The organism is Arthrobacter sp. 10N44_2 (genome assembly GCF_056394385.1).
This window is the reverse complement of the sequence record NZ_JBFTHT010000017.1, coordinates 56,120-112,261: the sequence shown is the minus strand read 5'-3', so window position 1 is coordinate 112,261 and position 56,142 is coordinate 56,120. Positions and strand designations below refer to the sequence as shown.

Sequence of the window (56,142 nt, the reverse complement as noted above, 5' to 3'; positions counted from 1 at the left end):
GTAATCCGACCTCCCCGATCGGCGTGACGGGTTCCCCCCGGTGCAAGAATGTCTGCATGCTCACCTTCCTGGAGACTGAACGACTTCTGCTCCGGCAGTTCACCCCCGACGATGCGGAGCTACTCGTGGAACTGGACAGCGATCCGCGCGTGATGCGGTACATCACCGGCGGTATCCCCACCCCCCGGGACGAGATAGAAGGCGACTTCCTCCCGGCATTCCTCGACTACTACCAGCGCTTTCCCGGCTACGGGTTCTGGGCCGCGATCGAGAAGACGACCGGGGAATTCCTCGGCTGGTTCCACTTCCGGCCCGGCCCCGACGATCCACAAGATCAGCCGGAGCTGGGCTACCGGTTGCGCCACGCGGCCTGGGGAAAGGGGCACGCGACGGAGGGATCGCGGGCGCTGATCGCCAAGGGGTTCACCGAGTTCGGGGTGCAACGGGTTGTAGCCTCGACCATGGCAGTCAACACGGCCTCCCGAAGGGTGATGGAGAAATCCGGGATGCGCCTCGTGCGGGCCTTCGTCGCGGACTGGCCGGTGTACGTTCCGGGCGAAGAGCACGGCGACGTCGAGTACGCGATCACCCGAGATGAATGGGAGTCTGACGATTCCCGCCTTCGTCCCCAGTGACCCGCCCGTATCCGCGCGCGGCCGAGGTTGCCCTTCAGCAGCTTCAGTGCCCGCCGCGCGGAAACCAGTTCGAAGGCTTCGATGCTTCCGTCGCGGTCCTCGCCAGCCAGGCGCACCCAGTGTTCGGGAGCAGGGGTTGAGGTCATGCGGGCGTCCCTGGTCATGGTCATTCGTTACTTAGTGGGCGTTTGGACGGGCAGCTGCAGGTAGGAGGCGTACTCTCCACCGGTGTGAATGATGTGCGTTCCGCTGTTGGCGCCGACGTATTCGCTTATGCCCGGCATCAGCGTGCCGAGCAGGTTCCGGGAGCTGATGATGAAGCGGAGTTGTTCTCCAGGATGGAAGGCGAGGCCGATCGGAAACAGGTCGATCTCGATGGTGACGATTTCCCCGGCCGACAGCTTCTGGACCCGGTCGAAGCTGTGGGCGGGCACGTCGTCGGTCGAGAGTGTCTCGTCGAGGTGGCGGGCGGAGACACGAAGCCGTCCGTCGGAGCCCTTGTAGCGCAGGATCGTGGCCCCGTGATCGGTGAGGTCATGTGCCATGGCGCTCTGGTTGGGGACGGTGAACGCCTGTAGAGGCGTTCCGTACGCGTCGAGCTTCTGCACGAGGACGAACAGGTCCATGTCGTCAGCGCCTCGCGCCTCGACCCAGAGGTGCGCCTTCGGGTAACCGACCATGACGGTCTCCTGCTCGAAGCGGGTAAGGAAGGACACCGCGTTCGGGTTCGAGTCGACGTCGTACGCGGCTTCCGCCGCGGCGGCCGGGGCGGTCGTCGTCAGGGTCCGGGAGCGGCCGTCCAGGTAGTACTTCGTTGACAAGACGTCCGACGGCGGGAACATGTCGGCGGCGACGCCGACTTGGTCGCCGCCCTCGAGGTCGAGAACGGCGTACCGGACGCGGGGCGTTTGCTCCCACCCGTTGTCCTGATCCTTGAGGTGGTGGTCGAAGAAGCGGCGCAGGTCTTCCACGTTCGCTTCGTCGTAGTAGTCCGGCCATTCCTGGCTGTTGTGGATCCTCAGCCATTTCTCTTTGGAAGCAATGCGCCGCCAGGCGCGGAATGTCCCGGCGGTGTGGAGGGTGTTCGAGTAGCTGGCCACGATGTACGCCGGGACGGTGATCTTGCCGAAGTCGGGGATTTTGTTTTCCCAGAGGTCGGTCATCAGCGGGTAGCGCTCGACTTCGGAGAGGATGTCTTCCTTCCGGTTTTTGCCGAAGAAGCTGCCTTCCTGGAGTTGCCGGGCGAAGCCGATGTCTGGCATTCCGCCCCTCATCACCAGGTCGCGGTAGACGTCGCTGACGCCTTCCCACGGGTTGATCGCCGCCAGGTGCGGGGGCTGTTCTGCGGCGGTGAACCACTGGGATACCGCTAGGTAAGAGGTCCCGCTCATGCCCACCTTGCCGGAGCACCATTGCTGCCCGGCGAGCCATTCAATCAGGTCGTAGCAGTCCCGGCCTTCCTGCCGGTCCCACAGCACGCTGTCGCCGTCGGAGTCAACCACGCCGCGGATGTCCGGGTTGCAGATCGCGTAGCCCTGGGCGCACCAGTATGCGGGATCCGGTGCCTCGAACTTCTCCAGACCGGACACGATGCTGTTGTCCAGGCCAACCAGCCCGAACACGCCCATGACACTAAGGGATGTGCCCTGACCCTTGCCGTACGGGCTCCAGGCCACGATCACCGGCACCTGCTCAGAACCCGCGGGGCGGAAGATGTCGACGTGAATCGTGACTCCGTCGCGCAACTGAACCGCGACGTCCTTCTCAAACACCACATCCACCGGCAGGGCCCGGAACTGAGGCGCAATCCGGAACCCTGCTTCCAGGGTCCGGGTCCCGGGTTCGAACGCGGTCAGCACGCCCGTTCTCGCGGCCGGCAGCGGATGGGACGGTACGAACATTTTCTGGTCATCGCTCATGGCGAGCTCCTTCGGTCAGTTCAGCCCTCCGGGGCTTGCGTCCAAGCGAGCCTACGTCGGCCAATTCAAAAACTCAACACTTGTTGAGAAAATCTATATCGGTTGCTAGGTTTGACTCATGACCCAGCAGAAGGAATCCCTGCCGAAAGCGCGCCGCGGCCGGAGGCCCGGGACCGGCAGCACCAGACAGGCGGTGCTCGACGCCGCCAGGGCCCGGTTCGCCGCCGACGGTTTCGGCGCGACGACGATCCGGCGTGTCGCCGCCGATGCCGGCGTGGACGTGTCCCAGGTGATGCAGTTCTTCCGCTCCAAAGACGAGCTGTTCGCGGCTGTGATGTCCGTCCCAGCGTCGGCCCTCGAACGGTTCAACACGGCTTTCGAGGGGCCGGACGAGCATCTTGGAGAACGCGTCGTCCGCGCCTACCTCGACGCTTGGGAGGGCCCCGCCACCGATTCCGAACCGCTGATGGCGATGCTGCGTGGTGCGATCGTCAATGACCAGGCATGCGCACAACTGCGTGAGTTCATCCAATCCCGGCTGCTGCACGGCGTAAGCGGCCGCAGCGGTGACGATGCCGCCCTCCGGGCTGGACTCGCCTCATCGATGCTGGTCGGTATCGTGACCAGCAGGCGGATCATCGGTGTGCCTGTGCTGGTCGACGCGGACACGGAGAAACTGGTGGCGACCGTGGCTCCGGCGATCCAGCAGATCCTGGTCGGCGCACCCTCCCAGACTGACCGGATCGGGGAAGGCACCGGCGCGTGACTGCCATTGAAAGTCACGTCACATAGGACTCGTGGGCTGCATGAACTCGTGTCAGCTGAAATAGGCAGGTAGGGGCCCAGCCACCAGCAACGGCATCAGGTGTATACGGGTATGGACAATGTCCACGCTATCTTTGGCCGGACAAAGGTCCGCCAGCCCCTCCCGGCCACACTCCCATTCGAAGTCATGGTGTCCTGACTGCGCTGACCCTACACCGCCGGGGAGTACGCGGACCTCCGCGTCCCCCCGGAAAACCTGACAGCGACCGACCAACGTTGAAGCCCGGACTAGACTCACGAACACGGGCAAGCCCCCCCGCGGGCGCGGCACTGGTCCCGTTCCTCTGCGGCTTCCCACCGGCTGTCACCATCACCGATCAGGACCCCTATGCGGAGATTGCATGTTTCCTGAAGATCCATCGCGGGAATGTGGCCCGAACATTCAAACGAACGCGCGCACCCAACGGTTCACTTGACTATATTTCTGAGTCAACTCAAAATTGAGTAGGCTCATGTTTAACCAACCGTACGTCATAGAGGAGCAGCACGCCATGAGGGCATTCGTCGTCACCAAGTACAAGGAGCCGCTTCGCGCAGCAGACGTCCCGGAGCCGACGGTCGGCGACCGCGATGTGCTGGTCCAGGTCCACGCAGCTGGCCTCAACCAATTGGACGAAAAGATCCGCCTGGGTGAGTTCAAGCAGATCCTCCCGTACAAGCTCCAGCTGATCCTTGGCAACGATGTCGCCGGCACAGTCATCCGCGTCGGGGCGAAGGTGCGCGGCTTCAAACCCGGTGACGAGGTCTACGCCCGCCCCGACAAAGACCGCATCGGCACGTTCGCCGAGCGCATCGCCATCACCGAGGCCGATCTGGCACTGAAACCCGCGTCTATCAGCATGGAGGAGGCCGGCTCCCTACCGCTGGTTGCACTTACGGCGTGGCAGGCCCTCGTTGTGCAAGGCAACCTACGTCCGGGGCAGAATGTCCTCATCCACGCCGGAGCCGGCGGGGTCGGGTCGATCGCGATCCAACTCGCCAAGCACCTCGGCGCCACCGTCGCGACCACCGCCAGTGCCTCCAACGCCGACTTCGTGCGCGATCTCGGCGCGGACACTGTGATCGACTACCGTACGCAGGACTTCGAACAGCTCCTCACCGGGTACGATCTGGTGCTCGACAGCCTCGGCGGGGAGAACCTCGTCAAGTCACTGCGCATCCTCAAGCCCGGCGGGAAGGCGATCGGAATCGCCGGCCCGCCGGACCCGGCATTCGCGCGCAAAGCCGGCCTTAACCCTGTGCTGCGCCTGGCGATCGCGGGGCTCAGCAGCAGGATCCGGCGGCAGGCGAAGAAGCTCGGCGTCAGCTACGAGTTCCTCTTCATGCGTGCCAGCGGCGACCAGCTGCGCCAGATCACCGCCCTGGTTGACGACGGCGTGCTGCGCCCGGTCGTTGGACGGGTCTTCGACTTCGCCCAGACCCCACAGGCGCTCGAGTCGCTGGCCAAGGGCGGCCTCCGCGGCAAAGCCGTCGTCACCCTTCCCTCCTGAGCCGCCGGCAACCAGACCCATCACAGACCACTCAGGAGGACTACCAGCATGAGCAGCTTTGACACCCCGAACGGCTCTGTCGTCACCTCGTACGCGAAGGCCGCCACACGCTCCATCACTTCAGGTGGCGTCACCTACGCCTACCGCGAGCTGGGGCCCAAGACCGGCATACCCGTCGTATTCTTCGTGCACCTTGCCGCGACCCTGGACAACTGGGACCCGCGCATCATCGAGCCCATCGCGAAGAACCGCCACGTCATCACCTTCGACCAGCGCGGTGTCGGCGCCTCCACCGGGCAGGTTCCCGACAGCATCGAGGCGATGGCCGACGACGCCTACACCTTCATCAAGGCCCTCGGGCTCGACCAGGTCGACGTCTTCTCCTTCTCAATGGGCGGCATGATCGCCCAGGACCTGGTCCTCAAGCATCCCGACCTCGTCCGCAAGCTCGTGCTGGCTGGTACCGGGCCGCGGGGCGGCAAGGACATCGACAAGGTCGTCGGCGCCACCTACTGGGACGTCCTCCGCGCGACCCTGACGCGCTCGGACCCGAAGGAGTTCCTGTTCTTTAACCGCAACGCGACCGGCAAGTCGGCCGCGAAGGCGTTCATCAGGCGCCTGCAGGAGCGCACTGTCGACCGCGACAAGCCGATCAGCACCAAAGCCTTCCAGACTCAGCTGAAGGCAATCCGGAAGTTCGGCCGCTCCGCGCCGTCGGACCTGTCACGGCTCACCCACCCCACCCTCATCGCCAACGGCGACAACGACCGCATGGTGCCGTCGGTCCTGTCCGGGGACCTGCACCGGCGCATCAAGGGATCCGAGCTGATCATCTACCCCGACTCGGGCCACGGCGGAATCTTCCAGTTCCACGACAGGTTCTCCCCCGTCGCCGTGGAATTCCTCGCCCACTGACCAGCACGTACCTGACAAGATCCCGCTAACAGAGCAGAGAGTCACTGTGGCTGTGCCCGTCCGTGAATACGGGCGGGCACAGCCATTGGCGTGGCGCCCCGTCGCGCTGGCCAGCTCGAACAGGACACCCACAAACGCGTCAGCAGAGTGATCAAAAGTATCGCCACCCGTGACGCGGCCCCTGGCTGGTGACCCCCCCGGAGTGTCAGGCCAACCCCGGATCCTCCGCTATTCAGACACTCCCTGCGGCGGGAGTCGTGCCACCGCGCTCACTTTTGGTGAACGCGGTGGCACCGGTTGTTCCCTTATGCGTTCGTCGCCGCCAACTGCGGGTAGACCGCTTCGAGGGGTGCGCTGAGTCCGGCCTTGAGCTGGACAGACGTGTCGTCGGCGAGGACCTCGTACTGCCCTGCCTCGGTGGCGTCGAACACGGTGCGCACCAGCACGGCCGGGTCGAGCTTCGGGTCGGTGGCGTGCGCGGCCATCGCGGTGTCGACGTATGCGACGTGGACGCCGACGACGTGCACGCCGGCGGGGGCGAGTTCGAGGCGGAGGGAGTTAGTCGCGGACCAGAGGGCGGCTTTGGTGGCGCTGTAGATGCCGGCGACGGCGTACCAGCTCAGGGCCGAGTGGATGTCGATGATCATCGCTCCGTCCTTCACCGACAAGACCGGAGCGAACGCGCGGGCGACGAAGAGAGGCCCGAGAAAGTTCGTCTCGACGTTCCTGCGGATCTCCTCGTCCGTGTGGGTGAGGATCCCGGCACTGGAGACCGACGCGCCGGCGTTGTTGATCAGCACGGTCACATCCGGTGCCGCCTCGACCGCCGCCTGGATGGAGGCGGAGTCGGTGACGTCCAAGGCGAGCGGAACGATGCGCTCGTCGTTCCAAGTGCGGGGGGTGCGGGCGGAGGCATAAACCTTTGCAGCTCCCCGCGCGAGTGCTTCGTGCACGAACTGCGTGCCGATTCCGCCGTTGGCTCCGGTGACGAGGACGACTGCTCCGTTGAGTGAGGGCATGACTGTTTCTTCTTTCTGATCGGTACGGGGTATGTAAGGTCGGCGGCGGACGGCCCGCGGCAGACGATTAGGCGTGTGCCAGGGCCGGATAGTCGGTGTACCCGGCCGCGCCGCCGCCATACAGGGTTGCCGGGTCCACCTCATTCAGTGGCGCACCAGTGCGCAGGCGCTCAACAATGTCGGGGTTCGACAGGGCGAAGCGGCCCAGCGGCGCGATGTCCGCGAGCCCGGCGTCGATGTCGTCGGCAATCTGCTCACGGTCGCGCCCATAGCGGACGACGAGGATGGCCGCAGGCCACGCGTCGCGGAAGGACCGCAGCAGTTCGTCGTCACCGAGGTGGTGTACGTGCAGGTACGCAAGGTCCAGTGTGGCGAGTTCGCCGACCAGGTGGCGGTACTGGGTCCGGACGTCGGCGGGATCCCCTTCGTTGATTCCGCCCAGCGGGAACGCCGGTGAGATGCGGATGCCGGTCCGGTCTGCCCCGATCTCCTCGGCCACCGCGCGGGCGACCGCGACGACGAACCGGGACCGGTTCTCCACGGATCCGCCGTATTCGTCCGTGCGGTGGTTCGAGTTTGGCGAGAGGAACTGGTGGAGCAGGTACCCGTTCGCGCTGTGGATCTCCACGCCGTCCGCTCCCGCTGCGATAGCGGAGGCTGCGGCGTGGCGGAACCCGGCGATGGTGGCCTGGATGTCTTCGGCAGTCAGCTCACGCGGCACCGGCGTCTTCTGCGGGCCCGTTGGAGTGAACATGTCCTGCTCGGACGAGATCGCCGATGGGCCAACGGGCTGACGGTGGTGCGGGGTGTTATCCGGGTGCGACATCCGGCCGACGTGCATCAGTTGGATGAACAGGGCCCCGCCGCCTGCATGCACCGTGTCGGCGATCTTTCGCCATCCCTCGATGTGTTCAGGAGTGTAGATGCCGGGGGTGTTCAGATAGCCCTGGCCGTCCTCGGACGGCTGCGTGCCCTCGGTGATGATCAGCCCGAGCGAGGCGCGTTGGCCGTAGTACTCCGCGGCCAGTTCCCCGGGGGTGCCGTCAGGGTTTGCGCGGCTCCGGGTCAGCGGGGCCAGCGCGAGCCGGTGCGGCAGCTCCACATTGCCGAGGGTGAAGGGTTGCCAGAGGGAGGAAGTCATGTGTGCGGTCCTTTGCGTCGCGGGGTAATAGCGCCACCACTCTGCCGGGGCGGAACACTGGGGTTCGGCCCTTGCGTGGGAGAATGAACGAAGGAACATTCGAACCCAAACAGTAGTGACTACACTCATAACTGAGTGCAGTCAGAATCTATTCCGGAGGATCCATCACCATGTCTCTCGCCTCCCAGCCGGTCGGACGGCGCGAGCGGAACAAGCAGCAGAAGCTGGACCGCATCACGGCCGCGGCAAGCGAACTGCTGGCCGAGCACGGCATCGAGGATGTCACGACCCAGCAGATCGCCGACAAGGCGGACATAGGCACCGGGACCCTGTTCCTTTACGCGAAGACCAAAGGCGAACTCCTCCTCCTCGTGCAGAACGCGCACTACGCCGAAGCGCTTCAGCAAGGTCGGGCTGATGCCGAAACCACCCCGGATATCCTCGATGCGGTGCTGGCAATCGTACGGCCGATTGTGGAATGCAACCGCGTCCAGGTCGACAACGGACGCACGTACCTGCGCGAAATGGTCTTCGGTGATCCCACGGAGCCCCGTCACGCTGAGGCCCTCTCCATCGTCGCGGAGACCGAGGAGGCCATCGCTGCCGTCCTGGGCAGGCAGGAGCCGGCTCGTGCGCACGATGCCGCTACGACGGCCCGCATCGTCAGCGCCATCATGTTCCTCAGCATGGCAGCGACCGTGAACGCCGCATTGAGCATCGACGAGATTGTTCAGGACATCCGGACACAGGTCGGCGTAATGCTGTCTCACTGACGCAATCAAGTGCTCGCGCCAACGCCCGGTGTCCACCAATTGCCTGGGGTCGTGGATCGGCAGAAGAACGGCCACCGCTACTGTACTGAATGCGCAGCCTGACTCCCTCACCGGGAGCGCGGTTCGCGGCATTCCGGGTTTTTAAGTCCGGCCGGGCAGCAGGTGGGGTCCCATCCGATCGGTCCGGGTCGCCGTGAGTGCGTCGGTAAGCCGCCGGACGTCCCTTGCCCGCACTTCGCCTGTGGGTGGCACGGTGCAGGACTCGCTGGTGCAGGTCAGCAGCGCTGCCGTGACCTCCGCGATCAGAGCCGGGGATGGGCTAAACCGGTATCCGCCGTCGGCAGGGTCGTTAGAAGAATTCAGCGCCCTGGTGATGAACACGGCGGCCTGCGTCCTGCTCGCCATGCCGAGTTTCCTCAGAATGGTTGAGGTCAGATTCTTCACGGTCTTTCCGCCAGCGACATTTCCTGGCTGATCTGGCGGTTGGTCAGCCCTCTCCCCAGTCGGATGGCGGTATTCATTTCCTGTCTCGTAAGGGTCAGGAGTCTCCTATCCAGGGACTGGGTTGCGGGCCCGACGAGCGGGGTAACGAGCGCGGTCCGGAACCGGCCGCTGTACGCGGTGTGCCCGGCCAGGGCACGGCGGATGAGCCTGAGCTGTTCGCAGCTGCCGTCCTGTTTGGACAGGCACCCCCATGCGCCGGCCAGAATCGAGTCGATCAGCACGACTTCGTTGGCATCTCCGGTCATCAGGAGGCACCGGATGGTCGGGTCCGCCGCAGCGATGGCCCGGCACACGTCGGCACCTGAACCGTCGGGGAGATCATCGTCAAGGATGACCAGCTCCGGGCGGAGGGCAGGGATTCGCCGGAACGCCCGGTGCGCGGATCCTGATTCTCCGGCGATGCTGAGACCTTCGGACTCCAGCAGATGGCGCAGGCCCCGTCTCACGACCTCGTGGTCGTCCAGCAGATAGAGGCCCCGGCCGGCCAAAGGGGGCGGCGGGTGGATTTCCGGTTCAGCCATCATCGCCATTACGTTCCTTCGCTTTTAAGGCACCGAAGGCGTGCTGGATGATCCCGTCCGGTCCCTATCCAGCGTGCATCCATGCGCACACTGCCCGACGGGCCCCACACTAAACCGATAGGGCCGACCCAACAAGGGCCCGCGGGGGTGGATCCGTGGCTTTTCTGAACGTGTTCTGCAGACAACCGGTGTCGTAACCTCAGAGCGCCACTAGTGCTCCGTCGGGGAGTATGGCCCAGAGCACGCTCGGGCGGCGTCGGGCGCTCTTGGACGCTGCGCGCTTCTCCGATGGCGCTCATGATCCCGTGGTTCGAACGTGTCGGCCGAGAATTTCGGCGCGTTTCCTGACCGCGCTAACGTAATCGGTGAAAGCCTGCTGCGTGTCGGACGCAAACTCCCGGAGCAGCAGCCCGCAAAGCGGGCCAGTGAACTCTTCTCTTACGAGCAGGTGCGTCATGCCGCCCACCGGTTCAAGCGTGAAGGTACGCACCCCGGTGAGCAGGCCCAGAGGCAGGCCCTGGGTCCAGGTCATCACCTCGCCGGGCATCTGCTGGACGCGCAGCCGGAAGGTGCGCTCCCCTCCGGTGTGGGTTCGGATTCTGATGGTGCCACCGTTGCGCAACTCGCCCCTGATGTGCGTGATGCCGGATTCCCAGACGGTGAAGTTCCGTGCATCGGTGATGACGTCCCAGACGGTGGAGCTTCGGGCTTTGATCAGTGTCTCGGCCCCGACCGAGTGCCTGGCCATGCTGTGACCCTGGCCGAGAGGGCGCCGGGTTGTGGGCACCTGGTCTGTAGACATCAGCCCGCAACCCAAGGCATTGGCCGCGGGACCGGACTGCCGACGCGACCAGCCAGGCATCGGCAGGCTCCACGGCCGATAGCGCCGGCAAGGGACAGCGCCGCGTTCTGGACGGCCATGACACCGCAGCCCTCCGCGGTCGGCAGATCGTGCATCACCAGCACGACGCTCCCTACTGATTCTTCAGACAAGGGGTTCTCCTTTTCTAAACGGAGTGACAGCCGGATAGTAGCCCGGCTTCCTGTGGGCAGCCAGAGAGTTTACTGATCGGGTTATGCCTCGCAGCCTCGGCCGGTCCGAACCGTCTGCGGGAACGCCCTCGACGGCTGGCAACCGGCCACCGTGCCGCCCAATGGCATGGAGCGACAGTCTGGCGGTTGCGCAGAAGGACACCGCACCCTGGTCGAGGACTAAGACACCACCTCGTCCATGGTCATTGCATCTGCTGCCAAGCGGTGCTGGGTCGATGGCGCTCTCAGACCAGAGCCTTGGTCTTGATTCTTTCGAATTCATCAGCGCTGATTGTTCCGGAGTCCCGAAGAGCCGTGGCTTTGGAGATCTCGTCGCTCGGACTCGGTGCAGCGACGCTGCGGATGTAAGCATCCGAGGCCTCCCGGTTCTCCTGGGCCCGTGCCATGGACCGCTCCGTCATGCCCTTACCGCGGGCAATCACGTAGACCAGCACACCCAACAAGGGCACGAAGACCAGGAAGAGGATCCAGACGGCTTTCCACCAGCCGCTCAGCGTGTCGTCGCGGAACAGGTCGCCGATGACGGCGAACAACGCCCAGAGGAAGGCGATGAACGCGTATACGAGGAAGAACCACCAGAAGATATCCCAAAAGTTTTCCCAGAAGCTCATGTCAACTTCCCTGCTTTCTGTAGGAGCGGTGTGGGGCGGGAATGCAGCCGGGGCAGGACTGAGGCTAGCTGCAGACCTGCCCGGAGGGGCCTTGAGGTCAGCATTTAGTCGCCGTTTGGAGGTCACTGACCGCGGCCTGGACGTTGGCGGCGTCGTCCCGCAGGGAGGCGGCCGCCTGAGTAAGGGTGGCATCATCCGGGACGGCTCTGACGGCTGCGTCGAACTTGTTTTCGGCCGTCTTAACTGCGTCCATTTCGTCTTTGGCTACATCCTGGCTGGCCTTGACCAGGTCGTCGTAGGTCTTCGCGACCTGTTCCCGTGCCGATTTGATCTGTTCTATCGTGGCACCAGGTTTGAGTGTCTGTTTGAAATTTGTCAGGGATCCGGCGAAGGCACTGGCAGCAGCGCAGGCCTGCGAAACGTTCTTCTCCGCTCTGGCGCTGCTGACACTGGTGCCGGGGCTGGACGTGCCGCAACCCGTGAGCAGTACGATGGCTGCCCCGGCTGCGATCGATCCGGCGAGGATCGGGTGTGGTCTGGACACTGGAGGCCCCTTTCCGAAATGGAATGCGGCAGGGAACCCTGCCGCACGCAAGTCCGACCATTGTCTACCCGTAACGCGGGCGTGGGCCTCATCCGGGGAAGGTGATACGTAGCGGCAGAACCACGAGTTCACCGGACTCGAGATGGCCTCCACTACCAACCGGATTGAAGGCGGCACGAACGCCCAACTCAGACTGATGCTCCACAGCCACCGGGGCATGAGCGAAGAGCACCAAAAGCGAGCCATCCCGAGGTAGGACTCGAACTGCATTCCCTCCATTTCGTCCCGGCAGCTGAGCACCAGTCCCGGAGTCACCGCCACGGGGCAGGTGCCGGGAGATCCGACGGCACCGGAGGGCTAGGACTCATGGCGCAGACTAACGGAGAAGCAGGTCCCAGCCGTCGGGTCTGGTTAGGGTGGAGGATGACCGGAGAACCGAACACCTGGCACGACAAGCACAAGGCTTCCCTCACCCGCGGGCAGCAGGCCGCGGACTTCATGCGAAACGGGATGGGGAGCTGGCCTTTCGTGGGAGGTTTCATCGCCTTCATGCTGGTCTGGGCCGCCGTAAACACCTGGGCGCTGGCGACCCATGCCTGGGATCCGTACCCCTACATCCTTCTTAACCTCTTTCTGTCCATGCTGGCCGGTCTGCAAGGAGCAATTCTGCTCATCGCCGCCAAACGCCAGGATGCCATCGCCGGGGCCATGGCCCAGCATGACTACACTACGAACCTGAAGTCCAAGGAAGAGATCGATCTCCTGATGGACATTAACCGCCAGCAGTTGGAGATTCTCCGCGAACTTCAGCAACTCACAGAACACGGACCAAACGAAAGCAGCCTTTCAACTAGCGCCCGCCCGGCCTAAAAGATGAACCGATACCGGCAGCCGGCAACCCTGGCTAACGGCTCAGGCGTTCCGCAAAGAGGTGCCCCGTAAAACGGCAGCGAAGCCTCCCGTAAGCGGGCCCCCGACGTGCCACACCCCGGCCAGTGACCTGCGGTGCCGTTGTCATGAGTTGTCTGATGGGGCGCTCACAGAGTGCGCCAAGGCAGCGCGCGTGTGGAAATTTCGTTGTTCGACAACCCCGGTTGGCGGGCGGATACTGAAGAACCATGAAGCCTACCCAAAGCGGGTTGCGCATCCAGCTTCTCGGCTCGTTCATCGTGTACGTCAACGGGAACGCCGTCGAGAACAGCCACTGGCGGCTGCAGAAGGCAAAGGCCGTGGTGGCAATGCTGGCGCTGGCGCGTGGTCAGCGTAACCGTCGCGAGCAGGTACTGGACCGCCTGTGGCCTGACATGGAGCCGGTGGCCGCCGCACGGAATCTGCATCAGACCCTGTACGTCGCTCGCCGTGCGCTCGCTAGCGCTGGAGCCGGCAACGACGGGCTGCTCGCCATCCGCGGTGAAGTGGTCGTGCTGGATGACACTGGCCCGGTCGATGTCGATGTCCTGCAGTTCGAGCGTTCGGCCGTGGCAGCGTTGGCTGCAGGTGTCGAGGCCGGCCTGCGCGATGCGGCCGACTTGTACACTGGTGATCTTTTGCCGGAACTGCCGGATGCGGACTGGCTGACGACACGCCGCGATGAGCTCCGGGAAATCCATCGCGAGGTACTGGTGAAACTGGCGTCCACGGTGGCGCAACGCGCACCGGAGGAAGCGTTGGTCATCCTCACCCATGCGCTCGAATCCGATCCCGTTCACGAGGGAGCCGTGCGCGCGCAGATGGTGGTGCTGGCTGGGATGGGCCGGCGGTCGGAAGCATTGGCACGATATGAGCGGCTGGTCGACGAGCTCCTCGACACGTTCGGGACCGACCCGGACACCCGGACGGTGGAACTGTTTCGCGAATTGTTGACCGGCTCGCCGCCCGAGGAACGCCTCCACCAGCCCGCCGGAGTGACCGGCAAAGACGATGCCATCGGCTATCTGCCATCCCCGTTGACGAGCTTCATCGGGCGCGAGCGTGAGCTCGTTGACGTCGAGCGGCTGATGGGCCATGCTCGCCTGCTCACCCTCACCGGGGCTGGCGGCAGCGGCAAGACCAGACTGGCCTTGGAGGCCGCGAAGACAGTTCGTCCTGAGTACGTGGACGGAGTCTGGTTCGTTGACCTCGCGGCCGTTGGGGAGTCGCTGCTGGTGGCCGATGCCGTAGCCGAGGTTCTCGGGTTGGATTCCGGCGCTGCACCAAGCCGCGTGCAAGCGCTGGTCGACCAACTGCGGCGACGCTCGCTGCTCCTCGTGCTGGACAACTGCGAACACTTGCTCGCGGCCTGTGCGCAACTCGTCGTCGCGCTACTTGACGGATCCTCTGGGGTTAAAGTGCTGGCCACCAGCCGGGAGCCACTCCATGCCGACGGGGAGTACACCTACCGGGTGCCGTCATTGCCCCTGCCCTCGCCCCTGCCGACTGACGCTCTCGATCTGGCCGTGCTGGGCCGTCTGCCCTCTGTCCGGCTTTTCGTTGAGCGGGCAGCGCAGGTCCGGCCGGGTTTCGCGCTCGACGCCGACAACGCGCAGGGGGTGACAGAGTTGTGCCGACGGCTCGACGGGATGCCGCTGGCCCTCGAATTGGCCGCGGCCAGGACGGCCGTACTCGAACCCGCCGAGATCGTCCAGGGATTGGGCGATGCTTTGTCCATGCTCGGCGGGGGAACCAGCGGCGTCACACGGCACCAGACGCTGCGTGGCACCTTGGAATGGAGCCACGAACTGCTCACCAAACCGGAGCAGGTTCTGCTGCGCCGGCTGTCTGTGTTCGCGGGTGGTTTCACCCTCGACGCTGTGGCAGCAGTCTGCGCTGACGCGCCCCTCCACCAGATCGAACTGCTCGACCTGTTGGCCAAGCTGGTGGACAAGTCTTTGGTGGTCACCGAAAGGAGGGGCGCCGGGACCCGATACCGGCAATTGGAGACGGTCCGCCAGTTTGGCCAAGAGAATCTCGATCATGCAGGTGAGGCGGCTCAACTGGCGGCTGCGCATTGCGCCTACTTCCTTGCCGTCGCCGAATCCCACAATCCCGAACGGGCCACCGGGGTGGTCATCGAACAGCCGAAGTTGCTCGACCGCGAGCACGACAACCTGCGCGCTGCGTTGCGCTGGTCGTGCGCCCACGAGCCCGGGACCGCGCTCCGGCTCGCGGCCAGCCTGTGGCGGTTCTGGTTCCTCCGCGGTCACGCGGTCGAGGGAGCACGTTGGGTGGAGCGTGCCTTGGCGGTGGCTCCCGACTCGACCCGGCCTCGCGCGGCTGCCCTGATCGGCCTGACCGGGCTGGACAGCCGGCAGGGCCGTGGCGATCGGCATCGGGCGCTCGGCGCGGAGGCCCTGGCAATTATGCGGGAGATCGGCAACCCCGACGAGGTGACGATGGCCCGGCTCATTGAGACCTCGCTCGCCTGGAGCACTTTCGACCTGGACGAGGCCGAACAGCTGGCGGCCGACGTGCACACCGAGGCAGTCGAGGGTGGCAGACCCGAACATTGCGCAGCCAGCAGTTGGCTGCTCGGCCAGTGCGCGTTGTCCCGGGAGGACGGACCACTCGCCGCCCGTCACCTAAACACCTGCCTGAGCGAACTCGCGCAGTCTGATACCAGCACTCCACCCTTCCTGCCGGTGATCACGCCCAGCCTGCAACTGGTCCCGATCGCCGGACGGTTGGTGCCCTGCGTCGAGGAAACCCTGCTGTTGGGCCGGCGGGTCGGCGTCATCCAAGCCAAAGGCTACGTGCTGTCCGCGATCGGCTACGCGGCCAGGCTTTCGAGAGACACTCAGTCTGCGATATCCGTCATCACGGATGCAGCCGAACATTTCGCCGAGTTAGGAGATGACCTGGCCAGGGCGCAAACACTCCACCAACTTGGCTGCATTCTGCGCGACTGTGGCGACCACAGTGCGGCCGATGAGGCCCTGTCCTTGGCGCGGGAGCTTCGGCTCGGTCTCGGCGACCGACGCGGCGAGCTGCTGACCGAGATTAATATCGCCCTGCTCCGCGCCATGGGTGGTGATATCGACCGCGGCCTGACAGACGCTCGGCGTTGCCTTTCAGGGTTCGAGTCCGCGGGAGATCAGGTGGGAATGGGCGCCACGCTGACCATTCTCGGTGCCGCCGAATTGATCTCCGGGGAGGTCCGGGCAGCGCGGGAAATGTACAGGCAGGCAGCGGAAAAAGTCGCCCCATGGCGGCGACACACTGGCTGGCAACGGTTGATGGTGGCAGAGCTATCCAACGAGCTCGGCGACCCACATCGGGCGGCCCGAGAAATTGACAGGGCTGGGGAAATTTTCGACCGAACGAAATGCCTCATCGCCGGTCAGCGGCTGGCCGCACTGCGTAGGCGGGACCCGGATGATGATGTTGAGACGGCGTTGAGTGCTCGTTGAGTACGGTTCACTAGCGTGATTCCTGGATCTGACAAAGAGATCTGACCAACCAACAGCAATCAGGAGGAACGCATCGTGACAACGACGCAGACTAGGCCGACCCGCATCGGCGAGGCCACCATCGCCGAGTTCGCCGCCGGGCTGCGCGGCACGGTCGTCAGGCCAGGGGACGCGGACTACGACCACGAACGCAGCATCTGGAACGGGGCCCACGACCGGCGCCCGACGCTCATCGCACGCTGTGCGGGTGTGGCAGACGTGATCCGCACGGTCGATCTCGCGCGCAGCGAGGGGTTGCCGTTGTCGGTTCGCGGCGGTGGACATTCGATCCCCGGGTTTTCCACCGTCGACGACGGTATCGTGCTGGACCTTTCGCTGATGAAGGGGGTCCAGGTGGACCCTGCCCGCCGCCGCGTGGCGGCACAGGCAGGGTGTACCTGGAAGGACCTGGATGCAGAGACCCAGCAATTCGGGCTTGCGGTGACCGGTGGCCTGGTGTCCTCAACCGGCATCGCCGGCTTCACCACCGGCGGCGGCATCGGCTGGCTCGTGCGCAAGCACGGGCTGGCCAGCGACAACCTGGTCGGCGCCGACGTCGTCACTGCTGACGGGCAGTTTATTCACGCCAGTGCCGATGAGCACCCCGATCTGTTCTGGGGGCTGCGCGGCGGCGGCGGCAATTTCGGTGTGGTGACGTCCTTCGAGTATCAATTGCACGAAGTGGGGCCCATGGTCCTTTCCGGCCTGGTTTTCTACCCCGCAGAAGAAGCGGAGCAGGTGTTGCGGGGCTATCGGGCGGCCTGCGCGGCGGCCCCCGATGAGCTGACCACGCTGGTCAACATGACCATGGCGCCGCCGGTCCCGTTCCTGCCAGAATCAGTGCACGGCAAGCCGGTCATCGCTGTGGGAGGGTGCTGGTCCGGCGATCTAGATGCCGGCGAGGCTGCCACCGCACCCTTCCGGTCATTGGGCACGGTCATCGCCGATGTGTTCACGGCCAACCCGTACGCGGGATGGCAGCAGGCGCTCGATCCGCTGTACCCGCGGGGCGTGCACAACTATTTCCGCTCGGCATTTCTGCGCGCCGCCGACGACGCATCCGTGCGCGTGCTGCTGGACTCGTTTGCGGCATTGCCCAGCGCCATGACGCAGATTCACCTGCACCACCTTGGCGGCGCGGTCGGCCGGGTTCCTGCCGAAGCAACGGCCTTCGCACTCCGCGACCAGGAATTCATCGTCAATGTTGTTGCGCGCACGCCGACAGCGGAAGGCTTCGCGGATGTCGTCGAATGGGCCCGGGGCGTGACGTCTGCGCTCGGTCCGGATGTGACGGCCTACGTGAATTTCACAGGTGAAGCGAATACGGCGCTCGTCCGGGCGTCGTACCCGGCGGATACATACCGGCGGCTCGTGGAACTGAAAAACGAATACGACCCCACCAATCTATTCCGGTTGAACCAGAACATCGCCCCCACGGTGTGACAGCACTGCCTGCGCCAGAGGCACCTCGGATGGGTCCGCTGCACCCAGCAAAACCCTTACCTGAAGTTGCGTGAGTTGAGGCAGGAAGATCCCTGGGTTTCCGGGGGTCTTCCTGCCCGTCTCGTGGGAAGCAGGCAAGGAGCGAGCCACAAAGCAGCAACGGCAGGAAACTCACTCCGGTGTGGACAACGTACACACCCCTCTTGGCCGGACAAACGGAAACCAGCCTTCCGCCAAGCCGCCGGTAAACAAAGGATTCCGGAGAAGAAGGTCTTCAATAAATCCCCGCAGGTTATGTCGTCAGTACTCCACGGCATGAATAGGTATTAGGCCAACCACAGCCACCAAAACAACTCGGAAAGGAGACCCGGATGACCCACCCCCCTCGAACGAGGGGAAACACAGCGCCCGAGGTGGGACTCGAACTGCATTCCCTCCCCCGCACACACTGGACTCCCCCGGACATGCGGAATCCGGCCCGATTCGAAGCCCGAAGTGTGGACAAAGTACACATTCCCAAATTGCCCAGTTCAAAGCATCGCAGCCACCAGCCGCACCCTTATCGCAGAGCGCACTCCAGACGATCTGGGCAGCACACACCTGAATTCAGGCGACCCACGCGCGCACGTCGCGATGGCCTCGATTAAGCTGATGCGCTCTCGTCGGCCCGTCTGAACACCCGTCGCACGCCGCCTCGCGCGAGCATGAGAACGATGATCAGTGCAGTCACTTGAAAGAAGCCACCGAGACGGACAGCGTCGCCGAATACCAGGTCAACCAGTCCGAGCACCATGAACTTGCTCCCCGGCAGCACCAGCAACAGGGTGAACGCGCTGACAAATCGAACCCGCCGAGTATCGGCCGACCGGATCCGCGCAACGATTTTCTTCTTCGCCCACAGCACGACTTCAAGGACGACCTTCAGCAGGATCGCCGTCAAGAGCGCCAACAGGAATGTTTCGGATATGACGTCGGGAAACAGCTGGATGAACACACCCAGCACCACGAGATAGACCAGCACGTCGACCAGATCTATTGGACGGATCCGCATCCAGCGAGTATATCGACGGCGCCCGGACCGCCCTCTTGCCCGATTAGGATTCCTTCCACTTCGCTCAGGCCCTGCAAGTGCCCCACCCGCCCCACGCAGACCCAGAGCAGTCCGTTTGCCCGTTCCACGGCCTGCCCCATAAGAGTCGTTCACGCGCGGTCTCGGTCTCTTCCGCGACCAGGATGTAACCAAGGTCCGCCGCCCTCGACTCGTGGATCTGGCTCCTGGGTAGGGTGCCGACCTGTCAATGAGCAGATGGTCGGCAAGTACTCCCGTTCGTGCTCTATATGGACGGGGTCTTACGCCGGCCTTCCAGCAGGGCAAGAGTAGCCCAGGATAAAAGCGCTGGGACCAGGATCAGCAGGACGAAAACCCACCACTGGTAGTGGAAGCTCCACAGCAGGACGAGCCCACCCACGACGAGTCCGAGTACAAAGTAGAGCACGAAAAAAACGACCCCTAGACCCATGATGCGTCGATTCATGAGTACATGCTCCCATGAGGAGCAGTACCTTTATGGAAGTAGTGAGCCAGGGAGTTTGGTGGAGGCTCGTTGCGCCACGAAGCGTGCCCGTAAGCCGATCCCTCAGCGGGCGCTGCGATAAGACCCGGCGCTATGGCAGGAACGGCTGCGGGTGCCAGAAGCCACCCCAGCTGCCGCATGGATCCCGCGTGCCAGGCACGAACCCGGGGAAGCCAATGATCGTGATACATCGCCGCCGGTGAGTGTGCCACGGCTAGTCTAGGGGTTCACAATTCTTGGGGGATTGAATGGCTCGGACACACAACGCACCGGTTTTTCTCGCCGGGGTGATCCTCGTGTCCGTCGGCTGTTTACTCTTCGGCCCGACGAGTATACTCGCGGCAGCTTCCGATCGACCCGTCTCCCCCAGTCACCCAAATGCGGGGTTGTAGGCTCAGAACATGTCAGCTCATTGGGGGATGCAGACTCAGCGCGGAAGAGTACTGCTTGTTTTGGCCGGACTCGTCCTTGCGCTGGCGGGTTGTACGTACAGTGATCCGCCTGAGCAGACAGTTAGCTCATCGTCCAAAGGGGCAACGTTGCCGCCCCGGTCATTTGAGGAAAACGTTGGTGACGTGGCCCGTTTGCTTGGTGCATCCGTAACGGACGCTGGTATGCCAACGGAAGCAGAGCCTGCCGGGAAATTGGCCACTGTACTTGCTCCCGGGGACTATGTCGTCACGGCCGCGTGTGCCGGCGGCTACTTCGCCAAGCTGACGATCGTTGAGGGCGATGGGCTTCCGCTGTCAACAGACGTTGACTGCGACGCCACATTCCAGCGATTCCTCAGGCACGCGGGCGGTCCCATCACGATCAGCGCGATCCCGTCGACCGGCAGGCCCGCAGCCGCCGGAGTTGCGATAGGGCCCAACACTGACCCCATGGCTTCAGCGCAACAGGACATGGGCGAATGGTCATCAAAGCAACTGAAACCCGCAGTGCCGGGAGAGCTGGCCGGCTCCGCTGCTTCGAATTCCCCGACCAGCTTCGGAATGTCCGCCAAATCCGGCACTTACGAATTGCAGTTCTTGTGTGAAGGACCCTCCGGGACCGAACTGTCGGTGGCCAGTTGGTCCGGTGTCGAAGTCGTCGCCCCGGTGCAGGTCCATTGCAATGGGAACATCTTCAAAACGACAGTGCAGCTGGGAGCAGGCGCCGACAGAGTCGATTTCAAGATGAACCCAGGAAGCGGTGGCTCGGAGACCCGATACGCCTTCAGGCTCGTTCCGCCCACGTAGCCTCTCCTGTCCGGACGCGTCGACCTCGGCTCGGAGTCTTAGACGCGCTCATGTTGAACCGCCGTGTTCGGACTGCGGTTCCCGGATGGTTCCGCCGAACCCCACCGCGCTGCCGTGCGTTGGGCGAGCGTTCAGACGACCAGGGCGTCGCCTTGGCGCAGTCGTGTGCGGGCTCGACGAAGAGTCTCACCTTACCGGGATCTTCTTGAGCCCTGGGATGGTCAGGTGCCCTGGTAGTCGCCGGAGGCCTGCTCGGGAACTTCCCACTCCCCTTTGGGGGTCCGGAATCCACGCATGAATCCGAACATCAAGTCGGTCATTCCGGCCGGGTCACCGCCGCAACGGACGAAATCTTCCCGTCGGCGCCGGCCTAGCCACGTCGTGTGTCGGACGCCCAAAACCGTGACCAGGGTTGCACCGAACACTGCAGCGGTTAGGAAGATAGGCAATTCAGTGCTGAACCAGGAGGCCAGCACTCCCGCGGAAATTGCTCCAACCCCGATCCACAGAACGAACCCGGTGACTACTGCTCCGCGCAGCGATGCGTTACTGGGACGGTGAATTGGGATGAACTTGGCGGGGTCAACGGGCGTATAGCCGCGCCTGGAGCGGCGTCCGGTTTGTTCGGACATGAAGTTCGTATCCCCTAGATTGTCTGCGCTGACCGGGGACATCCCGACCATTACTCTCGAATCATATTCTGGACTATGGCGCCAGTACCGATAATGGACCCCAGTGTCCCGGCTCACGCTAATAACTGATGAGCCCATTTAACCGCTCTTCACCACCGGACCTTGTTGCGGGAAGGCCCGGGCGTGGACCCGGGCCAGGACCTCGACTCCGAGGCCCCCGGCGGCCCCGCACGCCACGGCCGCGAGCAACAACCCGCCGGGTGGCCGGGAAAGCAGGAAGAATTCCTGCACGAGCGGGAGGTTGAGCGAGACCAGCAGGGAGGCGCTCATGGCCAACACCACGGCCAGGCGCGCCGCGTTGAGGGGGCGCGACACGGCCGATAAGATCCACAGTCCGACCATGGACAGCGTCAGCACAGAGGCGCTGCTGACTTGTTCGGACGTGGCCGCGCCGGCCAGCGGCGCGAATGCGTTCAGTGTGAGCAGGGAAGCCGTGACGATCAGTCCGGCAGGGACGGAGAACCATAGGGACCGGCGCAGGAATCCGGGCTGATAGCGGCGCGGGTTCGGCATGAGCGCCAAGAAGAAGGCCGGGATTCCGATCGTCAGGCCGTCCGTGAAGGATAGCTGGCGGGGAAGAAACGGAAACGTCCACTGCAGGAGCCCGAAGGTCACCGCGATGGCGGTCGCATAGACCGTTTTGCTGAGGAAGAGGCTGGAGACCCGCTCAATATTGGCGATGACCTGCCGGCCCTCAGCGAGGACTCCGGGAAGCCGGTCGAAGCGGCCGTCGAGCAACACCAGGCGCGCGACTGCCTTGGTGGCGGGCGCCGCGGAGTCCATGGCGATGCCAAGGTCGGCCGTCTTGAGCGCGAGGGCGTCGTTGACGCCGTCGCCGGTCATGGCCACAGTATGTCCCCGGCGCTGGAGCGCCTCGACCATCGCCCTCTTCTGGGCCGGCGTCACTCGGCCAAACACCGTGTTTGATTCCATCACCTCCTCCAGATGCAGCGGGTCCTCCGGCAGTGAGCGTGCGTCGAAGCCCTCCGTGACCTCCAGGCCAACCCTGCGGGCAATGGCGGCAACGGTGCGGGGATCGTCGCCGGAAATGATCTTCAACCCGACCCCTTCGGTCCGGAAGAACTTGAGGGTCTCCCGGGCATCGGAGCGCGGCTGTTCCCGGAAGGTCAGCAGCGCCACAGGGTGGAGCGACGCCGGCAGCTGCTCCGCCTTCCCATTGGCTGGCAACTGATCCGCGCCGGCCAGGAGCAGGGTCCGCAGCCCTGATGCGGCCAGTTCGCCGGCCTGGCGCAAGACGTCGCTCTGGCGCGGTACTGCGCCGTCGGGCGCCGAGATCGACGGCTTCAGACGTGCGGCTGCGTCGTCGCCCTGCACAAGCATCATTTCCGGTGCTCCGAGAATCCAAGTGCGCGCACCGCGGGCGCTCCCGTTGAAGCTGACTCCGCTCCACTTCCGGGCGGAGGAGAACGGCACGGACCGGACGGGTTGAAGGCCGCCATCATCCTCAAAGGCCGTGCTCAGGCAGCGTGCCGTGGCGTTTGCCTCGGGTTCGGCGCCAAACCATGCGAGGGCCTGCTCCCATCCCGGTTGCGGCGCCAGCGGGTGAACCGCGTCGAAGACCAGTCCTCCTTCTGTGAGGGTTCCGGTCTTGTCCATGCACAGTACGTCTACGCGTGCYAGTCCCTCGACAGCGGCGAGTTCCTGGATCAGTACGTTGTGTTTAGCCAGCCGGAGTCCGCCCACGGCGAAGGCCACGCTCGTCAGCAGCACTAGTCCCAGCGGGACGATCGCGATCATGCTGGCAATGAGTCCCACGAGTGCGGGGGTCCAGGCACCGGTGGAAATGGCGGTCTGCCAGCCGCCGCGCGCCTGGATCTCGCCGTTGAGCACGATGAGGGCAACGGGCAGCAGGATCCACGCGATCCAGCGCATTACACGGTTGAGGCTGTTGCGGATCTCGGAGTTCACCAGTGAGAACCGTCGCGCGTCTGCCGTCAGCCGGCTCGCGAACGACGCCGCTCCGACCCGGACAACCTGGGCGTTGCCGTGGCCGGCCACGACGATCGATCCGGAGAGTACCTCCGTCCCCGCATCCTTACCCACCGGGTCCGCTTCGCCCGTGAGAAGCGATTCGTCCACCTCGAGGCCGGACGACTCCAGTACGGCAGCGTCGGCAGTGACCTGATCCCCGGCCCGCAACACCAGGAGGTCGTCTTTTACGACGTCGGCCGTGGCGATGTCGTGGATCTGACCCTCGCGCAAGACCCGCGCGAGCGGGGCGTTGAGGACAGCCAGCCGGTCCAAGGACTTTTTCGCCCTGTATTCCTCGACGACGCCGATCACGGCATTGCTGACAGCGGCGAGACCGAACAGGGCATCCCGCCATTGCCCCAGGAACAACAGCAGCAGGAAGCTCGTGCCGACGATTGCGTTGAAGAGCGTGAAGACGTTGGCCCGGAAAATCTGCCACAGGCTCCGGCTAGTGGTGTCCGGCACGCGGTTGGTAAGCCCGCGCTCGACCCGCGTAGCCACCTCCCCCTGCGACAGCCCCTTGGCGGGCGGCCGGCGCCTGGCGGCCTTCCGGCCTTTGGCTGCCGGGGACGCACGCCGATGCAGAAAGGCTCGTCTCTTGCGCCGGCGGTATGCCTTCACCCTCCGATGGTATCCGCCGTAGCGCCACAATGTGACGCACTGCGATGCATACGCCGGTCCCCCACCGCGACACCATCCGCCCGCACTGGCGCTGCAAGAAAATCCGATACAGATACTGGAAGCCTGGAATCGTTCAGATCATTGGCTGCGTCCGGGTCTGCACCAACGAACAGGACCTGGCAACGCCGCGCAAGGCGCTTACGGGGCTGGGCGTCCCCCGAGGGCCTGACCAATGGTGACCACGGCGTGACCGGCAGAAACAAGGATCGGCTGGGATTGCACGAAGCCCGAGCGGCTGTCAGACATATTTCCACGACACGACACGAGGCGGGCCAGCACGCTGTCGATTTCAATCCTCCAGACACGACGAGGTGTATTGAAGGGTGTTGTTTTTCAAGACAGCAGCGGATACGGTCGCTGCGGTGTCTCTCACTGGCGGTCGTCTAGAAGAATCCTGCACGGTTCGGTCCTGGTTGGCGGTACGAGGAGCGACGTAGAAGCTCAAGAGGGTCTTTCGGTCACTCTTTGATGGGGGGCCGAACGACGGACAGTAGTCGAGTGCACTATAGGTGCAGTATGATGCACTTATGGATGAGAGTACAACGAGCTTGGCGCTGGCAATCGGCGCCCGGGTTAAGCAGGAGAGGCAGTCGCGGGGCTGGACGCTCGATCAGCTTGCGGAGTCTGCAGGGGTAAGCCGCAGGATGGTCGTCAACGTGGAGCAGGGTGCCGCGAATCCCAGCGTGGGAACTCTGCTGAGGATCAGTGACGCGCTGGGTGTGGGGCTGCCGGCGTTGGTCGAGCCACCTCGCCCGAAGCCGGTGAAGGTCACGCGCAGTGGTGAGGGCGCTGCTTTGTGGAGCGGTGAGTACGGCGGCCGCGGGGTGTTGGTGGCCGGCACCGAACCGCCGGACGTGGTTGAACTGTGGGACTGGACGCTGGGTCCCGGCGACCGTCATGTGAGCGAGGCCCACACGTCGGGCACCAAGGAGCTTTTGCAGGTCCAGCAGGGCACGGTCACGGTGGAGGTCGCAGGTCAATTGCTCACCCTCGATGAGGGCGATGCGGTGACGTTCCCGGGCGACGTGGCACACTCTTACGCCAATCCGGGCACGGAGCCGGCGAGGTTCTCCCTGGCCGTCTTCGAGCCGGGCGTGGGGACAGGTCACCGGCCGGAGGCGTCCGATGCTTGAGTCGGGCATGCTTCAGGAATTTCTCGACGGCGGCCATGTTGACGCCGCCGTGTTCGCGCTGCGGCCCGACTACCGGGCGTTGCTGCTGGCCGTTGGCGGACTCGTCCCTGGCCCGAGTGACCAGGCCGGAGAGGAGTTGCTCCAGGCGGCGGAGTCCGCAGCCCGGGGGCTGCTCAACGGCCGGCCGGTTGAGCAGCTCCCGCACGTGGCTGCGTGGCGTGAGGCTTATCAGGGCTTCGGCGCCAAACCGAACCGCACGCGCAACAGCCTGGAGGCGCTCCTGCGCCGGGCGGTGTCCGGGTTGCCCCGGGTGAACCGTCTCACCGACCTATATAACGCCGTTTCGGTGCTCCACCAGGTCCCGCTGGGTGGGGAGGATCTGACCCGCTACAGCGGTGCGCCGCGGCTGGTTCGAGCCACCGGCAAGGAAGCCTTTGATACCGCCGCCGACGGCGCCACGGTGATCGAGCACCCGGAATCCGGCGAGGTGGTGTGGCGCGATGACGCCGGCGTGACCTGCCGGCGCTGGAACTGGCGCCAGGCACGCCGCACCCAGCTCGGCGAGGAGACCACCTCCGCGCTGTTCATCCTCGACGCGCTGGGACCCATGACCGATAAGGCGCTCCACGCCGCAGCCGAGGACCTGATCGCCCGGCTGACCCTACTGGGTCCCGACGTCGGCGTTGCCCGCCGCCTGATAGCCGCGGGCACGCCAGCCAACGAAGGAGACTGACATGCTCGTCCACTCCCGGATACGCGCGATCGTTGACCGGCAGGCCCGAAGGGGTCAGCCGTGAGCCAGCGCGCCCCAAAGAATGTTCCCGTTCCGCCGTGGGGACTGGCCGTGGCGGCCATGCTATCGGTTCAGCTGAGTTCGGCCCTGTCAGTGGATCTGATTGCGACGGTGGGGCCGGCCGGAACCGCCTGGCTCAGACTCAGTGTGGGGGCGCTCGTCTTCCTGGCCATCGCCCGGCCCCCATTGCGCGCGCTGCGCCGCCCCGACATCCCCGTGCTTCTGGGGCTGGGCGTCGCCACCGGACTGATGACCATCGCCTTCCTCGCCTCCATCGAACGCATCCCGCTCGGCACCGCCGTCGCGATCGAGTTCCTCGGTCCGCTGACCGTCGCCGCGGTGCGCAGCCACAGCGCACGGGCGCTTATCTGGCCAGCCCTGGCGCTGCTCGGCGTCGTCCTTCTGACCGAACCCTGGGCTGGTGACATCAACCTCGCCGGTATCGGGTTGGCAGGCCTCGCAGCCGTCGGGTGGGCCGTCTACATTGTGCTCACCCAACGGATCGGCGACCGCTTCACAGGCATCGGCGCACTTTCACTCACCGTTCCCGTCGCAGCTGCCACGGCAGCGGTCGTCGGCATCCCGCAGTCCGCCGGACATCTCAACCTCGGTGTCCTCTCTGTCGCTTTCGGACTGGCCGTCCTGATGCCGGTGCTGCCAATGGCGCTCGAGATGCTTGCCCTGCGCCGGATGACGCCCACGGCGTTCGGTACCCTGATGGCCCTCGAACCCGCCATCGGGGTGCTCCTCGGGCTGCTCGTGCTGCACCAGCAGCCCTCACTCACCCAATTCGGTGGCATCACGCTCGTCGTCCTTGCAGGGGCCGCCGCGCAACGCGGTGGCCGACGGCAACCGCGCTCCCGCGAACACGCCGGCGCCCGCATCGCCCCCGACCTCATCGACCAAGGGCCAAAGTAAGCGACAGTCCTCCAAATAGGGGGTCCGCCAGACTGTCGCTACGCGGGAATTCCCTGCTGACAGGGCCCGCAGCTAAGTCCCCCAGGGAGTGCCTCAGACTTTGCTTCCCTGTTATTCAGACCTAAGGAGTTATAACCATGTTCACCGGCTTGAGTGCCTTCCCCCTGACCCCTCTGGCAGATGATGCTGTTGACGAGCCTGCCTTCGTTCGCCTGATCGAACGGCTCTCGGAGGCGAAGGTTGGCTCCATTACCGCGCTCGGATCCACGGGCTCCTACGCGTATCTGAGCGGCGAGGAACGGAGCCGTGTGGCTCGTCTTGCCGTCGAGCACGCCGGCGCGACACCGGTGTTCATTGGTGTTGGGGCCTTGCGGACCTCACACGTCCTCGCGAACGCTGAAATGGCAGAGCAGGCGGGGGCTTCCGCACTCCTGCTTGCGCCCATGACCTATCAGCCCCTCACCGAAGATGACGTGTTCGAACTCTTCCGGACCGTCACCGCGAACTCGTCGCTGCCCGTGATCGTCTATGACAACCCGGGCACCACCCATTTCACCTTCACGACCGAGCTTTACGGACGCATCGCGGAACTGCCCGGAATCGCCTCCATCAAAATCCCCGGTGTGCCGGCCGATCCGGAGCAGGCACAGGCGCGGGTTCAGGAAATCCGCGCCGCCGTCCCGGCGCACGTGACCATCGGAGTTTCCGGTGACGCAAAGGCCGCCGCCGGACTGGCCGCCGGGTGCGATGCCTGGTACTCCGTCATCGGCGGCACCTTGCCCGCCCTGGCGCTGCGGATCACCCGGGCCGCTCTGGAAGGGCGGGTCTCAGACGCGACCGCTGAGTCCGAACGGCTTGCACCGTTGTGGGAGTCGTTCGCCGAGTTTGGCGGGAGTATCCGGGTCGTTGCGGCCATAGCGGAACAGCTGGGACTGGCATCACCATCGTGCCTGCCGCTTCCCCTCCAGGGATTGACCGCGAAGCAGCGTGCCCATGTTGGCAGGATTGTCGATGAGCTCGGGCTTAACCCGTAGCGCCGGCCTCGGCGTTTCACGCGGGAAGTACCGCCGGGGCGGGGCGCTGGCGCGCTACGTCTTCGCCGCGACGCTGGTGCGAAGCGCAGACGGCGGCGCAGTGGTCGCCATCGTGCTGCTCGCGCACGCCTGCGGGATGCCGGGCTGGCTGGCCGGCATCCTGGGAGCATCAATCACCGCACCCCACGTGCTCGGCCCCTTCATCGCCCGACGCCTCGATACAGCCCGTGACGGACGCAAGGTCATCGCGTGCTCCGCAGTCCTCCACGGGGTGCTGCTCGGTGCTGCTGCACTGCTCCTGCCCGTCGCCTGGCCGATCTGGCCAGCCATGCTGCTCTTCGTCTCCGGCATCTTCGGGCCGATGCTCACCGGCGGGATCAGCAGCCGCCTGCCCTCCATCGCCGGCCCCGGGCAGCGCAGCCAACGCAGAGCACAAAGCTGGGACGTCGCAAGCTACGGACTCAGCGGCACCCTCGGGCCGGCAGCAGTGGCATGGATCGCGGCAGCATCCGACGCACTCACCGCGACACTGGTTCTGGCCGGAGCCGCCGTCGTTGGTGCTGGAGCCGTCCTCGCACTCCCCAAGCAAGAGCCGCCCAACAAGGCCGTTGAGGTGCCATCACCCGGACGAACACTGAGCCTCATATGGGAACGTGGTCCGCTGCGCCGCACACTCGGACTCACCGTGACCGTCGCATTCTCTGTCGCCGCGCTACCGATCTACGCCGTTGCCACAGCTCCCGCGTTCGGCGGCGCCGCGGCCGCCGGAACACTGGTCGCAGCCTACGGGATAGGGAATCTCCTCGGATCAGCAGGGCTCATGCTCCGACCGCTTCGCCGCGACGCAGACCCTCTCATGAGCTCCCTCTCCGCACTCGTCGCGGCAACGCTGATACTCGTGATGCTTACTCCGACACTCCCCACATCCCTCATTGCCTTCGGCCTGGCAGGGATCGCCAACGCAATGTTCTTCGCGGCAACCCTCGCCGCGCGAAGCGAATACGCACCCATCGAGGCCCGCGGCCAAATCTTCATCTGGGTAGGCGCACTCAAGATCGCAGCAGGATCCGCCGGAACTGCCGTCGCGGGTGCAACTATCGCACAGACGGTTTGGGCACCACTTCTGCTGGCGACAGCCCTCACAGCAATTGCTGCGACCACCAGCATCATCGAGCGCTCCCGTCCACGCTTGTCCAAACACTAGCCCGCCTGAATCCGCGGCGTGTATGCGGCGAGCAATGTCTCCAACCTGATGGCCCCGTCACGGAGCACCGGGCCGGCCGAGGGTGTCATGCCCGGCGCAGGGATCAACGCCGACGTCATCAAAGAGGAATCCCCCGGGGCCGTCGAGGACCACTTCGGCCCCTTCTCGGCCGCCGCGGAAGCAACTGTCGCTCAGATCTGCCTGGGTCACCGACGCCATGGCCTTAATGATGGGCAGAAATCCACCGGCATACGCCCTGTGGCCACAGTTGAAAGGGAAGAAGGCTTTGGCGGGGTGGGTAGCGTTGGTCCATGGGACTGGTCGACGACAGCCCGGACCGGGCAGCCCTGACGTTGACGCGGCTCGCCCGCGGAAGAATCCGTAGGACCCGGCGACCTGGCAGGCGCATGCTCGACTATCTAGACGACCTCGGACAGCGGAACGCCACACCTTCCTCGGGTTGGTGGCCACCGCATTGCCCGGAGCCACTTCAAATCCCTGGACTATCTGGGAGCAGGGTTGCGCGAGCCGTGTTAGGGCGGGATGTTCGACACTAAATCACCGTCACCTGCTGGAATTTGACCTTGTCTTTGTCGTCGCGCGCCGTGCCCATTTGACCGGGAGCGCCGCTGGGCCCCGCGAGGCCCGGTGTGGATGGCTGGCCAGGGTCAGTGCTGGCGTGGCTGAAGTCGCCTCGGGCGCCGCTGTCGCCGGTGACCCCCGCGGCACCTCCCGGGCCCGGGTCTCCTCCTTTGCCGGGGTCTCCTGACTTCGCCTTGAACACGCTCTGGCCACCGCTTTGGTCGGAAATGTAAAAGACGAGGATGTCTCCGGCTGCGCCCGCGTCGCCGCCCCGACCTCCAATCCCGCCCTGGGCTCCATTCCCTCCTGCGCCGCCGTAAGCGCCGGGCTCGCAGTCGTTTCCGTCGCCGCCCTTTCCGCCCTTGCCGCCGGCGCCACCTTTTCCTCCGTTGCCACCTTTTCCTCCGTTGCCGCCTGAAGCGTCGACAGATACGTCGCTGCCGAGGACGCTCACGTGTAGTTCAACGGTGCCGCCCTTGCCGCCTGGCAAGCCATCCGCGCCGGGGCCGCCGATGCCGCCATCGCCGCCACGTCCGCCGCGCGTGGCACCAGTGTCGGTGACGAAGAACCAGCCACTGCACACCGCTCCGAATCCCCCTTGTCCCTGCGGTCCGTCTCCTCCGGCAGCGCCAGCCGCGCCATCGCCGCCATCCGTTCCCCGCTTGTCGATGCCGCCCATTTTAGGATCTCCTGTTCTGGTGAGGTTAAGTCTCTGATGGGTTTGCTGCTGTTAAGTTCAGCGCCAGCCGGCCGTGACAGCCTCCACTCGAGCGAGGATCTCGGAGATGGCAAGACGATCCGTATAGCCCTCTATCGGCGGATGCGGGCCGGGCTTGGTCATTTCCTCCACCACCAGGGGAATCTCCAATGGTGTAGGCGGGGCACCGACCATCTCGTTGCAGGTGAGCAGGAAGTGGCTGCTCTCCGGTACGATCCAGCCGTACTGGTGGAACTTCACGTTCCCGGCCGTCAGCGCGTTGATCGATCGTTTGAGGAACAGCAGGCCTCGCACTTCGAGGTCGCGGTCCAGAAGCCGGACCTCCTTCCACACCGGAAATGCGTCGCGGACCGGTGAAATGAAACGCGCACCTTTCTCAGCGGTCAGCTTCGCCAGGGCAGGAGAATGGCCACGAGCGATAAGCATCGCCGTTGCGCGGCTGACCGCGTCACGCACCATCACAACTTCCTGCGGAATGGTTGCAGTGCCCTCGATCTCTCGGGACGACACAACACCGTGGTTACCCTCAGAGAAAACCACATCAGGCACAGAGGCATGCTCGAGACTGCGTTGGATGTCGTTCAGATCTTCCTCCGGGATGGCGGGGTGGATGATTCCGAGGCGGTAGAGGTCCCTGATTGAGCGCGGTCTTTCTTCGACCAGAAATTCAGCGGCCGGAGAGTCAGGGCTGTCAGAGAAGACGACCGGGTACTCCGACTCCTCGATTACATATGTGTCAGGCATGATCTGTCCTTGCTTGAGCGGAATCTGTTTGGGGGAATGGGGTCCGGTCACGAGGTGGGGACCTGCGTGAAGCGGTCAGCTCTGGGTGATCGAACCAGTCGGCGCCTGCGAGTGTCTCTCAGGTGGGACCGCCAGCCGCCGATCCTCATCCTGGGCGCGGAGACGTGGCGGGCAAGGGACACGGTCGGGTTCTGGACGATTTTGGCTCTGTAGCCGTCCGCGATCAGCAGGTCGTAGACACCTTGCCAGCCTGATCCGTCGACGAAGCCGCCGTGCACGAGCACGAGGTTCTTTACTGGTTCCTCGGACATGCGACCCTTCTGTTTAAGGGAGTAACAACCGGATGCTAGCCGGGCCCGGTCCGGGTGGCTAGGGTCCATTGACCGGGGCAATGCCTCGACGCCGCCTTTACCTGCGATTCCGTCGAATGGTTCTCGAAATGGAACGGGCGCTCCCGAGCCCGAATCGAGTTTGAGAGGGAGCGGGGAACCCAGAAAGTTGGTCGGGAAGTGTGCCTCATTCTGTCCCCCGGGGGATGGAGCCTACGGTCAGCGGAGCGCGCGCAGATACCGTGCAGGCACGATTCGCTGCCCGATTCGAAGGAGTGGGTAGATTGCCTGCCAGTCGGCCATCTGCTCCCGGCTCAGCGCGCGCCCAGACCGGGATGCACCGCAGCTTTGCAGTACCGCGGACCTTTCCCGTGAGTCAACGCGCACCCTAGCCCGGGATGCGTTCTGGAACTACGCTGGGGCAGGCGTCGCCCTGTTTCCGGGCAGGCGGCGGGCACGTGGTCGGGGAAGGAGGCGGTCCATGAACGCACAGAACATCACCCACTGGATCCGGGCGGGGTTGTGGACACTGCCCCTTTACGGTCTGATCACCGCCTGGGCCACGCTTGAGCCTCAGCCGGACCAGCAAAAGGATCCAGACGCCTGGGCACGGTTCGTCAGCTCGGGCTCGTATCAATCCAGCCACTTGCTCGGCAGCTACGGAGGCACCATCCTCGCCATCTTCGGGGTGTTCGCGCTGGGCTGCTGCCTGGCCAACAGCCGCGTCGGCCGCCTGGCACTGGCAGCAACAGTCATCACCGTCGCGGGAACTGCCTTGCTAATGGTCCCCGCTGTCCTCTCCACTTTCGCCACTCCCGCGATCGGGAAGGCGTATCTGGAAGGGAACCGGGACGTCATGCTTCTGGAGTTTCCATCCGCCATGACGGTCTCGTTCCTGCTCGGGCTCCTGCTCGCGTTCGTTGGCAACGTCTTGCTTGGAGTCGCGGTCTGGCGGTCCCGGACGCTCCCCCGCTGGGCCGGGGCGCTATGGATTGCCGGCGCCGTACTGTTCTACCTCCTCGGCGTCGTGCTGGGGCAGGCGACCACGGGCAGCAGCCTTCCGACACAACCGGCCGGTGCCTTGCTCATGGCTGCATCGGGTGGCTGGATGGCGTGGAGCCAGTCACGGCAGGGCCAGCCAGCCGCGGCCGTCCATGCGGCCGGCACGCGCTGACGGCTTAAGGTTCGTGGAGGTCGGACTTGCCCCAGCGGTCCAAGTGATTGTGTTGAGAATTCGCGTCGGCTCCATCCGTTCGGATGGATCGAGACGATGAATACCGGAGAACGCCTCATGCCACATCTACGACGTTGCGATTATGTCGGTATCACCGTTGGCGTATCACCCATGTGCGCGGTCCGGAGGATTATCGTGCCCCTGGCCCAGCGGATCGGCTGACCTGCCTTCAGCCGCGCCGACCTCACCGGTGAGGTCCGACTCGGGCCCCGAAGATGCCCACCCGCTAACGTTCAGCAACCCAGCACGGGCGCTCACGCCTTTCCCGCGGCCACGGCGGATAACGACGAAGATTTGATCCCCAAGACTCAGCAAGTCATGCAGGTCCAAGCGCTCCCGCCCATGAAGAAGTACGCAGCAACACCGCTGTCCAAGCCAAGAGAAGGAGCCGCCAGACCGCAACGGCCACCAACAAAAATGGGCCCTAGGGGCCCATAAAAGGACATTTGGACACATTCAGCGGCTACAAGCCCCTGAACAGGGAAAACACGTGCCCGAGGTGGGACTCGAACTGCATTCCTGCCCTCGCAATCACTGGGCTCCCGCGGAAACATGCGGAATTCTGTCCGATCCGACACCGGTACGGCCCGGTCCGAAGCCCAATGTGTGTACTTTGTACACACCGCAAAATGGCCAGCTCAAAGCATCGCAATCACCAGCCGCACCCGACACATTTCGCCGGCGACCACCAGCAACCGCAGCAACTCGGCTAAAAAACGCCGCTCCCCCTTCGGCCACACGTGGCGAGTGAGGCCGCCCCCGTCACGACATATTCGGAACTTCCTTGACGGTCTGTGTGACAGGTGCCATAGTCTTCGTATGGACCTGTTGGACAGCTGGACAGCTGCACAAGATCGAGTGGTACGCGTCGGCGCGGCCGAAGCGGTCTTCGCATCCCTCCGCAGCGCAATCGAAGGCGGCAAGATCCCTGTCGGCACCCGCCTGGACTCAGAGGCATCGCTGGCCAAACAGTACGGCGTGAGCCGCACGATGGTCAGGGAGGCGCTGCGTTCCTGCACCGCGTTGGGACTCACGGCCACCCACACGGGTAAAGGCACCTTCGTCATCGCTGACAAGGTGGCCCAGGACCTCAAGCTCGGCAAATATTCGGCCAGCGCCCTCGTGGAAGCCCGCCCCCACGTGGAAGTGCCGGCCGCGGGCCTCGCCGCCCAACGCCGCAGCAACGAAGACCTGGAGGCCCTTCGGGAAATCCTCCGGGAAATGTCCGAGGAGGACGATCTCCAGCAGTGGGTGCTTTTGAACACCGAGTTCCACGTGACCATCGCCCGGTGCAGCGGCAATGGCGTGTTCGAATCATTCCTGTCCGACATCTGTGACGCCATGGCCAACCAATCGAACACGCTTAACCTCGTGGCGGACCGGCGCAAAGAATCGGGTCAGGAGCACGCCCGCATTTTCGCTGCCATCGAGAGTGGATCAGCCGACGAAGCATCCCAGGCCATGAGGATGCATCTGCACGGGGTTGAATGCGCCCTGGGCACCATCGTCCCCGGAAGCGGAAACTCCAGGTCCGGCCATACGCGCTAGATCCTAAACCTCGGATTTCACCCACCTCCCCTGCTGCAGTCGCCGCAGGCCCCGCGCGGTCTCTTTGCCCTGGAACAACCATCCACTGTCCTCCAACATGCACCTGGTCCGCGGCCTGGCCGCCGTGAAACTCGCCGCCGCCCGCACCAACCACGAGCTCGGACTGCTCGACGCCGGGCGTGCCGCCGCCATCGGGCAAGCCTGCACCGAGGTCATGAACGGCAAACTCAGCGARCAATTCGTCGTCGACGTCATCCAGGGCGGCGCCGGGACCTCCTCGAACATGAACGCCAACGAGGTCATCGCCAACCGGGCCCTGGAARTCCTCGGGCACCCGAAGGGCGACTACGCCCGGCTGCACCCCAACGACCACGTCAACCTCAGCCAGTCCACCAACGACGTCTACCCCACCGCGGTCAAGCTCGGCACGATCTTCGCGGCCCGGGAACTGCTCCAGGCCCTCACCGAACTCGAAGACGCCTTCGCCGCCAAAGCCCTCGAGTTCCGCACGGTGGTSAARATGGGCCGCACCCAGCTCCAGGACGCCGTCCCCATGACSCTCGGCCAGGAGTTCGGCACCTACGCCGTCACGATCGGCGAGGACCGGCTCCGCCTGGCCGAGGCCGACCTGCTGATCCACGAAATCAACCTCGGYGCCACCGCGATCGGCACCGGCCTGAACGCCCCCGCCGGRTAYGCCGAGGCCGCCTGCCGGCACCTGGCCGAAATCACCGGCCTGCCGCTCGTCACGGCCGTGGACCTGATCGAGGCCACCCAGGACGTCGGCGCCTTCGTGCACCTCTCCGGCGTGCTCAARCGSGTCGCYGTGAAACTYTCCAAGATCTGCAACGACCTCCGGCTGCTCTCCTCGGGCCCGCGCGCCGGCTTCGGCGAGATCAACCTCCCCGCGGTGCAGTCCGGCTCCTCGATCATGCCCGGCAAGATCAACCCGGTCATCCCGGAAGTGGTCAGCCAGGTGGCCTACGAGGTGATCGGCAACGACGTCACCATCACCATGGCCGCCGAGGCCGGCCAGCTCCAGCTCAACGCCTTCGAACCCATCATCGTCGAACAATCCATCGGCCTCGTCACCGCCCTGAACCCGCAACTGGGCTACGCCACAGCCACGGCCATCGCCCAGGAAGCCCTCGCCACCGGCAAGGGCGTCGCGGAACTAGTGCTCGAACACGGCCTGCTCACCGACGAGCAGCTCACCGAGCTCCTCAGCCCGCACCGCCTGGCCAACCTGAGCAAGTAGCGCCCCTCCGAACCCCGAAGGACCCCCATGACTTCTCCTGACACTGCCCGCGCCCAAAAACTGCCCGCTCAACAGCAGACCCAGCCACAATCCGCCGTCACCGACCACACCATTCCGGCGCATGCCCACGCCTCGGGGGCTGCGCTCCACGCCGAGGACCAGGGCTACCACAAAGGCCTGAAACCCCGGCAGGTCCAGATGATCGCGATCGGCGGCGCCATCGGCACCGGCCTGTTCATGGGCGCCGGCGGCCGGCTCGCCACCGCCGGTCCGGCCCTGATCATCAGCTATGCCGTCTGCGGGTTCTTCGCCTTCATGATCCTGCGCGCGCTCGGCGAACTCGTGATGCACCGGCCCTCGTCCGGCTCGTTCGTGTCCTACGCCCGCGAATTCTTCGGCGAGAAGGCCGCGTTCGTCACCGGCTGGCTGTACTGGCTGAACTGGGCCATGACCGCGATCGTGGACATCACCGCCGTCGCGCTGTACATGAACTTCTTCAAGAAATACTGGGCGCCCATCGCGGACGTGCCGCAGTGGACCTGGGCGCTGGCGGCCCTGATCCTGGTCCTGGGCCTGAACCTGATCAGCGTCAAGGTGTTCGGCGAGCTGGAATTCTGGTTCGCGCTCATCAAGGTCGTGGCGCTCGTGTCCTTCCTGCTCGTCGGCATCTACTTCGTCATCTTCGGCACGCCCGTGGCCGGGCAGGAGGTCGGCTTCAGCCTCATCGCGGACAACGGCGGCATGTTCCCCAATGGCCTGCTGCCGGCCATCGTGGTGATGCAGGGCGTCGTGTTCGCCTACGCCTCGATCGAACTGATCGGCACCGCCGCCGGCGAGACCGAAAACCCCGAAAAGATCATGCCGCGGGCCATCAACACGGTGATCGTGCGCATCGCTGTGTTTTACGTCGGCTCGCTCGTGCTGCTCTCCCTGCTGCTGCCCTACAGCTCCTACAAGGCCGGCGAAAGCCCCTTCGTGACATTCTTCGGCTCCATCGGGGTCGACGGCGTGGACGCCATCATGAACCTCGTGGTCCTTACCGCGGCGCTGTCCTCGCTCAACGCAGGCCTTTACTCCACCGGCCGGATCATGCGCTCGATGTCCATTTCCGGTTCCGCGCCGAAATTCGCCGGCCGGATGAATAAGTCCGGTGTCCCCTACGGCGGCATCGCCCTCACTGCCGCAGTGGCTGTCCTGGGCGTGATCCTGAACGCCGTGGTCCCGGCCGAGGCCTTCGAGATCGTCCTGAACGTCGCATCGCTCGGCATCATCAGCACCTGGGCCATGATCGTCCTGTGCCAGATGCAGCTCGCCCGGCTCGCAGCCCGCGGAGAACTGCTCCGGCCCGCGTTCCGTATGCCGGGCGCACCCGTCACGGGCTGGATCACCCTGGCCTTCCTCCTGGCGGTGCTGGTCCTCATGGCCTTCGACTCGCCAGTCGGAACGTGGACCATCGCCTCCCTCGCGGTCATCATCCCGCTGCTGATGCTCGGCTGGCGCCTCTGCCGGCACCGCATCCTGGAGATCGCCGCCGTCCGCGACGGGTTCACCGGCCCGTATCCGCTCGTGGCCACCCGACCCGTGCGTGGGACCGGCGGGGATTCGGAGTAACATCCCGGCAGTCCGGGTCCGCGTAACGCAACGTCCCCGCAACCTCTCCTGCACGTGGTTCGCATATGCTCAGCGGACAGACTCAACATGGCTCAGCGACGAACCACCCGGGAGACAGCTCATGACCAATTGGCGGATCAGGGATTTCCATTCGGCCGATCTTGACGGGATCCTGCACCTCTGGGAATCCCTCAAGGCCACCAACGTCGAGCCGGTCTACGCCCTCTCCGAGGTGCTCGCCTCCTGCGAAAAGGACCACGCCGTCGTCGCGGTGCAGGGCGAGCAGGTGGTGGGCGCCGCCGTCGGACGCGCCGCCCACGACCAGGGCTGGATCGTTTTCCTGGCCACCCTGCCCGATTACCGGGGCCGCGGCATCGGCACCTCGCTGCTGGCCTCAGTCGAGAACCGGATGGCCCCGCACGGGCTCAACAAGCTCTCGGCCCTGATGCCCGAATCCGAAACCCGGGTGGAGGCCTTCCTGAGCCGCGGCTTCGCCCTGAAGAAGAACCTGCGCTACTTCGAGCGGAAAATCCCGGTCCAGCGCCAGGAACTCGAGCCGCTCAGCCAGCTCGGCGGCCGGATCCTGGCCCGCGACCTCTGGGAAAACGTGGCGGGCATGCGCAACGAGAAGGAACTGCTGGAACGCCGGCTGGTCCTTCCCCTCGCCGAGGCCGACCTCGCCGACGAATACGGGGTGGTGCCGCCCCGGGCGGTGGTCCTCTTCGGCCCGCCCGGTACGGGCAAGACGACCTTCGCCAAGGCCATCGCCTCCAGGCTGGAGTGGCCGTTCGTGGAGGTCTTCCCCTCCCGGCTGGCCTCAGACCCCAAGGGGCTGGCCGGGGCGCTGCGCGAGACCTTCCTGGAGATCGCCGAACTCGAGCACGCGGTCGTGTTCATCGATGAGGTGGAGGAGATCGCCTCCCAGCGCTCCGGCGAACCGCCGTCGCCCCTGCAGGGCGTCACCAACGAACTGCTCAAGATCATCCCGGCCTTCCGCGAACAGCCCGGCCGGCTGCTGGTCTGCGCCACCAACTTCATCCGCGCCCTGGACTCCGCATTCCTGCGGCACGGCCGCTTCGACTACGTCATCCCGATCGGCCTGCCGGACCGCCAGGCCCGCGAGGCCATGTGGCAGCGCTTCATCCCTGCCACCGTGGTGGACGACGTCGACGTCGAGCTGCTGGTGGACCGCACCGAGGGGTTCTCCCCCGCGGACATTGAGTACGCGGCCCGCAGCGCCTCCCAGCGGGCGCTGGAAAAGGCGGTGTACGACGACGGCGGCGCGGCGTCCGGCGGCAGCGCCTCAGTCCGCGAAGCCGTCCGGAAGGGTCCGGCCACCCAGGACTACCTCGACGCGATCGCCGACACCCGGACCACGGTCAGCGCCGAAGTGCACCAGCAGTTCCTGGAGGACATCGACGACCTAGGCCGGGTGTAAGGGAAGCAACGCGGGGTCAGTTGCGGCCCATGTTGGGGCTCTGCATGGGCGCCAAGTGACCCCGCGTTGCAGTCATGGCCGAGCAGTCATTGCCTAGTGGAGGCAGCGTGATCCTGTTTCTCACAATTGTGAGCGGCCTGGCCTGGACCGTGGTCTACGTCGATGCCATCCGGATCGGCTTCAGGGACCGGAGCTACGCGATCCCGGCCGCCGCGCTGGCCCTGAATTTCGCCTGGGAGGCCATCTACGCCACGCGCTCCATCGCGACGGGAATCACCGCCCAGGGGGTCTTCAATATCGCGTGGGGACTGGCCGACGTCGTGATTGTGTACACCTTCCTGAAGTTCGGCCGCTCCGAGCTGCCGGGCTGGGTGACGCGGCGGCTGTTCATCGGCTGGGCGCTCCTGCTGGGCGTCACGTCCTTCGCGGTCCAGCTGCTGTTCGTCGTCCAGTTTGGCTGGGACGACGCGGCCCGCTACGCGGCGTTCCTGCAGAACCTGCTGATGTCCGGGTTGTTCATCGCCATGTTCGCCGCCCGGGGCGGCACCCGCGGCCAGACCCTGCTGATCGCCGTGGCCAAGTGGGTCGGCACCCTCGCGCCCACGATCGCGCTGGGCTGGTACGGCAACTCGCCCCTGATCCTGGGCGTGGGGGCGCTCTGCAGCGTCTTTGACCTGGTGTACATCGGCCTGCTGTGGCGGGCCCGGCAGCCGGGAGCCGCTAGAGGGTGACGACGATCTTGCCCTTGGCGTGGCCCTGTTCGAGCGCGGCGAAGGCTCCCCCAATGTCCGCGAACGGGTAGGTGCGGTCCATGACCGGCTGCACGTGGCCGGCGTCGACGAGGGCCGCCAGGGTGCGCAAATCATCCCCGCTGGGGTGCATGAACAGGTAACGGTAGCTGGCCTTCGCCTTCCGGGCGCGGCGGCGGATGCCCATGCTCATCAGCCAGAAAGCGGCCGTGATCATCGGCGGCGAGCCCAGGTCTTTCGTCGCGGTGAGCGGCTCGGGAACGCCGGCGATGGATACCACCCTGCCGCCGGACTTAAGAATGCGGAAGGAATCCCTGAGGGTCACGCCGCCGACCAGGTCCAGGACCGCATCGAAATCATGCAGTACCGCGGAGAAGTCCTCCCGGTTGTAGTCGATGACGGCGTCCGCCCCCAGCCGGCGCACCAGCGCCTCGCCGCGGGCCGATGCCGTGGTGGTGACCTGGGCGCCGAGATACTTGGCGAGCTGGATGGCGAGTGTTCCCACCCCGCCGGCGCCGCCGGAAATGAAGAGCCGGGTGCCGCGGCCCACGGCAAGTTCATCGCGGAGGGCCTGCAACGCCGTGAGCCCGGCCAGCGGCAGTCCTGCGGCCTCGGCGAATCCGAGCGACGCCGGCATGGCGGCCACCAATTCCTGCTGCACGCACACCAGCTCGGCGAAGGCTCCAAGCCTGGCCTTGTCCACCCGGGCGTAGACGCGGTCGCCGATGGAAAAGCGGTTGGGCCCGGGTCCGATTGCATCCACCGTCCCGGCGAGTTCGCAGCCGGCCACGATCGGCAGGCGGACATGGCTGATGGGCCGGAGCGCGCCCCGGCGGAACTTGAAGTCCACCGGGTTCAGCCCGGCCGCAGCGACCTTGATCCGGACGTCACCCGGGCCGGGCTGGGGAACCGGAACATCCCGGAGTTCCATCGCGTCCGGGCCGCCGTAGCGTGTGAGGACGTAGGCGCGCATGCTCAGTCCCGTGCGGACCCGGTGTCGCCGGCCGGAGCATCGCCCGGCGCAGCTTCCGCGTCTGCTGCAGCGGCCGTTGCCGGGGCGTCTGCTGCTGCCGCGTCTGCTGCAGCCGGGGCGTCATAGGAGAGGAACTCGTAGTCCGTGTCGTCCGCCTCGTCGAGCATGTCGTCGAGTTCGTTCAACAGCCAGGGATTGATCCGGGCCAGGATTTTCCGGGTTTCCTCGACGGGAACGGCGGCGTAGAGCACCGGGCGGGCATCGTCGTAGCGGGTGACCGGGGGCTTGTCCGGCCACTTCTCGGCCAGCGCTTTGACCCGTTCGGGCAGCGAATTGTGCGCGTTGTCGGCAATCTTCACAAGCGTGGCGTCGTGGTCCTCGGCGATGTACCGGATGCCGGCCTGGTAGTCGTCCGGATTCTCATGCAGGCGCTTAGTGACCCGCTCGATGATGTCCGCGGCACGCTCGGAGACCCCCATGTCCAGCAGTGCCTGCCGCGTCATCGGGGTGTCCTCCGCGATGTCGTGGAGGTACCCGGCGATCCGGATGTCGTCGTCGAAGTCCGCCAGGGCGTCCCCGACGGCGAGCACATGTTCCCGGTATGGCCGCTTGAGCTTGTCCTTCTGGCGGTTGTGGGCCACCTCGGCCAGGACCTTGGCTGTCTCGACGGTGAAGCGGGGCTGGGGGTGTGCGGGCTCGGTCATGAATCCAGCCTACGCGCCGCGGCTGTCCCTCCCTGCCCGGAGGCCGGTTCCCGGATGCGCCCCCTTGTGCGCTCCCGGTACCCCGGGCCACACCCAGGGCTCGCGGGGCAGGGCCGTCGGGTCGAAGGCGGCGAGGACATCGTCGAGGCGGCCCGGCGGGAGGCCAAGGGAGTCCAGCAAAGTGTCCCGGACCTGGTCCGCGCCCACCCCGGCCAACGCCAGGTCGGCCAGCGTGACGGCGCCGTCACGCTTGGCCAGCCGGGCGCCGTCGGCGTTCAGTACCAGCGGCACATGCGCATATTCCGGAACAGGCATATTGAGCAGCGACGCCAAATATGCCTGCCGCGGCGTGGACGGCAGCAGGTCATCGCCGCGGACCACCTGGTCGATGCCCTGCGCGGCGTCGTCCACCACCACGGCCAGGTTGTAGGCGGTCACGCCGTCGTTGCGCCGGAGCACGAAGTCGTCGACCACCCCGGTGTAACTGCCGTGGAGCACGTCCCGCACCGTCACCTCGGCCACGGTGGAGCGGAGCCGGACAGCCGGCGGCCGGGCGGCCCGCTTGGCCTCGCGCTCGGCGCCGCTGAGGTTCCGGCACGTTCCCGGGTAGGCGCCCAGCGGAGCGTGCGGTGCCGAGGGGGCCTCCTGGATTTCGCGGCGGGTACAGAAGCACTCGTAGGTCATGCCGGCCGCCGTCAGCTCCGCGATCGCCCCGTCATACAGGTGCTCACGCTCCGTCTGGCGCACGACGCCGCCGTCCCAGTTCACGCCGATCGCCGCCAGGTCGCGGAGTTGCTCGGCCTCGGCGCCGGCCCGGGCACGGTCCAGGTCCTCCACCCGCAGCAGGAACCGCCGCCCCCCGGACCGGGCGAACAGCCACGCCAGGATGGCCGTCCGGAGGTTGCCCACATGCAGTTCGCCGGAGGGACTGGGGGCGAAGCGGCCAGCTGAGGTCATGGGATAAGCCTATGCGGAGCAGCACAAGAGCCCCTCAGCTACCGATGACTTCGGGAAATCCGGCGTCGGTGGCTCAGGGGCTCTTGCCGCGAGTGCGTTGTGCGGAATGACGATGCGTGAACAAGAGTCAGTCAGCGGCTGGTTCCTTGCGGGAGCCTCGTCCGGGGTCCGGGTGGTGTGCCGGGATGTCCGTAGCCTTCGGGATCGTGGCGGTGGCCTCGTCCCCTTGTTGTCACCATTTGAGCAGAAGCCCTACAGTTGGTGCAACGGACCGGCCCCAGAGTAGTCAATCTGATCAACCACAGCCCGGACCGCGAACAGGAAGTGGTCATTTTGCAGGAGCTCGACGCGACGGACCGGCGGATCCTCGCCGCGCTGGACGAAGATCCCCGCGTGCCGGTCATGGTGCTGGCGCAGAAGCTGGGCCTGGCGCGCGGCACCGTCCAGTCCCGCCTGGAACGGATGTCGGCGTCGGGCGCGCTCCGGCCGAACAGCAGCAGGGTGCTGCCGTCCGCCCTGGGCCGCGGCGTGGCGGCCGCGGTCAGCGCGGAACTGGACCAGAGCCACCTCAACGAGGCAATCGCCGCCCTGCGCAACATCCCTGAGGTGCTCGAATGCCACGCCCCGGCCGGCGACACCGATCTCCTGATCCGGGTGGTGGCCAAGAGCCCGGACGATCTCTACCGCGTGTCAGAGGAAATCCGGCTGTGTCCCGGAATCGTCCGGACCTCAACGAGCATGTTCCTGCGCGAGGTCATTCCCTACCGGACCACGGGACTGCTCGGCGCCTGAGCAGGCGGACGCGTCTAGACCGGCGGCCCGGCGTTGGCCTTCAGGTTCTTCATGACCAGCGTTGACGTCAGTCGCTCGACGCCGGGCAGCGAGGTCAGTTCACTGTCGTAGAAACGCTGGTAGGAGGGCAGGTCCTCCGCAATGACCTTGAGCAGGTAGTCCGGCGACCCGAAGAGCCGCTGGGCCTCGACGATGTTGGGATTGCCGGCCACCCGGCTCTCGAAGATCTCCATGGTGGAACGGTCCACCTGGCGCAGGGTCACGAACACGATCGCCTCGAAACCGAGCCCCACCGCGGCCGGATCAATATCCGCCCGGTAGCCCCGGATGATCCCGGCGGCCTCCAGATCCCGCAGCCGGCGATGGCACGGAGCCACGGTCAACCCCACCTTGGCCGCCAAGGCCGTGGCAGTCATCCGGCCGTCCGATTTGAGGTAACGCAAAATACTTCTGTCAATGGCGTCAATCACGCAATTATCTTACCCAATAGCGGTGATTCTTCAGTAAATAAGCGAGCACTTCCCGGCCGAATTTGCCTAGAGTTTTTCTTGTACCCGCCACGGGGTGCCGCATTCCTGGAGCCCGCCATGAACCCCCAGCTTTTCCTCGCCTTCCTGGTTGTCGCCGTCGCCCTGGCATGCACCCCCGGCGTCGACTGGGCCTATTCGATCGCGGCCGGGCTCCGGCAGCGCAGCTTCGCGCCCGCCGTCGCCGGTCTCTGCGGGGGCTACGCCCTCCACACGGCGTTGCTGGTGCTGGGCCTGGCGGCACTGCTCGCCGGGATGCCCGGCGTGCTGGGCTGGCTGACCGCGGCGGGCGCCCTCTACCTGCTGTGGCTGGGCTTCAGCACCCTGCGGTCCTGGCGCGGGGCCAGCTTCAGCACCGGCACCGCTGCTCCCGGTGCCGCCACACCCGCGAGCCAGTTCCGGGTCTTCCTCCAGGGCATGGGCATCAGCGGGATCAACCCCAAGGGCCTGCTGTTCTTCGTGGCCCTGGTGCCGCAGTTCGTCAGCCCTGACGCCGCGTGGCCGGTCCCGGTCCAGTCGGGTCTGCTCGGGCTGACCTTCATCCTGCTCGTGGGCGTCATCTACAGCTGTGTGGCACTCCTGGCGCGGAAACTGCTGCAGGCCAGGCCGGGCGCAGCGCGCCAAGTGACGCTGGCCAGCGGGATCATCATGCTGGCCCTGGGCGCCTTGCTGCTCGCCGAGCAGATCGTGCCCGCCCTCAGCGCAGCCATGACGCACGAGTGAGGACGCGAATCCGCCCTGGGGCTACTTGCGCTGCATGTACCACTCGGTGAAGGACGACGCGCGGCCGTCCGCGGTCAGTTGGATGACCCACAAGTTGTCATAGCTCCGGCTGTTGCCGCGGTACGTCGTCAGGCCCTGCACAAACGCCCGGCCGCCGTCGACCCCCAGCAGCTTCCATTCAAACATCCAGTCATCCGGCTCATCACGCCCGGCAAGCCAGTGCTCCACGATATCGTCCCGGCCCTGCCACGGTTCGGCTTCCTGGGGGCTGGTCGCATAAATGGCGTCCTCGGTAAACAGCGCTTGGATGTCCTCCGGATCGTTCGTCGTCCACGCTGTGATGTAGTGCTGCATCCAGCGCTCCACCGCATCTCTCATGCCTCGTTTGTACTCCCCGCCCCAGGGGCCCGCAAGAGTAGTGGATACGTGGATTTGGCCGCGATCGGGCGTGGAAGCCCGTCAGTCGTCGTCAGCGCGCCCGTACTCGCGGTCCCAGAGTTCGTGCATTTCGGCGTCTTTGCGGATGGCTTTCACGGCCTCCAGCTGTGCCGGTTTGTGGCGCTGCCAGTCCCGGCCGCCGAGGGTCTTGCGGCCCGCCTCGAGGAGGAGCAGGGCGGTGTCCGTCAGCGCGTCGCTGCGGAGGGTGAAGTCAGTCTTCCTGCGCCGCAGGACTTCCTGCAGGGCCGAACGGGAAGCGGTGTAGGCGCCGAGCCTGCGCAGCGACCGGGCACGCACCAGCAGCAGCGCCGCGGACAGATCGTCCGCGTTCAGCAGGCCCTCGGTCTCTGCCACCACGTCGACGTCGCGTCCCAGCTCGGCCTCCAGCGAACAGCGCGCCAGGGCGAGCGGCAACGACGGCGGCAGGCCGGCCAGCGCCGCCAGCGCCGCCTCCGTCTGGCCGGTCTCGCGCAGGGAATGGGACAGCGCCAGGAACACGGCCTCCTCGGAGAAGAGCACCGGAACCTCAATCCGCTCGGCCACCTCCACCCTGGTGACCACGCCGGCCAGGTATTCGCCGGCGTAGCGGTTGGCGTCCTCGTCGTTCCGCAGTCTCAGGCCGTGCTGCAGGAGTTCGGACGCGCGCAGGTGCCCGCCGTGGGCGTACGCCAGCAGCCCGGCCATGAGGTAGCACACCCCCGCCCAGCCGGGGTAGGAGCGGGCCAGGGTTATCAGGCGGTCAGGATCGGTGCTGCCGAAGACGGCGGAGTGCACGGCTTTCATCCTCTTGGCGGAGGTCCGGCCCCCTACCCTGCCCAGCCGGGGCACCCCGCCTTCGGCGGCCAGCGTCCCGGGTGCCCGGCCCGCCATGAGTCCGGCCACCGCGCCGCCCACGGTGCCGGCCAGGCCGCGGACGGGTGTCCGGACCACTACCTTGCGGAAGGGCGTCAGGTCGCGGGTGTCCGTGTACGGCCTGCGCTGGCCGTCGGGATTTTCGCCGTCAGCAAGCTGGCCAGCGGGAATGCGGCCGTCAGGAATTTGGGGGGCGGATTCGCCAAGTCCGGCGCTCATTCCCCCATGGTAGTAGGCTCCGGCAGGCCGCTGCTAGGCCGCCGAGGCCACCCAGAGGCCGATCACCCAGGTGCTCGCGGCGAGGCACGCGAGGCCGAATTCCACGATCATGCCCAGGCCCGTGGCCTTCAGCGCGGCCCAGCTCGAGGCCACTGCGGTGCCGAACACGCGGGTGCGCTGCAGCTCGCTGAGCAGGAGCCCAGCGGCGAAGCCCACAAAGAGCCCCACCACGGGGATGACGAACATGCCGGCCACGCCCAGCACGAGGCCCACCACCACGGAACGGCTCGGGATGCTGTGCTGCTTGAGCTTCCGGCCGGTAAGGACGGTGCTCGCGGCCAGGCCGGCCAGAACGAAAAGCATCCCGATCCCGAAGACCACCCAACCGGTGGTCCCGGCGCCGCCCCACAATGCCCAGGCAAGCAGGCTCGCCCCGATCAGGATGCTGCCGGGCAGAACGGGAATGATCGTCCCGGCAACGCCCACCACGATGGCGAGGCCGCAGAGCACTGTCACGACAATCTCGGGGTTCATGGCCCCAGTCTATGGCCGGGCCCGGGGCTGCCGTTGACGGCCCCGGGCCCGGTATGCCGGCGCCTAACTTCCGGACGGCTCCAGGAACGACAGCGGCGGCGCTCCCCCTCAGGGAAGCGCCGCCGTCGTCGTCCGGTGTCGGATGTTTTCTGACGCGGTCCGGCTACTCGGCGGCCACCGCCGCGGCGACTGCGGCGGAGACGGCCGGGGCCACGCGCGGATCCAGCGGGCTGGGCACGATGTAGTCCGCGGAAAGGTCGTCCTCGGCCAGTTCCGCGACGGCCCGGGCCGCGGCGAGCTTCATGGCCGGCGTGATCCGGCGGGCGCCGGCGTCGAGGGCGCCGCGGAAGATGCCGGGGAAGGCCAGGACATTGTTGATCTGGTTCGGGAAGTCGCTGCGTCCGGTGGCGACGACGGCCGCGTACTTGCTCGCGACCTCCGGCAGGACTTCCGGGTCCGGGTTCGACAGGGCGAACACGATCGAGCTGTGGTTCATCAGCTTGAGGTGCTCCTCGTCCAGCTTCGAAGAGGAGACCCCGACGAACACGTCGGCGCCGAGCAGCGCCTCCCCCGGGCCGCCTGTCACGCCACGCGGGTTGCTGCGGGCGGCGAGCTGGGCCTTCTTGCTGGCCGGATCGGCGGCGATGTCCGCGCGGTCCTTGTTGATGGTGCCGCGGGAGTCCAGGAGGACGACGTCGCCGATTCCGGCCGTCAGCAGGATTTCGGCGACCGCGATCCCGGCGGCCCCGGCGCCGGAGACCACCACACGCAGGCTGTCGAGGGTCCGGCCGGTCACCTTGGCGGCGTTGGTCAGGGCGGCGAGGACGACGACGGCGGTGCCGTGCTGGTCATCGTGCATGACCGGGCAGTCCAGCGCCTCGATGAGTTTCTCCTCTAGTTCGAAGCAGCGGGGCGCGGCGATGTCCTCGAGGTTGACGGCGCCGAAACTGGGGCGCAGCCGGACAAGTGTCTCGATGATTTCGTCGACGTCGGTGGTGTTGAGGACCAGCGGGATGGAGTCGAGTTCGCCGAAGGCCTTGAACAGCGCGGACTTGCCCTCCATCACGGGCAGCGAGGCGCTGGCGCCAATGTTGCCCAGCCCCAGCACGGCCGTGCCGTCGCTGACCACCACCACGAGGCGCTGGGCCCACGTGAGCGTCTTGGCGAGCTCCGGGTTGGCGTGGATGGCGCGGCTGACCTGGGCGACACCGGGCGTGTAGGCGATGGAGAGGTCGCGCTTGCTGGCAAGCGGGACGGTGCTGGAAATCGACAGCTTGCCGCCCTCGTGGGATGCGAAGATTTCCTCGTCGCTGAGCACGGCTACTGGCTCAGCCGGGGAGGTGGAATCGGCGGGAATGATCGTTTCAGTGGACACGTCGTTGTCTCCTGGGGCTCACCGTGGGCGCACGGCTCATGGAAGCTCAAGCAAGGATGCTCAAGTTGGTCTGGCAGGGGCGGCGGCGACCAGAGGTGGCGGTCGCCGGTGTTTCCCCGATTTGCCGGCATCAGCCGGCTCCGGTCCAGCAATGGTAAACAGGGCATCGCGCCCGTTACGCCCGCGGGGAGCGTTACCCACCCGTGGTGAAACGTTTCTTCTCCAGAATATGTGACCCGGATCACGCGCGGGAGGGCATATTCCGGGCCGCTGGTCTAGACCAGTTACGCGGCCTGCGGGGTCCGCTGCAGGAGGGAACAGGCCTTCTTCAGGTCCTCCTCCGCTTCGAAGAGGGACAGCCGGCGGCAGCGGACGGCCTGGACCAGGCCCGTAACCGTCAGCAGCAGGACCCGGGCCACGGCCGGGTCGCCGCACGCCGCCGTGACTGCCTTCTCGGCCGTCGCATCGATCTCGCGCAGCAGCCGCGTTGTGTCGTTGTCCTTGACGTAGACCGCCCGGTTGAGGGACTGCTCCACGGCGGGCTGCATCAGGCGCATGTGGAAGATCTCCATCACCACTCCCGCGAGGGCCTGGGCCGCGACCTTGCCGGCCGCCGGCGAGCTCCCCGCGAGCAGTTCGCCCAGTTGCTTGCGGTACAGCGCCAGGACCAGCTGGGTGGCCGACGGGAAGTAGCGGTACAGCGTCCCCAGTGGCACGTCCGCCTTGGCCGCCACCTCGGACAGGACCACGGAGTCCAGGCCCTTGCGGGCAAACCCCGCGGCGACATCTAGGATCCGCACGTAACGGAGCCGCTGCCGGGGCAGAGTGGGTGGAGGGGCCATCGGTGGAAGATCTGAGTGAAAATCAGGCATCAGCAGCGTTCCGGGGGTCGTTTTTCTCGGCAGCCGGGCGCGATCCGCCCACCGCGCTGCCGCGGCAATTGCCGTCCACTATACGCCACGAATCCGGGCGCCCGGCGAGGAGACCGGGGCTCCGAGGCCCCCTGCACGGAACGCGGGCGGCTCAGTCCACGCCCTTGATCTTCACCACGAACACGGCCCCCAGGAGCCCAATCACGGCGGCCGCCAAGTACAGCGCCACATAGCCGCCCCAGAAGGCAACAAAGGGGTACGCGATCAGCGGGGCGAGCACTTGCGGCAGCGAGTTGGCAATGTTGATGACGCCAAGATCCCTGCCCCGGTTCAGGGCCGTGGGCAGCACCTGGGTAATGAGGGCAAAATCCACCGCCAGATAGCAGCCGAAGCCGATGCCGAGCACGGACGCGCCGACCAGCGCACCCGGCCAGGTGGGCGCGAACGCAAGAATGAGGGAGGCTGCGGCGATCACGGCGGAAGAGATGATGACCAGCGGCTTCCGGCGGCCCAGGCGGTCGCTCAGCCGGCCGCCGACCACGCTGGTGATGATCACCATGACCGCATACAGGCCCGTGAGGATCAGGACGCCAAACTCGGGCTCGATACCCTGGGTTTCGCGGACGCGGACGGCGTCGTTGAGGAAAAACAGCAGGTAGAGGGTGATCATATGGTTGCCGATGTTCACCAGGAGCCGTGTCAGCCAGGCCCAGGCAAAATCCGGATGGCGGGCCGGGGAAATCCAAAAACCCCGCACAAAGCCGCCCAGACTGAACGGCGGACGGGCCTGCGCAGGCAGCGGAACGTCGTCGTTCTTGAAGTAATAGAGCACGACGCCGGCGAGCAGCGCCACCGCGCAGACAACATACCCCGCGGCGAAGTTTCCGGCGACGGCGGCGGCGATCACCGCCCCTGCCAGGATTCCCGCTGTCTGGCCCATGGCGGCAAGGCCGCCGACGGTGCCGCGCTGGGGTACCGGCACGCGGTCCGGGATGGCCGCCGTGATGGCCGCATAGGCGCCGTTGCAGCCGGCCTGGACGAGGCACCAGAGCAGCGTCATTGCGGCAACGCCCGGGGCGCCGGCCAGCGCGATCAGGGCCGCGGCACCCAGGACGGCACCGAAGAGCACCCACGGCACCCGCCGCCCCCGGCGCGCGGTGGTCCGGTCGCTGAAGGCGCCGAAGAGGGGGTTGGCCACCAGGGACACGGCCGCACCCGCACCCGTCACGAGGGCGAGGATGGCTTCCTTGTCCGGTTCGCTGAAGGCTGCCGCCTGTTGGCCGAGGAGCACCTGGAGCGGGCCGAAGAATGCCGCGTTGATGCCGACGTTGACCAGCACCACCCCTGCCGTCCAGACAGGCCGGACGCGGCGTTCGGGTTCGGCGAGCGCCGGCGCGGTGGTATCGGACATGCTCATGGCTCCCCCTGGAACTGATGATCAGGCATATGTATCAGTGCGCAGCCAGACTACCGGGACTCGGCAGATCTGGGACGACACTGGCGCTCATTGGCGGGCCGGCGCAGTAAGGTCATCGTTGAACCTCCAGCTATGGAGAAAATCATCATCACTCATTCCGTGGGGGAATACATCTTGTTGTCACAAATGTCGGGCTCTGCTGCCCGAACCAAGGCCATAGGGATTGCTATGGCAGCACTGCTTGCCCTCAGCGGCTGCAACTCCGGCGCGGCCGCCGAGACAAAAGCATCCGAGCGCCCGGGTTCCGAGTCGGGACGAGATCAGGCAACTGTCGTACGAATTATCGACGGCGACACATTCAAGGCTTCAATGAACGGTGAAGAAAAGACTATTCGTCTGTTGAATGTCGACACTCCGGAGACCAAAGACCCCAACACGCCTGTGGAATGTATGGGCCCCGAAGCGACCAAAGGCCTCGAAGAACTTCTGCCCGTTGGTGCCAAAGTCACGTTAGAACTGGACCTCGAGCCCTTGGACAAATACGGACGCACCCTAGCTGCGGTCTTCGACTCAGGCGGAAAGCTGGTCAACGCTGAGATCGCCCGGCTCGGACTCGGCGTACCCGTCTTGATCGAGCCCAATAAGAAGTTCTATCCGCCGGTGGTTGAGGCCTTTGATGAGGCCCGCACTCGGGGGGTAGGCCTGAACTCCTCAAACGTCGCATGCCTGCCGTCCCAACAGGTTGCAATTGCGGCGCAAGCTGTTGAAGCTCTGGCCGCCGATCCCCTTTCCGATTCCGTGTCCGACCTGGACCGGGGCCATGCCGGGCTGGTCGCAGCCCTCGCAACTGTCGCTGCGCTCAAGGTAGCGGCAAAGGCCAAAGACGGAATCCAATGGGCCGCATACAAGCCGGCGCAGCTGGCGGCGATGACGAGCAGGTTGGATTCAGCGGCTACGGTCGGGGCCGCCAGGCAGACTGCCATTGGCGCGAAAAAGAAGCAACTCGCGGACGCAGCCTCAGCCGCGGCGGCAGCAGTGTCTGCCCGCCAGGCCGCCGAAGCCGCTGCAGCAGCCGAGGCCGAGCGGATCCGTAACCTGCCCCCCGCACCGGCGCCCTACGTGCCCCCGGCACCTGTCCCGTACGTCCCGCCGGCTTATGTCCCGCCCGTTTATGTGCCGCCCGCTCCGGCACCCAATCCATATCCGGGATACAACGGTCCCCGCTGTTATGCCCCCGGCGGAAAGACGTGGACTCCTTGTAGCAAGAGGTAGTTCTGGTCCCCGGGACTCGGCGGATCCGTTCGGAATGTGCCAGTCTCGGGGATGAGCCCCGCCGTTAACACTCAAGGAGTCACTGTGAACGCTTCCGCCCTGAATACTGCAGACCTTTACGACGAGCGCGGCGGGGAGCTGGAATCCGTGTCGGTGCAGTTCCAGTCCCTGGGCGGGCACACGCATTTCAGCGGGCCGGTCCGGACTATCCGCTGCTTTGAGGACAACGCGCTGGTCAAGTCCGTGCTGGCCGCTCCCGGCCACGGCTCCGTCCTGGTGGTCGACGGCGCCGGTTCCCTCCGCACGGCACTGATGGGGGACATGATCGCGGCGAGCGCCGTCGCGAACGGCTGGGCCGGCGTCGTTATCAACGGTGCCATCCGGGACCGGCTCGCCATCGCGGGGCTGCCGCTCGGGGTCAAGGCACTGGGCAGCAACCCGCGCAAGAGCGCCAAGAACGGCGCCGGGGCAATCGACGTGCCCCTGGAAATCGACGGCGTGGCCATCCGCCCCGGCGTGATGATCTGGTGCGATCCGGACGGGATCCTGGTCGAACGCTAAGGACTTTCTTCTCCCCGAGGTAGTGGCGGGAACAATTCAGCCAGTAACATAGTTACTGAAAGCAACTATCCGCTTAATCCCCCACTTCACCTTGGAGCAGTCATGTCCAAAACCACCTCCGTGCGCGCCGCGGGAGAGGTCCTGACCCACCGTCAGACCATCACCGTCATGGTGGGACTCATGCTCGGCATGTTCCTGTCTTCGCTGGACCAGACGATCGTGTCCACCTCGATCTACACGATCGCCAACGACCTCGACGGCCTCTCCCTGCAGGCCTGGGCCACCACCGCCTACCTCATCACCTCCACGGTGAGCACGCCGCTCTACGGCAAGCTCAGTGACATCTTCGGGCGCCGCCCGCTGTATCTCATCGCCATCGTGATCTTCCTCGCCGGTTCGCTCTACGCCGGCTCGGTCCACTCGATGACCGAGCTCGCCATTGCCCGCGGCATCCAGGGCATGGGCGCCGGCGGCCTCCTGGCCCTCGCCCTGACAATCATCGGCGACATCGTGCCGCTCAAGGACCGGGCCAAGTACCAGGGCTACTTCATGTCGGTCTTCGGCATCTCCTCCGTCCTGGGCCCGGTTATCGGCGGCGCCTTCGCGGGCACCGAAACCATCCTCGGGATCGACGGCTGGCGCTGGGTGTTCCTGATCAACATCCCGATCGGTCTCGCGGCCCTCACGGTGGTCTTCATGTACCTGCACCTCCCCGCCAAGCACGTGAAGCAGAAGATCGACTACTGGGGCGCCGCGGCCATCACGCTGGCCATTGTGCCGCTCCTCCTCGTGGCCGAACAGGGCCGCACCTGGGGCTGGAGCTCCGCGAACTCCTACCTCTGCTACGCACTCGGCGTCGTGGGCATCATCGCGTTCCTGCTGGCCGAACGGCACGCCGCCGACTACGCGCTGATCCCGCTCCGGCTGTTCCAGAACATCACCTTCGGCCTGTCCTCGCTGCTGAACTTCATCATCGGCATCGGCATGTTCGGCGCCATCGCGATGCTGCCCATGTACCTGCAGCTGGTCAAGGGCCTGACCCCCACCGAGGCCGGCCTCATGATGATCACTTTCACCGTGGGCATCCTCACCGGCTCCATCACAGCGGGCCGGACCATCTCGGCCTCGGGCACCTACCGGATCTTCCCGATCCTTGGCACCGCAACGCTGACGGCGGCCGCCGTCGTCATGGGCCTCTCCCTCGGCGTGGACACCCCGCTGTGGGTCCCCGGCGCCATCGCCGTGTTCTTCGGCCTGGGACTGGGCTTCTGCATGCAGCCCCTGACGCTGGCCATGCAGGTCTCCGTGCCCTCGAAGGACATGGGCGTGGGCACTTCCTCCGCCGCGTTCTTCCGTTCCATGGGCGGCGCGGTTGGCACGGCAGTGTTCATCTCGATGCTTTTCAGCCTCGCGGCGGACAAGATCGCCACGGGCATGAAGGACGCCGCGCAGAATGCTGACTACCTCAAGGTGCTCAAGGATCCGGCCGTGGCCGCCGACCCGGCCAACGCCCAGCTCTACGACTTCTTCAAGAACGGCGCCAGCAACGACTCGCTCAACGACACCAGCTGGCTGCACACGGCCAACTCGACGCTCACCCGTCCCATCGTCGAGGGCTTCGCGCAGTCGATCGACGCGGTCATGCTCACGGCCGCCGTGCTCACCGGCATCGCCTTCCTGATCACGTTCGCCCTGCCGAACAAGAAACTCACGGACCCGAAGGCGGTTGCCCGGGAGGGCGCCGTGGCCGCCGCCCACTAGGCGGTCCCGAGGTCTGGAACACGACGACGGCCGGCAGTCTTGTGGACTGCCGGCCGTCGTCGTCTGTCCTCAGCCGCAGCAGCGGCAAAGTGTATGTTTCGTCTCACTTTCCAGTGGTTGTGACAGGGGGCACGCGGGGGCGGGTGTAAGACTGGGTAGTTGCGGCGAAGGCCGTGGACCGCGAACTGCCAAGGGAGCCGTATGACCACCACCCATGACCAGACCGCCGCCAAGATCCCAAAAAGGGTCATTTGGCTGGCCGTAGCGGGCGCCGTCGGCGGCTTCCTCTTCGGCTTTGACTCCTCCGTCGTCAACGGCGCCGTCGACGCGATCAAGGACGAGTTCGCCCTCAGCGAGGCCGTGACCGGCTTCGCCGTCGCCGTGGCCCTCCTCGGCTGCGCGGCAGGGGCCTACCTGGCCGGCAAGATCGCCGACCGCTACGGCCGGATCCCGGCCATGAAGCTGGGCGCGCTGCTGTTCCTGGTCAGCGCCATCGGCACCGGGTTCGCGTTCGGCGTCTGGGACCTGATCTTCTGGCGTCTGGTGGGCGGGCTCGGCATCGGCCTGGCCTCGGTGATCGCGCCGGCCTACATTTCCGAAATTTCCCCCCGCCACGTCCGGGGCCGCCTGGCCTCGCTGCAGCAGCTGGCGATCACCACCGGCATCTTCGCCGCCCTGCTCTCAGACGCCGTGTTCGCGACGTCGGCCGGCGGCGCGGACCAGGCCCTGTGGCTGGGTTTGGAAGCCTGGCGCTGGATGTTCATGGCCGCCGCCGTCCCCGCGGTCGTCTACGGCTGGATCGCCTTCACCCTGCCCGAATCGCCGCGGTTCCTGGTGTTCCAGGGCAAGGACGAGGAGGCCCTCAGGGTCTTCAAGTCGATCGCCCCGGACGAGGACTCGGACCGGCACCTGCGCGACATCAAGAAGGCCATCGACGAGGACAAGCTTGCCGGCCAGAAGGGATCCCTGCGCGGCAAGGCCCTGGGCCTGCAGCCGGTGGTCTGGATCGGCATCATCCTGTCCGTGCTGCAGCAGTTCGTCGGCATCAACGTGATCTTCTACTACTCCACCACGCTGTGGAAGGCCGTGGGCTTCCAGGAAAAGGATTCGCTCACCATCTCCGTGGCCACCGCCGTCACCAACATCCTGGTCACGCTCGTGGCAATCGCCCTGGTGGACCGGATCGGGCGTCGTCCGATCATGCTGGCCGGCTCCATCGGCATGGCCCTCTCGCTGGGCACCATGGCGCTGGCCTTCGGCTCGGCCACCGGGTCCGGCGACGCAATCTCGCTGCCCGGGGCGTGGGGCCCGGCGGCGCTGGTCGCCGCCAACGTGTTCGTCATCAGCTTCGGCGCCTCCTGGGGCCCGCTGGTATGGGTGCTGCTGGGGGAGATCTTCCCGTCCCGGATCCGCGCCCGGGCCCTCGGCCTGGCCGCGGCCGCGCAGTGGATCGCCAACTTCGCCATCACCCTGAGCTTCCCGGTCATGGCCGCGGCCTCCCTGCCGCTGACGTACGCCATGTACGCGCTGTTCGCGGCGGCGTCGTTCTTCTTCGTCATGTTCAAGGTCCCGGAGACCAACGGCATGTCCCTGGAGCAGGCCGAAACCCTGTTCGTACCCAAGGGATCCGCAAAGGAAGCCGCCAAGGAATCCGCGAAAGAGTCCGCCAGGGCCTGAGCCGGCGCTTCTGTGAGGCCCGCCGCGCCTTCAGCGTTCCGACAAAGAACGCCCATGCTTCCGAGGAAGCATGGGCGTTCTTTGTCACCTCAGCGGGTTCTGCACAACACCGGGCGTTGCTACACCACGTGCGGCTCGTGCGCCGCCAGGTAGCGGCGTCCGCCGAAGACGACGGCAATGGCGGCCACCATGGCCAGCGCGCCGGCGAAGAAGGGCACCTGCGGGCCGAAGTGCTCGCCCAGCTGCGCGGCGGCAAACGGTGCCAGGGCGCCGCCCATCCAGCGCACAAAGTTGTAGCCGGCCGAGGCCACCGGCCGCGGCGAGTCGGAGACGCCCATGGCCAGCTCCGTGTAGATGGTGTTGTTGATGCCCAGGAGCGCCCCGGAAATAACCACGAGGACGACGACGGCCGGCACCGAGTGCCCGGCGGCCAGGCCCAGTCCCACAAGGTCGAGCATCAGCAGGACGAGCGTGCCGGTGAGGACCCGGACCGCTCCGAAGCGGTTCTGCAGCACGGGGGCGGCAAACACTGAGAAGACCGCGACGGCCACACCCCAGCCGAAGAACACCCCGCCGATCCCGTAGGCGTCCATGCCGAGGATGAAGGGCGTGAAGGCGAGGACGGTGAAGAAGCCGTAGTTATAGAACAGGCCGCTGGCCGCCGTCGTCCGCAGCCCCTTGTGCCCCAGGGCCAGCAGCGGATCCCGGAGCCGGACTTTCCGCTCGGGCAGCGGCGTCTTGGGCAGCAGGGCAATGAGCGCGATGAACGCGGAGGCCATCAGCACGGCCGTACCGAAGAACGGGGCGCGCCACTGCCAGCCGCCCAGCAGTGCGCCCAGGAGCGGGCCGAGGGAAATGCCCAGGCCGAGCGCGGCCTCGTAAAGGATGATCGCGGTGCCGGCGCCGCCGCTTGCGACGCCGACAATCACGGCCAGCGCCGTGGCCACGAACAGGGCGTTGCCCAGCCCCCAGCCGGCGCGGAAGCCAATGAGCTCAGCCACGCTGCCGGACGTGCCGGACAGGGAGGCGAACACGACGATGACCGCCAGCCCGATCAGCAGCGTCCGCTTCCCGCCGATCCGGGAGGAGACGTAGCCGGTGATCAGCATGGCGACGGCGGTCACCAGGAAATAGCTAGTGAAGAGCAGCGACACCTGGCTCGGCGAGGCGTCCAGGTTCTTGGCGATCGCCGGCAGGATGG

General features: G+C 65.9%; 53 protein-coding genes and 1 pseudogene (1 of these 54 running past the window's edge). 27 read left to right on the top strand and 27 right to left on the bottom strand.

Going from position 1 to position 56,142, the window contains the following annotated elements:
- The first annotated feature begins 56 nt into the window (after positions 1-56).
- Positions 57-635 carry a GNAT family N-acetyltransferase gene (locus AC1DBX_RS16680; RefSeq protein ID WP_476932262.1) on the top strand — a complete coding sequence of 193 codons (579 nt, stop codon included), beginning with the start codon at positions 57-59 and terminating at the stop codon, positions 633-635.
- A 173-nt stretch (positions 636-808) separates the two neighbouring features.
- Here AC1DBX_RS16680 and AC1DBX_RS16675 read toward each other — a convergent pair whose 3' ends face one another.
- Positions 809-2,554 (bottom strand): CocE/NonD family hydrolase, encoded by a 1,746-nt coding sequence (locus AC1DBX_RS16675; RefSeq protein ID WP_476932261.1) that lies wholly within the window; start codon positions 2,552-2,554, stop codon positions 809-811.
- 118 nt (positions 2,555-2,672) lie between these two features.
- Between AC1DBX_RS16675 and AC1DBX_RS16670 the strand changes: the two genes are divergently transcribed.
- From AC1DBX_RS16670 to AC1DBX_RS16655, 4 genes are all read left to right on the top strand, one after another.
- Positions 2,673-3,320 (top strand): TetR/AcrR family transcriptional regulator, encoded by a 648-nt coding sequence (locus AC1DBX_RS16670; RefSeq protein ID WP_476932260.1) that lies wholly within the window; start codon positions 2,673-2,675, stop codon positions 3,318-3,320.
- 275 nt (positions 3,321-3,595) lie between these two features.
- Positions 3,596-3,823 carry an acetylxylan esterase gene (locus AC1DBX_RS16665; protein ID WP_476932259.1) on the top strand — a complete coding sequence of 76 codons (228 nt, stop codon included), beginning with the start codon at positions 3,596-3,598 and terminating at the stop codon, positions 3,821-3,823.
- 47 nt (positions 3,824-3,870) lie between these two features.
- On the top strand, positions 3,871-4,869 hold the full coding sequence (locus tag AC1DBX_RS16660) for an NADP-dependent oxidoreductase (protein ID WP_476932293.1): 999 nt from the start codon (positions 3,871-3,873) through the stop codon (positions 4,867-4,869).
- Positions 4,870-4,917: 48 nt separating this feature from the next.
- On the top strand, positions 4,918-5,784 hold the full coding sequence (locus AC1DBX_RS16655) for an alpha/beta fold hydrolase (RefSeq protein WP_476932258.1): 867 nt from the start codon (positions 4,918-4,920) through the stop codon (positions 5,782-5,784).
- A gap of 305 nt (positions 5,785-6,089) precedes the next feature.
- On the opposite strand, the gene AC1DBX_RS16650 is transcribed toward AC1DBX_RS16655, so the two are convergent.
- Together AC1DBX_RS16650 and AC1DBX_RS16645 are read right to left on the bottom strand one after the other, a co-directional pair.
- On the bottom strand, positions 6,090-6,803 hold the full coding sequence (locus AC1DBX_RS16650) for an SDR family oxidoreductase (protein ID WP_476857397.1): 714 nt from the start codon (positions 6,801-6,803) through the stop codon (positions 6,090-6,092).
- Between the two features lie 67 nt (positions 6,804-6,870).
- Complete coding sequence (locus AC1DBX_RS16645) at positions 6,871-7,944, bottom strand: alkene reductase (protein WP_476932257.1); 1,074 nt, start codon at positions 7,942-7,944, stop codon at positions 6,871-6,873.
- Between the two features lie 170 nt (positions 7,945-8,114).
- Here AC1DBX_RS16645 and AC1DBX_RS16640 point away from each other — a divergent pair, with 170 nt between their 5' ends.
- Complete coding sequence (locus tag AC1DBX_RS16640) at positions 8,115-8,717, top strand: TetR/AcrR family transcriptional regulator (RefSeq protein ID WP_476932256.1); 603 nt, start codon at positions 8,115-8,117, stop codon at positions 8,715-8,717.
- Positions 8,718-8,858: 141 nt separating this feature from the next.
- Here the strand turns inward: AC1DBX_RS16640 and AC1DBX_RS16635 are convergent, their stop codons facing one another.
- From AC1DBX_RS16635 to AC1DBX_RS16615, 5 genes are all read right to left on the bottom strand, one after another.
- Positions 8,859-9,122, bottom strand: coding sequence for a hypothetical protein (locus AC1DBX_RS16635; protein ID WP_476932255.1), 264 nt, complete (start codon positions 9,120-9,122; stop codon positions 8,859-8,861).
- Positions 9,123-9,157: 35 nt separating this feature from the next.
- Entirely contained in the window at positions 9,158-9,751 is a 594-nt protein-coding gene (locus tag AC1DBX_RS16630; RefSeq protein ID WP_476932254.1) for a response regulator, read from the bottom strand.
- 286 nt (positions 9,752-10,037) lie between these two features.
- Positions 10,038-10,490: an SRPBCC family protein gene (locus AC1DBX_RS16625; protein ID WP_476851177.1), complete on the bottom strand. Its 453-nt coding sequence runs from the start codon at positions 10,488-10,490 to the stop codon at positions 10,038-10,040.
- 529 nt (positions 10,491-11,019) lie between these two features.
- Entirely contained in the window at positions 11,020-11,406 is a 387-nt protein-coding gene (locus AC1DBX_RS16620; RefSeq protein ID WP_028276897.1) for an SHOCT domain-containing protein, read from the bottom strand.
- A gap of 97 nt (positions 11,407-11,503) precedes the next feature.
- Entirely contained in the window at positions 11,504-11,950 is a 447-nt protein-coding gene (locus AC1DBX_RS16615; RefSeq protein WP_476857402.1) for a hypothetical protein, read from the bottom strand.
- Between the two features lie 423 nt (positions 11,951-12,373).
- Between AC1DBX_RS16615 and AC1DBX_RS16610 the strand changes: the two genes are divergently transcribed.
- The 3 genes from AC1DBX_RS16610 to AC1DBX_RS16600 all read left to right on the top strand — a co-directional run bounded on the left by AC1DBX_RS16610 (position 12,374) and on the right by AC1DBX_RS16600 (position 17,817).
- A complete protein-coding gene (locus tag AC1DBX_RS16610; protein ID WP_476851179.1) occupies positions 12,374-12,820 on the top strand; it encodes a DUF1003 domain-containing protein in 447 nt (148 codons plus the stop codon).
- 248 nt (positions 12,821-13,068) lie between these two features.
- Complete coding sequence (locus tag AC1DBX_RS16605) at positions 13,069-16,335, top strand: BTAD domain-containing putative transcriptional regulator (RefSeq protein WP_476932253.1); 3,267 nt, start codon at positions 13,069-13,071, stop codon at positions 16,333-16,335.
- Positions 16,336-16,410: 75 nt separating this feature from the next.
- On the top strand, positions 16,411-17,817 hold the full coding sequence (locus AC1DBX_RS16600; protein ID WP_476932252.1) for an FAD-binding oxidoreductase: 1,407 nt from the start codon (positions 16,411-16,413) through the stop codon (positions 17,815-17,817).
- A 643-nt stretch (positions 17,818-18,460) separates the two neighbouring features.
- Here AC1DBX_RS16600 and AC1DBX_RS16595 read toward each other — a convergent pair.
- The gene (locus tag AC1DBX_RS16595) at positions 18,461-18,868 is read right to left on the bottom strand and encodes a hypothetical protein (RefSeq protein WP_476932251.1); all 408 of its coding nucleotides are present in this window, start codon (positions 18,866-18,868) and stop codon (positions 18,461-18,463) included.
- A 283-nt stretch (positions 18,869-19,151) separates the two neighbouring features.
- Positions 19,152-19,313, bottom strand: a complete 162-nt coding sequence (locus AC1DBX_RS16590) for a hypothetical protein (RefSeq protein WP_476851183.1) — start codon at positions 19,311-19,313, stop codon at positions 19,152-19,154.
- A 959-nt stretch (positions 19,314-20,272) separates the two neighbouring features.
- Here AC1DBX_RS16590 and AC1DBX_RS16585 point away from each other — a divergent pair.
- The gene (locus AC1DBX_RS16585; RefSeq protein ID WP_476857408.1) at positions 20,273-20,629 is read left to right on the top strand and encodes a hypothetical protein; all 357 of its coding nucleotides are present in this window, start codon (positions 20,273-20,275) and stop codon (positions 20,627-20,629) included.
- Between the two features lie 221 nt (positions 20,630-20,850).
- Here AC1DBX_RS16585 and AC1DBX_RS16580 read toward each other — a convergent pair whose 3' ends face one another.
- Together AC1DBX_RS16580 and AC1DBX_RS16575 are read right to left on the bottom strand one after the other, a co-directional pair.
- Complete coding sequence (locus AC1DBX_RS16580) at positions 20,851-21,261, bottom strand: NfeD family protein (protein WP_476932250.1); 411 nt, start codon at positions 21,259-21,261, stop codon at positions 20,851-20,853.
- Positions 21,262-21,399: 138 nt separating this feature from the next.
- The gene (locus AC1DBX_RS16575; RefSeq protein WP_476932249.1) at positions 21,400-23,814 is read right to left on the bottom strand and encodes an HAD-IC family P-type ATPase; all 2,415 of its coding nucleotides are present in this window, start codon (positions 23,812-23,814) and stop codon (positions 21,400-21,402) included.
- Positions 23,815-24,521: 707 nt separating this feature from the next.
- Between AC1DBX_RS16575 and AC1DBX_RS16570 the strand changes: the two genes are divergently transcribed.
- From AC1DBX_RS16570 to AC1DBX_RS16550, 5 genes are all read left to right on the top strand, one after another.
- The gene (locus tag AC1DBX_RS16570; RefSeq protein WP_476851186.1) at positions 24,522-25,127 is read left to right on the top strand and encodes a helix-turn-helix domain-containing protein; all 606 of its coding nucleotides are present in this window, start codon (positions 24,522-24,524) and stop codon (positions 25,125-25,127) included.
- A 7-nt stretch (positions 25,128-25,134) separates the two neighbouring features.
- Positions 25,135-25,860 carry a B3/B4 domain-containing protein gene (locus AC1DBX_RS16565; RefSeq protein WP_476932248.1) on the top strand — a complete coding sequence of 242 codons (726 nt, stop codon included), beginning with the start codon at positions 25,135-25,137 and terminating at the stop codon, positions 25,858-25,860.
- A gap of 60 nt (positions 25,861-25,920) precedes the next feature.
- Positions 25,921-26,838, top strand: coding sequence for an EamA family transporter (locus tag AC1DBX_RS16560; RefSeq protein WP_476932247.1), 918 nt, complete (start codon positions 25,921-25,923; stop codon positions 26,836-26,838).
- A gap of 137 nt (positions 26,839-26,975) precedes the next feature.
- On the top strand, positions 26,976-27,872 hold the full coding sequence (locus tag AC1DBX_RS16555) for a dihydrodipicolinate synthase family protein (RefSeq protein ID WP_476932246.1): 897 nt from the start codon (positions 26,976-26,978) through the stop codon (positions 27,870-27,872).
- On the top strand, positions 27,850-29,076 hold the full coding sequence (locus tag AC1DBX_RS16550; RefSeq protein WP_476932245.1) for an MFS transporter: 1,227 nt from the start codon (positions 27,850-27,852) through the stop codon (positions 29,074-29,076). The genes AC1DBX_RS16555 and AC1DBX_RS16550 overlap by 23 nt, the downstream gene beginning before the upstream one ends.
- 57 nt (positions 29,077-29,133) lie before the next feature.
- On the opposite strand, the gene AC1DBX_RS16545 is transcribed toward AC1DBX_RS16550, so the two are convergent.
- From AC1DBX_RS16545 to AC1DBX_RS16530, 4 genes are all read right to left on the bottom strand, one after another.
- The gene (locus AC1DBX_RS16545; protein ID WP_476932244.1) at positions 29,134-29,295 is read right to left on the bottom strand and encodes a hypothetical protein; all 162 of its coding nucleotides are present in this window, start codon (positions 29,293-29,295) and stop codon (positions 29,134-29,136) included.
- A gap of 334 nt (positions 29,296-29,629) precedes the next feature.
- Entirely contained in the window at positions 29,630-30,337 is a 708-nt protein-coding gene (locus AC1DBX_RS16540) for a hypothetical protein (RefSeq protein WP_476857415.1), read from the bottom strand.
- 57 nt (positions 30,338-30,394) lie between these two features.
- The gene (locus AC1DBX_RS16535; protein WP_476857416.1) at positions 30,395-31,120 is read right to left on the bottom strand and encodes a hypothetical protein; all 726 of its coding nucleotides are present in this window, start codon (positions 31,118-31,120) and stop codon (positions 30,395-30,397) included.
- 47 nt (positions 31,121-31,167) lie between these two features.
- On the bottom strand, positions 31,168-31,431 hold the full coding sequence (locus AC1DBX_RS16530) for a hypothetical protein (protein ID WP_476851192.1): 264 nt from the start codon (positions 31,429-31,431) through the stop codon (positions 31,168-31,170).
- 499 nt (positions 31,432-31,930) lie between these two features.
- Between AC1DBX_RS16530 and AC1DBX_RS16525 the strand changes: the two genes are divergently transcribed.
- The 6 genes and pseudogenes from AC1DBX_RS16525 (at position 31,931) to AC1DBX_RS16500 (ending at position 39,269) form a co-directional block, all read left to right on the top strand.
- Positions 31,931-32,623 (top strand): DUF4386 family protein, encoded by a 693-nt coding sequence (locus AC1DBX_RS16525; RefSeq protein WP_476932243.1) that lies wholly within the window; start codon positions 31,931-31,933, stop codon positions 32,621-32,623.
- A gap of 879 nt (positions 32,624-33,502) precedes the next feature.
- Positions 33,503-34,231, top strand: coding sequence for a FadR/GntR family transcriptional regulator (locus AC1DBX_RS16520; RefSeq protein WP_476851194.1), 729 nt, complete (start codon positions 33,503-33,505; stop codon positions 34,229-34,231).
- Between the two features lie 76 nt (positions 34,232-34,307).
- Positions 34,308-35,489, top strand: a pseudogene (locus AC1DBX_RS16515) (aspartate ammonia-lyase); the annotation flags it as partial.
- 27 nt (positions 35,490-35,516) lie between these two features.
- Positions 35,517-37,100, top strand: coding sequence for an amino acid permease (locus tag AC1DBX_RS16510; protein WP_476859587.1), 1,584 nt, complete (start codon positions 35,517-35,519; stop codon positions 37,098-37,100).
- Between the two features lie 121 nt (positions 37,101-37,221).
- A complete protein-coding gene (locus tag AC1DBX_RS16505; RefSeq protein ID WP_230008091.1) occupies positions 37,222-38,538 on the top strand; it encodes an ATP-binding protein in 1,317 nt (438 codons plus the stop codon).
- Between the two features lie 107 nt (positions 38,539-38,645).
- Entirely contained in the window at positions 38,646-39,269 is a 624-nt protein-coding gene (locus AC1DBX_RS16500; protein WP_476932242.1) for a transmembrane-type terpene cyclase, read from the top strand.
- On the opposite strand, the gene AC1DBX_RS16495 is transcribed toward AC1DBX_RS16500, so the two are convergent.
- From AC1DBX_RS16495 to gluQRS, 3 genes are read right to left on the bottom strand one after another with little or no spacing between them, the layout of a single operon-like run.
- Positions 39,259-40,260, bottom strand: coding sequence for an NADP-dependent oxidoreductase (locus AC1DBX_RS16495; protein WP_476932241.1), 1,002 nt, complete (start codon positions 40,258-40,260; stop codon positions 39,259-39,261). The two genes, AC1DBX_RS16500 and AC1DBX_RS16495, sit on opposite strands and share 11 nt — an antisense overlap.
- A 2-nt stretch (positions 40,261-40,262) precedes the next feature.
- On the bottom strand, positions 40,263-40,964 hold the full coding sequence (locus tag AC1DBX_RS16490; protein ID WP_476932240.1) for an HD domain-containing protein: 702 nt from the start codon (positions 40,962-40,964) through the stop codon (positions 40,263-40,265).
- Positions 40,965-40,973: 9 nt separating this feature from the next.
- Positions 40,974-41,921 carry a tRNA glutamyl-Q(34) synthetase GluQRS gene (gene gluQRS / locus AC1DBX_RS16485; protein ID WP_476932239.1) on the bottom strand — a complete coding sequence of 316 codons (948 nt, stop codon included), beginning with the start codon at positions 41,919-41,921 and terminating at the stop codon, positions 40,974-40,976.
- A gap of 333 nt (positions 41,922-42,254) precedes the next feature.
- On the opposite strand from gluQRS, the gene AC1DBX_RS16480 reads away from it, so the two are divergent.
- Complete coding sequence (locus tag AC1DBX_RS16480; RefSeq protein ID WP_176803545.1) at positions 42,255-42,713, top strand: Lrp/AsnC family transcriptional regulator; 459 nt, start codon at positions 42,255-42,257, stop codon at positions 42,711-42,713.
- A gap of 14 nt (positions 42,714-42,727) precedes the next feature.
- On the opposite strand, the gene AC1DBX_RS16475 is transcribed toward AC1DBX_RS16480, so the two are convergent.
- On the bottom strand, positions 42,728-43,183 hold the full coding sequence (locus AC1DBX_RS16475) for an Lrp/AsnC family transcriptional regulator (protein WP_079555658.1): 456 nt from the start codon (positions 43,181-43,183) through the stop codon (positions 42,728-42,730).
- A gap of 117 nt (positions 43,184-43,300) precedes the next feature.
- Between AC1DBX_RS16475 and AC1DBX_RS16470 the strand changes: the two genes are divergently transcribed.
- Positions 43,301-43,963 carry a LysE family translocator gene (locus AC1DBX_RS16470; protein WP_476851449.1) on the top strand — a complete coding sequence of 221 codons (663 nt, stop codon included), beginning with the start codon at positions 43,301-43,303 and terminating at the stop codon, positions 43,961-43,963.
- Between the two features lie 21 nt (positions 43,964-43,984).
- On the opposite strand, the gene AC1DBX_RS16465 is transcribed toward AC1DBX_RS16470, so the two are convergent.
- The 6 genes from AC1DBX_RS16465 to AC1DBX_RS16440 all read right to left on the bottom strand — a co-directional run bounded on the left by AC1DBX_RS16465 (position 43,985) and on the right by AC1DBX_RS16440 (position 49,670).
- Positions 43,985-44,341, bottom strand: a complete 357-nt coding sequence (locus AC1DBX_RS16465) for a nuclear transport factor 2 family protein (protein WP_476932238.1) — start codon at positions 44,339-44,341, stop codon at positions 43,985-43,987.
- Between the two features lie 81 nt (positions 44,342-44,422).
- Entirely contained in the window at positions 44,423-45,472 is a 1,050-nt protein-coding gene (locus AC1DBX_RS16460) for a hypothetical protein (protein ID WP_476932237.1), read from the bottom strand.
- A 33-nt stretch (positions 45,473-45,505) separates the two neighbouring features.
- Entirely contained in the window at positions 45,506-46,006 is a 501-nt protein-coding gene (locus AC1DBX_RS16455) for a DUF456 domain-containing protein (RefSeq protein ID WP_230007333.1), read from the bottom strand.
- A 163-nt stretch (positions 46,007-46,169) separates the two neighbouring features.
- On the bottom strand, positions 46,170-47,363 hold the full coding sequence (locus tag AC1DBX_RS16450; RefSeq protein WP_476932292.1) for an NAD(P)-dependent malic enzyme: 1,194 nt from the start codon (positions 47,361-47,363) through the stop codon (positions 46,170-46,172).
- 302 nt (positions 47,364-47,665) lie between these two features.
- Positions 47,666-48,223, bottom strand: coding sequence for a TetR/AcrR family transcriptional regulator (locus AC1DBX_RS16445; RefSeq protein WP_476857711.1), 558 nt, complete (start codon positions 48,221-48,223; stop codon positions 47,666-47,668).
- A 181-nt stretch (positions 48,224-48,404) separates the two neighbouring features.
- Entirely contained in the window at positions 48,405-49,670 is a 1,266-nt protein-coding gene (locus AC1DBX_RS16440) for an MFS transporter (protein WP_476888072.1), read from the bottom strand.
- A gap of 132 nt (positions 49,671-49,802) precedes the next feature.
- Here AC1DBX_RS16440 and AC1DBX_RS16435 point away from each other — a divergent pair, with 132 nt between their 5' ends.
- The 4 genes from AC1DBX_RS16435 (at position 49,803) to AC1DBX_RS16420 (ending at position 54,941) form a co-directional block, all read left to right on the top strand.
- Positions 49,803-50,942 carry a thermonuclease family protein gene (locus AC1DBX_RS16435; protein ID WP_230009036.1) on the top strand — a complete coding sequence of 380 codons (1,140 nt, stop codon included), beginning with the start codon at positions 49,803-49,805 and terminating at the stop codon, positions 50,940-50,942.
- An 84-nt stretch (positions 50,943-51,026) separates the two neighbouring features.
- Positions 51,027-51,503 carry a ribonuclease E activity regulator RraA gene (rraA, locus tag AC1DBX_RS16430; protein ID WP_476859593.1) on the top strand — a complete coding sequence of 159 codons (477 nt, stop codon included), beginning with the start codon at positions 51,027-51,029 and terminating at the stop codon, positions 51,501-51,503.
- A gap of 102 nt (positions 51,504-51,605) precedes the next feature.
- Positions 51,606-53,264, top strand: coding sequence for an MDR family MFS transporter (locus AC1DBX_RS16425; RefSeq protein ID WP_476851446.1), 1,659 nt, complete (start codon positions 51,606-51,608; stop codon positions 53,262-53,264).
- 201 nt (positions 53,265-53,465) lie between these two features.
- The gene (locus AC1DBX_RS16420; protein WP_223914958.1) at positions 53,466-54,941 is read left to right on the top strand and encodes a sugar porter family MFS transporter; all 1,476 of its coding nucleotides are present in this window, start codon (positions 53,466-53,468) and stop codon (positions 54,939-54,941) included.
- A 119-nt stretch (positions 54,942-55,060) separates the two neighbouring features.
- On the opposite strand, the gene AC1DBX_RS16415 is transcribed toward AC1DBX_RS16420, so the two are convergent.
- Positions 55,061-56,142: the 3' portion of an MFS transporter gene (locus AC1DBX_RS16415; protein ID WP_028277571.1), read on the bottom strand. It continues 145 nt past the right edge of the window; only the last 1,082 of its 1,227 coding nucleotides appear in the window; the start codon falls outside the window, past its right edge; it ends in the stop codon at positions 55,061-55,063.

Bases quoted from the DNA above. Each gene is read 5' to 3' on its own strand.
- AC1DBX_RS16545 (WP_476932244.1), bottom strand. From the start codon at position 29,295: ATGGCGTCGGTGACCCAGGCAGATCTGAGCGACAGTTGCTTCCGCGGC.
- AC1DBX_RS16585 (WP_476857408.1), top strand. From the start codon at position 20,273: ATGGCTTCAGCGCAACAGGACATGGGCGAATGGTCATCAAAGCAACTG.
- AC1DBX_RS16645 (WP_476932257.1), bottom strand. From the start codon at position 7,944: ATGACTTCCTCCCTCTGGCAACCCTTCACCCTCGGCAATGTGGAGCTG.
- AC1DBX_RS16570 (WP_476851186.1), top strand. From the start codon at position 24,522: ATGGATGAGAGTACAACGAGCTTGGCGCTGGCAATCGGCGCCCGGGTT.
- AC1DBX_RS16525 (WP_476932243.1), top strand. From the start codon at position 31,931: ATGAACGCACAGAACATCACCCACTGGATCCGGGCGGGGTTGTGGACA.
- AC1DBX_RS16625 (WP_476851177.1), bottom strand. From the start codon at position 10,490: ATGGCCAGGCACTCGGTCGGGGCCGAGACACTGATCAAAGCCCGAAGC.
- AC1DBX_RS16620 (WP_028276897.1), bottom strand. From the start codon at position 11,406: ATGAGCTTCTGGGAAAACTTTTGGGATATCTTCTGGTGGTTCTTCCTC.
- AC1DBX_RS16610 (WP_476851179.1), top strand. From the start codon at position 12,374: ATGACCGGAGAACCGAACACCTGGCACGACAAGCACAAGGCTTCCCTC.
- AC1DBX_RS16470 (WP_476851449.1), top strand. From the start codon at position 43,301: ATGAACCCCCAGCTTTTCCTCGCCTTCCTGGTTGTCGCCGTCGCCCTG.
- AC1DBX_RS16655 (WP_476932258.1), top strand. From the start codon at position 4,918: ATGAGCAGCTTTGACACCCCGAACGGCTCTGTCGTCACCTCGTACGCG.
- AC1DBX_RS16440 (WP_476888072.1), bottom strand. From the start codon at position 49,670: ATGAGCATGTCCGATACCACCGCGCCGGCGCTCGCCGAACCCGAACGC.
- AC1DBX_RS16435 (WP_230009036.1), top strand. From the start codon at position 49,803: ATGGAGAAAATCATCATCACTCATTCCGTGGGGGAATACATCTTGTTG.
- AC1DBX_RS16455 (WP_230007333.1), bottom strand. From the start codon at position 46,006: ATGAACCCCGAGATTGTCGTGACAGTGCTCTGCGGCCTCGCCATCGTG.
- AC1DBX_RS16630 (WP_476932254.1), bottom strand. From the start codon at position 9,751: ATGGCGATGATGGCTGAACCGGAAATCCACCCGCCGCCCCCTTTGGCC.
- AC1DBX_RS16420 (WP_223914958.1), top strand. From the start codon at position 53,466: ATGACCACCACCCATGACCAGACCGCCGCCAAGATCCCAAAAAGGGTC.
- AC1DBX_RS16675 (WP_476932261.1), bottom strand. From the start codon at position 2,554: ATGAGCGATGACCAGAAAATGTTCGTACCGTCCCATCCGCTGCCGGCC.
- AC1DBX_RS16520 (WP_476851194.1), top strand. From the start codon at position 33,503: ATGGACCTGTTGGACAGCTGGACAGCTGCACAAGATCGAGTGGTACGC.
- AC1DBX_RS16510 (WP_476859587.1), top strand. From the start codon at position 35,517: ATGACTTCTCCTGACACTGCCCGCGCCCAAAAACTGCCCGCTCAACAG.
- AC1DBX_RS16670 (WP_476932260.1), top strand. From the start codon at position 2,673: ATGACCCAGCAGAAGGAATCCCTGCCGAAAGCGCGCCGCGGCCGGAGG.
- AC1DBX_RS16640 (WP_476932256.1), top strand. From the start codon at position 8,115: ATGTCTCTCGCCTCCCAGCCGGTCGGACGGCGCGAGCGGAACAAGCAG.
- AC1DBX_RS16580 (WP_476932250.1), bottom strand. From the start codon at position 21,261: ATGTCCGAACAAACCGGACGCCGCTCCAGGCGCGGCTATACGCCCGTT.
- AC1DBX_RS16660 (WP_476932293.1), top strand. From the start codon at position 3,871: ATGAGGGCATTCGTCGTCACCAAGTACAAGGAGCCGCTTCGCGCAGCA.
- AC1DBX_RS16605 (WP_476932253.1), top strand. From the start codon at position 13,069: ATGAAGCCTACCCAAAGCGGGTTGCGCATCCAGCTTCTCGGCTCGTTC.
- AC1DBX_RS16495 (WP_476932241.1), bottom strand. From the start codon at position 40,260: ATGCGCGCCTACGTCCTCACACGCTACGGCGGCCCGGACGCGATGGAA.
- AC1DBX_RS16445 (WP_476857711.1), bottom strand. From the start codon at position 48,223: ATGGCCCCTCCACCCACTCTGCCCCGGCAGCGGCTCCGTTACGTGCGG.
- AC1DBX_RS16550 (WP_476932245.1), top strand. From the start codon at position 27,850: ATGAGCTCGGGCTTAACCCGTAGCGCCGGCCTCGGCGTTTCACGCGGG.
- AC1DBX_RS16680 (WP_476932262.1), top strand. From the start codon at position 57: ATGCTCACCTTCCTGGAGACTGAACGACTTCTGCTCCGGCAGTTCACC.
- gluQRS (WP_476932239.1), bottom strand. From the start codon at position 41,921: ATGACCTCAGCTGGCCGCTTCGCCCCCAGTCCCTCCGGCGAACTGCAT.
- AC1DBX_RS16535 (WP_476857416.1), bottom strand. From the start codon at position 31,120: ATGCCTGACACATATGTAATCGAGGAGTCGGAGTACCCGGTCGTCTTC.
- AC1DBX_RS16490 (WP_476932240.1), bottom strand. From the start codon at position 40,964: ATGACCGAGCCCGCACACCCCCAGCCCCGCTTCACCGTCGAGACAGCC.
- AC1DBX_RS16595 (WP_476932251.1), bottom strand. From the start codon at position 18,868: ATGCGGATCCGTCCAATAGATCTGGTCGACGTGCTGGTCTATCTCGTG.
- AC1DBX_RS16505 (WP_230008091.1), top strand. From the start codon at position 37,222: ATGACCAATTGGCGGATCAGGGATTTCCATTCGGCCGATCTTGACGGG.
- AC1DBX_RS16565 (WP_476932248.1), top strand. From the start codon at position 25,135: ATGCTTCAGGAATTTCTCGACGGCGGCCATGTTGACGCCGCCGTGTTC.
- AC1DBX_RS16425 (WP_476851446.1), top strand. From the start codon at position 51,606: ATGTCCAAAACCACCTCCGTGCGCGCCGCGGGAGAGGTCCTGACCCAC.
- AC1DBX_RS16555 (WP_476932246.1), top strand. From the start codon at position 26,976: ATGTTCACCGGCTTGAGTGCCTTCCCCCTGACCCCTCTGGCAGATGAT.
- AC1DBX_RS16650 (WP_476857397.1), bottom strand. From the start codon at position 6,803: ATGCCCTCACTCAACGGAGCAGTCGTCCTCGTCACCGGAGCCAACGGC.
- AC1DBX_RS16530 (WP_476851192.1), bottom strand. From the start codon at position 31,431: ATGTCCGAGGAACCAGTAAAGAACCTCGTGCTCGTGCACGGCGGCTTC.
- AC1DBX_RS16460 (WP_476932237.1), bottom strand. From the start codon at position 45,472: ATGAGCGCCGGACTTGGCGAATCCGCCCCCCAAATTCCTGACGGCCGC.
- AC1DBX_RS16635 (WP_476932255.1), bottom strand. From the start codon at position 9,122: ATGGCGAGCAGGACGCAGGCCGCCGTGTTCATCACCAGGGCGCTGAAT.
- AC1DBX_RS16465 (WP_476932238.1), bottom strand. From the start codon at position 44,341: ATGAGAGATGCGGTGGAGCGCTGGATGCAGCACTACATCACAGCGTGG.
- AC1DBX_RS16540 (WP_476857415.1), bottom strand. From the start codon at position 30,337: ATGGGCGGCATCGACAAGCGGGGAACGGATGGCGGCGATGGCGCGGCT.